Below are 57,671 nucleotides of genomic sequence, written 5' to 3' on the forward strand. Positions count from 1 at the left end.
AGGTGGATGAACGAGTATCTGAGGTGGATTCATCCAGTTCAAAGGTGGATGAACGAGTATCTGAGGTGGATTCATCCAGTTCAAAGGTGGATGAAGGGAGTTCTGAGGTGGATGAACGGAGTTCTACCCCTCTGCTCCCCTGCCCCTCTGCTCCCCTCTCCCCCCTATCCCCAGAGGGGGCCTTGAGTCCCCCCTGCTCCCCTCTCCCCCCTATCCCCAGAGGGGGCCCCGAGTCCCCCCTGCTCCCCTGCCCCTTCACTCCCCACTCATACAATCCCACACGCCCAATTGGCCGCGGTGGCGGGGGATTATATGCAGTTAATAAGCAACTATCGGAGATAAATTGCAAAGCATTAACGAAATTTTCTACGCCACCTTCGCTAAAATACTGCCATACCTGGTTAACAACACCCAAGGGCACGGTAGACTGGGAAATTAAATCGGGATCAAAAGCGTCATCCCCTGGCATTACAATAAGGGTTCTACCATTACGTTGCACAATTTCTTGCACTACTTCTAAGCCATAACCCCAATAAGAGCGTCCTCCTAATAGGCGCAAAATAATTACTTGGGCAAGTTCTAAAACTTGCTCTCCATAAGTATCTATACTTAATTGTTGCTGTAACTGCAACAGGTTGGCGACTCTTAGTGCAGGAAAGTTTGCAGGTAATTTTGCCACCGCAGCTGCTAGGGTTTGGATATCTGTATCAGCAGCCGTAATCAACACGAAAGGCGCTGGAGTTTGTTCTAGAAAAATTAAACCCTCTGACTGATTCCATCCACCCGATGTGCTACTTGTACGATGCATAATCCTGTCTTACCGTTTTAAAATTGTTGGTTAGTAGATTAGAACTTACGCACACTCTACGAATTCTCAGCGCTCTTGGCGTCTTGGCGGTTCGATAAATTAAGCTTTTTAGCAATTTTTGCGTAAGTCCTATAGATAATCAAAACAAACTTTTTTCCCTGGATTCAGCCCCTTTTTACTAAAATGACTGAAAATGCTTAGTTCTCCTGATTTGAGCTTTTCTCGAACCTTGCCTATTGTTGTATTTAATCAGCTTGGGGAGTTGTTAGAACAGATGGCTCAAACGGTGGAAAGTGCCGCTATAGTAGTGACTGAAGCTGTGCTGGTGCGGATTTTTACACCTGTAGAGTGGCAAAGGCAAAGGTTTACGCTAGTGGTTTCCGAGCAGTTTAGTGCGCTCTTGGTAGGAAACTTTGAGGAGGAGCAGGGGAGCAGGGGGGACTCGGGGCCCCCTCTGGGGATAGGGGGGAGAGGGGAGCAAGAAATTCACTCAGCACTTAGCACTCAGCACTCAGCACTCAATGCTCAGTTGACGTTTAATTTTGAGGCGATCGCTTCTTTTATCTATCAATTAAGAGACTTGTTTGAGTGCGATTCTTATACTTACCAAAATCTCGAACGCTATCGGCAAATTATTAGACCGAATGATGCTACGCTCCAAAGTCAATTCTCGCTGTTGTTATTGGAATATCTCCTAACTCAGCCAAACCAAGAAATAATAGCAGATCCAAGCCCAATTGGCCCGGCAGTTTATATCTGTCAACCAGTGGAAGATGCCTTAAAAAAACAGATTTCTCAAGAGCGGCTATTAAATCAGGTAACAACGCAGATCCGCAAAAGCCTGGATTTACCCGTGATTATGGCAACGGCAATTACTCAGGTACGTGAGTTTCTAGAATTAGACAGATTAGTAATCTATAAATTTGCAGGTTCCCAAATTAAGGCTCAACAATTCGATTCTGACACTATTTCCCTGAATGAAATGGCACTACCAACAGATATGGAACTATCAGTTAGGGAATCTACTGAAATCTATTTTTCTATACATGAGAATAACGGTAAACACTCGCCTTTTGTATCAGTCAATAATCAACCTCTACTAAAAGACTACCAAAAGAATGGAGGTTATATTGTCCATGAAGCTCGTGCTACAGATGCTATTACATCGGTGTTGAATTACACGGAAAAAATTTGCTTTATCCGCACCTCTCAGTGTTGGGAGAAGTATCGCCAAGGCTTTACTTTAGCTGTGGATGATGTCGAAAAAACTTATGCTTTGGAAGAGTGTTTGTTGAATTTTTTAAGGGAATGCCAAGTTAGGGCTAAGTTGGCTGCACCGATTATGTTTGAGGACAAACTGTGGGGATTGCTGATTGCTCATCAGTGCGATCGCCCGCACCAGTGGAATGATAGCGAAAAAAACTTGCTGGTTGCGATCGCAGAACAATTAGCGATCGCTATTCACCAAGCTGAGTTAATGCAAACCCTCACCCAAGAAAAACAAACTCTCGAACAACGAGTTATTGAGCGGACAATGGCTCTACGTGATGCTCTTTTAGCCGCCGAAGCTGCTAGCCGGATCAAAAGTGAATTTCTCGCTACTATCAGTCATGAATTACTCACGCCTTTAACTTATGTGATTGGGATGTCTTCAACGTTATTACGCTGGCCTTTGGGTGAATTGAGTCAACGACAACGAGGTTATTTGCAAACAATCCACGATAGTGGAGAACATTTATTAGAAATGATTAATGACATCCTCGATTTATCACAAATCGAGGCTGGGAAGACAGCTTTAAACATTTCGGAATTTTCTTTAGTGAATGTTGCTGAAAATGCTATCAAGTCACTGCAAAAAAAAGCAACAAGCGAACAAATTAATCTTATACTTGATTTGCAAATCAATCCCAGGTGCGATCGCTTTACCGCCGATGCCGAACGAGTAGAACAAATTCTTTTGAATCTGTTAACTAATGCGATTAAATTCACCCCTGAAAGTGGCAGTGTTACCTTACGTCTTTGGGTGGAAGATAATACTGCTATTTTTCAAGTAGAAGATACCGGAATTGGCATTCCTGAAGAACAATTACCATTACTGTTTGAGAAATTTCACCAACTCGATACACCTTATCGCCGCCGCTACGCAGGCACAGGGCTAGGACTAGCTTTAACTAAACAACTTGTAGAACTCCATCGGGGTCGAATTGAAGTAGAATCAACTGTAAGTATTGGCTCGATTTTTACTGTATGGATACCAACTCAGGCAGTGAGAGTGGTGAGTTAGCAGTTATTCAATTTTAGATTTTTTCTTCAATCCAAAATCAAAAATTGTCCCCTGCTCTGTTTCTTCAATTTGAGGTTAGGCTAATTAGCATTTTTTCAAAAAGTTTCAACACCTGCTCCTCTCCATTGTCTCTAATAAAAAGGCTAAAATTTGGATGAGAGTTGATTTCAATTAACCAATATTGATTATCTCGATCCAATACAATATCAAAACCACCATAATCAAGGTCTAACTCTTGAAAAACTGGTTGAGCAAAATTAGCAATCTCTGATAGTATTTGTGGATCATTGATATATTTGGCTTTTGCACCATCCCAGTGTAGAGGACTAAGATTACCGACAAATTTGGCATCAGTTATATCTTTTTCATAAAGCAAAACTAACTCTTTATTTAAGAAAACCGCTCTATATTCAGATTTGATGTAAATAAATTCTTGAGCAAGAGCGACGTAATCATACTTATTATTAATAGTAAAAATTTCTTTTAAAGCAGTTTCAATTTCATTTAGATTCTCACATAAAAAGACATTATGTCCGCCTGCACCAGAATTTCTTTTAACAATCACTGGTGTTTCAAAATTTTCTTTTATTTCTAATACGATATCTTGAATAGTTGGAAATTTTAAGTAAATCTTATATTGGGTGTCACAAAAAGGTGAAAGAAAACCTACTGTCCGAGGAAGGTTAACTTTTTTGTTTAAAACATGATAAGTGTATTCTTTGTCTTTGATAAGGTGTGCTACTGCTTGATTAAGTAACGGAGTGCTATAATTACAAAAATAATGCTGTTTACTATTTAATTTTATTTTGATTAAGTTTTCAGATGGATGAAGGATTTCATAGCTGATGTTTAAGCTTTCACAAGCTTTAAGCAATAGCGAAACGTTGTCTAACATAAATACTTAAAGTTAAACGTCTAAATTAAAAATTACGAATTATTTTAACTTGTTGTTTGCCGTTTAAAAATTACTATCTCAGTCCCAACAACCGGGTTACGAGCTATCAGACTATTTTGGGAATCGATAATTTCTAAATGAGTAAAATCAAGTTCTTGAGAGCGTTGTAATATCTTTGCAGCTAGTTTGTCTTGCTCAGATTGATTGAGAGTGTACCAATCATCACTAATTTTGACAGTCAAGTTACTTGTACGGAAGTTGGCTTGAATTGACTTTATCAGACCAGAGGCAATGCGATCGCTAACTTCGACTACCTGATTTTCAATAGCTGCAATCAAAGCTTGTTCGGGTGTTAATTCTATGACTGGTGTCGGCGTTGGTGTTGGGATTGGCGTTGGCGTAGGAATTGGTTCCGGTTCTGGTTCCGGCGTCGGTGGGGTAGTTTGTACTTCTGGCGGCGGTGTAATTTCCTCTGGTGGCTGTGGTGGTTGTGGTTCTGGTGCAACTGACTCCGGTGGAGTAGTTACCGTTGGTGTTGGTATCGGAACCTCTTCAACCGGAGGAACAGTTGCTACTTCCGTAGGTTTACTAGTAAAGATAGTTGTAGTTGTCCAAAGGAGAATTACAGCAATTCCAGTAACAATTCCCGTCAAAGCTGTATCTGATAACTTTGTTGACAAATTTGATGGTAAAAATAAGCGGATTGTCCTTAACAATCCACCCCACCACAATTGAAGCTGCTGAAACAAACCAGGTTTTTCCTCAGTACCAGGTGGGGGTACTGTCTCCAGTTTTTCCACCGTTACTTCTAAAACCCCAATCGTCCCTTGAAGAAGTTGGATAATTTTAGCCTTCCAAAATGGCTGAACTCTCTGGTAAGGTTTTTGGGGAGGTTGAGTTATCTGCTCATCCGTCGGTTTTGACTGATTGTCTTGTGACATGGAACTTTCACCAAAAGCAGCGAATCAAAGACAAACAACGTACATTATTACTGGTGCTGCCTTCTTTTGCCTTAATGTATCACTTCATTGCTCATTGTTTCCGCTATGACTATTTATTAAATTTGGTGACTTATGAAACTAAAACGCCGTCAATTTGTATTTTTAAGTAGCATCAGCGCCATTAGCACAGGATTTTTAAGCTGGATGTTTGCTTATCAAAATCATCAAAGTGCTGATATTAGCGATTCAACAACAGCTATAGCCGCCAACCTAGCCAAAAAAGACTTGTTATTACGTTTTGTGTCTGTAGCAGATACGGGAACTGGGGCTAAAGGACAGTATGCTGTGGCTAGAGCGATGAATGCATATCATCAGAAAAATCCTTATGATTTAGTCGTTTTAGCTGGAGACAACATTTACAATAACGGCGAAATTGAGAAAATTAATGCAGTTTTTGAGCGTCCCTATCAAGGTTTACTGAAGCAAGGTGTGAAATTTCAGGCTTGTTTAGGTAATCACGATATTCGTACCGCCAATGGCAATCCACAAGTCAAGTATGCTGGCTTTAATATGAAGGGACGTTATTATACATTTCGCCGTGGGACTGTGCAATTTTTCGCTTTAGATACTAACAACAATGCTGATTGGAAAAACCAGCTAAGTTGGTTAGAAAAAGAATTAAGTCTGAGTAATGCTCCTTGGAAAGTAGTGTTTGGCCATCATCCGATTTATTCATCGGGTCAGTATGGGAGTAATCCAGATTTTATTAAAACTTTTACTCCTCTGTTTCAAAAGTACGGCGTTCAACTTTACATCAATGGTCACGAACATAGTTATGAACGTACTCGTGCTATTGATGATACAACTTACTTAATTTGTGGTGCAGGTGCAGGGAATCGTCCTGTAGGACGTTCCGAGTGGACAGGATATTCTACTAGTGATTTAAGTTTTGCCTCTTATGAAGTGTATAAAGATAGAATAGAAATAAGTGCGATCGCTACTGATAATCGCGTTTTTGATAAAGGTATTATTCAACTAAAATCAGCGTAATTATTATGAAAGTCAAGCGCTTGAAAATGCAATCCTTCCGTAGAATCGGTGATTTGACACTGGAGTTCAATGTAAGTAAACCTAGAAAATTTGATGGTTTCACCTTTGTAAATAAACTGTGCTGATTTTTTTAAATATTCTGCTTCTGGTGAAATTCAACCGACAGATAATCCAGGCAAAAAAGCTGTTGCTGAAACAACAATTAAGAAGCTTGCACTTGATATTGACAAACTGCAAAAGATGCGTAGAGTAGCAATTGATGCTGCATTGCTGGCTACTGAAGGTTTGACTGAAATAGAAATAAAACTCTTAACTGAAGGTTATGAAAAACTGGATGTTGATGGACAACATACTCCGTTTTGTGCCGCAATTAGCTATTTACTCAAGAATTATTTTTGATTCAGTAAAATAGCGTAGCCCCTCGTAGACATCGCATTTACTTTATACTAAATAATATTACATTAATACTCACCGCAAAACGTTTATGATTCTTGAGGCAGTTATTCTTCATGTCAAACCTGGTCTAGAATCAGATTTTGAAGCTACTTTTAAAAAAGCTTCTAAAATTATTTCTTCAATGGACGGATATTTATCCCATGAATTGCATAAATGTATAGAAGTCAAAGGTAAATACTTATTACTTGTCAGATGGCAAACTTTAGAATCTCATACTGTTGGATTTAGAAATTCTGCTGACTTTCAAGAGTGGAAAAAACTTTTACATCATTTTTATGAGCCATTTCCTACTGTTGAACATTTTGAAGAAATTGAAATATAAAAAACAAGACACCTGACTTTTTTGAGAAGTCGTGTATCTGCGACTATATCACTCTACTCGTTGCAACTGCGCTACTCTGGGGTCAATAATTTTTTGTCCTAAGCTAGCAAATTTAATAGCTACAGACATCTTACTACCCGTTCCGAAGACATGAGTGATTTCACCAAGACCAAAAGTTTTATGTAATACTTGATCGCCTACTTGCCAATTCTGCTTTGTATCTTGTTTTCCATTGGGAGTAGAGGCACTTTTAGTATAACTTTGACGACTCAGGCGTTGAGTAGTTAATAATTCTTCTGGTAATTCGTCGAGAAATTGCGATCGCACAGCAGGTTCACGAGAACCATACAAACGGCGTTCACGCGCGTGTGATAAATACAACCTTTCTTGAGCGCGAGTAATTCCCACATAACACAAGCGGCGTTCTTCTTCCAAAGATGCGGGATCGCTTAGGGAACGAAAGCCGGGAAATAGTCCTTGTTCTAATCCCACCAAAAATACTACGGGAAATTCCAAACCTTTGGAAGCGTGCAAAGTCATCAAAGAAACGGCTGTTTGCCCTTCTTTTAAATTATCTAAATCGGAACTAAGGGCAGCACTATTGAGAAAGTCTCGCAGGGAAACCTCTTCGTTTTCTTCTTGAAATTGCAGCGCGGCGTTGTAAAGTTCCTGAACGTTTTGTACCCGATCTGTGGCTTCATCTGTGCCTTGATTCATCAAGTCTTGAACGTAACCAGAATCTTCTAGTATTCCTTGCAAAACCTCAGTCACAGGAAGCGTGTCGATTTGCCCTTGCCAACGGCTAATCATTGCGGCAAAGCTATTTACAGCTTTTGTGGCGCGTCCAGCTAATGTATTAACTGATGTTTCGTCGCTGAGTATTTCCCACAGGGTTGTCCCTAGTTGTTGGGAGGCGTTCACCAAAGCATCAATAGTGGTTTTGCCAACTCCCCGGCGAGGAGTATTGATAACTCGCAATAGACTGACTGTATCAGCTGGGTTAGCGATCGCTCTTAAATAAGCGATGACATCTTTAATTTCTTTGCGATCGTAAAATCTCATTCCTCCCACAACTGTGTAAGGAATTTGATATTTCACCAACAATTCTTCAAAGGGGCGAGATTGGGCATTCGTTCGATAAAGTATGGCAAAACTACCCCAGTCCAACTCTGGATTTTGGTTTTTTAAAGTACTAATTTGATTAATTGCAAATGCCGCTTCTGCAAGTTCTTCATCGGCTTTATGATAAGTAATCTGTTCGCCCGTCCCCCGTGTCGCCTTTAGGATTTTATCAATCCGTTGGGTGTTATTTTCAATTAGTTCATTAGCCGCTTGGAGAATGTTTTCACAAGAACGATAGTTTTCTTCTAGCTTAACCATCGTCCGGGTGTCATCATCTACCAAACCATCGCCAAAGTCTTCCTGAAATCCTAGCAAGATGGTGAAATCTGCCATCCGAAAGCTGTAAATTGATTGGTCTGCATCGCCGACAACAAAAACTGAGCGATTTTTCCATTCCCATTCGCTCTTTTTGGTTTCGCCATTAGTAACTAATAAATTAATCAGTTGATACTGAGTGCGGTTAGTATCCTGATACTCATCTACAAGTATATGACGAAACTTGCGATGCCAGTAACCCAATACTTGCTCGTTTTGTTGAAATAATCTTGTAGGTACAAGGATTAGATCGTCAAAGTCCAGAGCGTTATTTTGTGCTAATTTATCTTGATATAAATTGTAAACTTGGGCAATTATTCGTCCGCGATAATTAGGTTGATCTCGCTCAAATTCTTGGGGCGATAAACCTTGGTTTTTCGCATTACTAATAGCGTAGCGGACAGAGCGGGCGTCAAACTTCTTATCGTCTAAATTTAGCTCTTTATTAACGATTTCTTTAATTAGACTGATTACATCTGATTCATCAAAGATAGAGAAATTGCGATTCCAACGCCGTCCTTTTTCGTCTACATATTTTTCAATATCAAAGCGGAGAATACGAGAAAATAGACTGTGGAAAGTGCCACACCATAAGTCTTTGATCGTATCTTTATAAACTTGCGATCGCAATTGCGTTTGTTGGTATTCTGTCAACAAATCCAATCGTTGACCGTATTCTTTCATTGCCAATTGTTCTGCAAACAGCCGTTGAATCCGTTCTTTCATCTCCCGTGCGGCTTTATTGGTAAAAGTAACCGCCAGGATATTTTCTGGATCGACACGGTGTTTGAGAATCAGATTGGCAATACGATAAGTCAGCGCTCGTGTTTTACCGGAACCTGCGCCAGCAACAACTAGCAACGGGCCGCAGTAATGTTCGACAGCTTGACGTTGGCTGGGGTTAAGGTGACTGAGAAAGTCGATGGTTGTTGTCATGGATGTGAAAAAGCGATGTCTCCGACGGGCTATGCCTATGCCTAGCGTTACATCAATAGAGAGTTGCTATTGCCCAGGTTACAATATCCTAACGAAACTTGGTTAATAAACATTGTGTGGCAATATTCTTAACCAGAATGGTACTCTATCATGATTTATTATGCTGTCAGTCAAAGGCACATTCCAAAACGGTGTGGTTCACCCTAACGAACCAACTCAGGGGTATGAGGGGTAGTCAGTTATAATCGTTTTTGTCGAAGAAAACCTACACCTGAACCAGCAACGCCAGAAGACTTAGATTGGCATAAACTGAGACAGTAGATACAGATATTGGTGACTTGGCACACCAGCATAACCATTATCTTTATAGAATCGCAAAGCGAGAATCATAACCTTGACGAAAGTTTTTGTAGACACTGCTGCCTGGATTGCCCTTTTTGATGTACTGTTGGAAATCAAAAAATACTGGGATTTAGACAAGATTTGTGTAATAGTGGCAATTCATCAATTGCCCTAACAATACGTTAATTTTTCTACGTATATAGATTCGCCACGAGTTATTCCTGCGCGTTCTGTCGTAAAATCAGCGACGGGGAATCAAACATCATAAAAATACTGGGCAAGCTCTCATTTGTTCTGTTGTTAACAGAGCTTCACAGGTATTTTCAGTTAATTTAACTACGGATTTTCGTAGGGACACCGTAATGTTCCCTAGCCCGTAGTTTATTGAAGTGAAAAACGGTGTAATATCTCGCCGAGACTATTGTCACCAATAAGACTATTCACTCCTTGCGTACCCAATTGACATAGGGTAGCAATACACGATACATCATGATTCAACCGTTAAATTTTTAAAGATGAAAAATTTCTTTAATTTCAGGTTTAACCAATACAAGGAGAGGTGGATATGGATGTTAGCTTAATTGTATCCAACATTTTAAATCCGCCAGTCCTGTTTTTCTTTTTAGGCATGACTGCTGTTTTTGTCAAGTCCGATCTAGAAATTCCCGCACCAATGCCCAAACTCTTTTCGTTGTATCTGCTGTTTGCCATTGGTTTTAAAGGAGGGGTAGAACTAATTAAAAGCGGTATAACTCAGGAAGTAGTTCTAACACTCGCGGCAGCGATGATGATGGCTTGTGTTGTTCCAATTTACACCTTTTTTATTTTAAAGTTGAAATTGGATACTTACGATGCGGCTGCGATCGCAGCCACCTACGGTTCTATCAGTGCCGTTACCTTCATCACGGCTAGCGCTTTTTTAACTGAGCTTGGCATTACTTTTGATGGTTACATGGTGGCAGCCCTTGCCCTGATGGAATCTCCAGCTATTATAGTTGGTCTAATTTTGGTGAATATATTCACCAGCGATGGCAAGCGGGACTTTTCGTGGCCAGAAGTTTTGCAAGAAGCATTTCTTAATAGTTCAGTTTTTCTCCTAGTCGGTAGTCTATTAATAGGTGTCTTGACAGGAGAACACGGTTGGCATGTATTAGAACCCTTTACTCAAGGGTTGTTTTATGGTGTTCTCACTTTCTTCTTACTGGACATGGGATTGGTCGCTGCTAGAAGAATTAAAGACTTGCAAAAAACCGGAGTTTTCCTGATTTTATTTGCCATACTAATTCCAATACTCAATGCAAGCATTGGGTTAGTGATTGCCAAATTCATCAGTATGCCTCGTGGAGATTCACTGTTGTTCGCTGTATTGTGTGCCAGTGCTTCTTACATTGCTGTCCCAGCGGCGATGCGGATGACTGTACCAGAAGCAAATCCCAGCTTATATGTTTCTACTGCCCTAGCTGTCACATTTCCGTTCAATATTATTGTGGGAATTCCGTTATATCTATACGGAATTAACCTGTTTTGGAGGTAATATTATGCACGTAGTTAAAAAGATAGAAATTATCGCCAACTCCTTTGAGCTTGCCAAAATTTTAGATAATTTAGACAAGTCGGGTGTACATAACCATGCCATAATCCGAAATGTTGCTGGTAAAGGATTACGAGGAACAACAGAAGATTTAGACATGACCATGCTTGATAATGTTTACATTCTCGCGTTTTGTATGCCAGAACAACTCAAGCCGGTGGTCGAAAATATCAAACCACTCCTTAATAAGTTCGGAGGTACTTGCTACGTTTCCGATGTGATGGAAATTCGCTCTGTCAGATGTGTTGCGTCGATGTAAGAGAGTGATAAATTCAATGAAGCATTTCATGGAACGTCGTGACTTTTTGAAGTTAGGAATGACCGGGGCATTTGGGATGATGTTATCTGCCAGCGATTTACTCTGGCGGGTTGAACAGGCTAAAGCTGCCGAAATACCCTCAACTTCCCCTGAATCCCTCAGTCCTGATGCAGCCTTACAAAAGCTGATAGAGGGAAATCAGCGATTTATTCAGCATCATCCTCAATACCCCGATCAATCTGAACTGCGGTTGCAGGAAGTTGCTCAAGCTCAACATCCATTTGCAACTATTCTTAGTTGTGCGGATTCACGAGTACCCGCAGAAATTGTTTTTGATCAAGGCATTGGGGACATTTTTGATGTTCGGATTGCCGGAAATATTGCTACACATGAAGCGATCGGCAGTATTGAATATGCGGTTGTCTTGTTAGGTTCTCCGCTACTGATGGTGATGGGTCATGAGCGTTGCGGGGCTGTAACCGCTGCTGTCCAAAACCAATCGTTGCTTGGTGATATTAGTACTTTTGTGAAGGCAATTAAGCCAGCCGTAAAAAAAGTCAAGGATCAGCCGGGTGATGCAGTTGAAAATGCTGTGGTGGCAAATGTGCAATATCAAATTGAACGGTTGAAGCAATCAAAGCTTTTAACTGAGCAGGTGGAGTCAGGCAAATTGAAAATTGTCGGGGGTCGTTACGATTTAGATACAGGTAGGGTGACTATTATTACTTAATTTTGTAGAGGATTCCCAGATGAGAGGGAGCAGGGGAGCAGAGGGGCTCCAGGTGCAGGGGGGTAGGGAAGACAAGGAGACAAGGGAGAATTATTGAACAAGTCTCTCCCCGAAGTTCTGAGCGCCGGAAGCCGGCGCTCAGACTTCTCTTCTTGTCTCCCACCTCTTTCTTGTCTACCTTGTCTCTTCTTGATGCCCAATGCCCAATTCAATCCTGCACAGTCATTGGTAGACGAATGGTGAAAGTAGAGCCAATTCCTGGCTGACTTTTGACAATAATTTCACCACCCATCATTTGGCAAAAGTGACGGCTAATTGCCAACCCCAATCCCGTACCTCCATACTTTTTCGTAGTCGAGGTATCACCTTGTGTAAAAGGTTGAAATAACTGTTGCTGTTGACGGTAAGACATACCTATACCTGTGTCGGTAACGGTGAAAATAATGCTGCCCAAAGGAGCCTCCAGTCGGAATTCATCCTTTTCTATTTTGACTGTCAGCGTCACCTTGCCGTTTGTAGTAAATTTACTAGCGTTGCTAAGTAAGTTTAATAATACCTGCCGCATTCTAGTTTGATCGGCGTACATGGTGCCAAGTTGCTCATCAAAATTGACTTCTAAAACATTGGCATTTTTTTCTATAGCTGGTTTGACTGTGAGGACAACATTATGAATCAGCGTCGCAATCTCGAATGTCTCAGGATAAAGAGTCATTTTCCCCGCTTCAATTTTTGACAAGTCGAGGATTTCGTTAATTAAGTGCAGTAGATGCTTACCAGCAGCGTTAATTGTTTCTAAGTCTGTGATAAAGTCTGCCGATAAACCAAGATCAGCAGCGTCATCTTCTAGTAATTGGCTTAAACCAATGACAGCATTTAATGGTGTGCGTAATTCGTGGCTGACATTGGCCAAAAATACGCTTTTTGCCTTGCTCGCAGCCTCGGCTAATTCTTTGGCTTGTTGTAGTTCTTTTGTTCGCTCAGATACTCGCTCAATCAGACGATTTAGAGATTTGGCGAGTAGACCAATTTCATCTTCAGTAGTGACGGGCGCTCGCAAGTCGAAATTATGTTTCCTTGCAACTTGTTCAGCTACTTGGGTGACAGTGATCACTGGTTCAGCGATCGCCCGACTGGTACGCCAAGCTACAATAGCTGCGAACGCTACCGAAACTAGCATACTCACGATCACGATGAATCGCTCAACTATTCTCGTCTGCTCAACGGCTTTTTGCCTTTCTTGCTCTTGCTCTTGGGCAGTTTGCAGGATGTTAGTCAAGCTTTGAGAAAGCTGGTCTAGCCGCATGGCTGTTTCACCACGCATAATTGTTAATAACTGGGATCGGGCAGAGGAAATCTGCTGAGGCTGCACTTTTTGGGAGTCAATTTTTTTTAAGACGACCTCGATTTGATCAACGTAAGCTTTTAAATTAGTTTTATAATCCAGTAATAAAGTCTGTAAAGTCGAACTTGTTGCTGCTAGTCTTATAGGTTTACTATCAAGAAATCCGCCAATTTTAGATTCTAGTTCCTTGGCTTTTTCAACATTCTTCAGAAAATCAGCTTTTTTGCTTTGCAGTTGTTGTGAATTTTCTAATACAGCAACTAGGTTAGAACTATGTAATTGCGCCCCTACTACTGCATCTTTATAATTACTCAGTAGTTGTCCTTGTTCATAAGCCTGATTGAATTGTCTAACTTCCCTTCCCCGGTAGTAATTAGCAATCACTAACCCAGTTAGTGAGCCAAAAAAGCCAATTCCGATAGCTACAAAGTACCCATAGCCAATTTTTTGATGGATACGCCAAGAACTAGCTTTGAGTTTTCCTCGTGAAGGAAATTCTATAGTTGGGAGTTCGTCTGTCGATGGCTCTTCGGCTGACACTTTTTTGCTTTCTGAACTGCTGTAGATAGGGGTTGGCTTTTGAGGAAGGCATTTCTCAAACCTCCTTGCCTTCTCGCAAAAATAATCAAATTAGTCTAGATTCTCAAAATACTTTAATTTAGTCATTAACATCTACATTATCTTCTTTTATCGCAAGAGCAAATCATTGCTTGCTAAATAATTAGCATCACCTTAAATTATACAAGTAAATTTTATAACACTTTTATAAGTATAATTACTAAGTCTAATAGAAATTCACTTTTTTTAAGATCAACGATATAGTTTCCTGCACTAAAGACCCGTCTGAGAGCCTCTTCTCCTTACCACACTCCTTTCCTAAATATGCGATTGATAGCAAGCAATGAGTTCTTGCAATCACCGACGCCACTACTCTACCTTACTGCTTCTCTATAAAATTAATACAATCAGGAAAAAAACAAAAGGTTTGATACTTGTTGGGGATGGGGCATGGGGCATAGGGGAGCCACTGCGGTCTTCTCCCAAAGGGAGAGGCTAGCGCCAAGGGGTCTCCCCAAGTGGAGCAAGTGGCGTCATTAGATATTGGGCATTGATTATTTCTCCCTCATTCCAGGCGTACATATCATAAAACAGGTTAAAAGTCTAGTCTATGTTAATACACAAAAATTTTTATTACGTATTAAAATCAATACGAATGCCTTAATTGACGACCGCAGCTTAAGATAGCTTTAATATTAGATAAAATCGGCTTCTAGGCTTATATAAATTAGAGGTAGACTGATTTTTGCATGATTTGTACTTAATATTTAGTACGATTATGAGCAAATGACATGGAATGGGATAATCACAACCTGAGGATTCCAGTTGATTCCAAAAATAGAACTCAGGAAGTTGATTATAATACATCCTGCTGCTATCTGAGTTTTATCCTCCTACTGACTGTCTACCTTGTAGTTGATGCAGTATATAGTACGGGTCAATTATGGTTATAGGACACTAAAACCCTTTTGTGTCCTTCACCTAATTGAACTGATGCACAAATGTATTAACGAATCAACAACCCTTTGGTTGTAATTATCCAGATTAGAAAAACTCAACTGTCAAATTTATAGGAGTGAAAATGCCAGAACAAGAATTTACTGAAACCGCATCCAAAGATACTACAGTGGCAGAGATCAACACTCAAACGGGAACCATCACCAAACTTCAGCCTCCTGCACAGTCTCAAGACGAATGGCTAAAATACGGAGAGCAAATTTCTACCTTTTTAGCAACATTACCAGAATATCTGGGAAGCTTCTTTAATCAATATAAGCAACCTTTGGTAACAGTTGGTTTAATTGTAGGATCAATTGTTGGGGTTAAAGTACTCTTGGCAATATTAGATGCTTTGAATGATATCCCCTTGGTAGCACCTACTTTTGAGTTGATCGGTATTGGTTACTCTGCCTGGTTTGTTTACCGCTATTTACTCAAAGCCTCAACCAGGAAAGAGTTAACTAGTGAAATCACCACTCTTAAATCACAAGTTGTTGGTAAACAAATTCCAGAAGCTTAATATCTAATTATCGCTTCTCTACCAAACGCTACGCGTAGCTTTCTCTTGTGTAAAAGTACGCTCTAATTCCAAATCACCGAAGTCTGAACGCCGGAGTCGGCGTTCAGACTTCTCTCAAAATTCCCTACAAAGTTGATTAATACTTCGTATAGAATTCGCTCCTTCTGAATCCTTGGTTGAATTACGAATTAGTAATTATTGTTGAGACGAACCTCTGGTGGGCAATTTACCCTTTGGGTTCGGTTTTGGAGTCTGCAAAAATTCTGAAGATATTTTGGGCGATGCCTGCGGCGGGCTATGCCTACGCACTATATTAGGAGATGTAATTGCCTCCAATTTGCCCCGTTTTACTAAAGCTTGATGAATCATCGCCGCCACTTGTGCCCGACTAGCCACTTTATTGGGATCGAGGACTTGGGGATTTGGATAGTTAACTACTAAGCCATTGGTTGTAGCAGCAGCGATTTTGCCGATAGCATAAGGTGGAATATCTTTAGCATCTTTATAGACACTGATAATCTGATTTGGGGAAGTGGGTGCTTTCAAATTCAACCCACTGACAAGGGCAACTAAAACTTGCACTCGTGAAATATTTTGTTGTGGTTTGAAGGTTTTTTTCGGGTAGCCTTTGAGAAATCCCGCACTGATGGCTTGGTCAATTGCTGGAGTTGCCCAGAATTTTGTTGGTACATCTTGAAATGCGATCGCAGTCTTAGACGGTTCTTGCTCAAAGGCTTTTTGCAGGATAGCAGCAAATTCAGCACGGTTTACAGGCTGATTTGGTCTAAAAGAGTAATCAGGAAACCCTTTGAGAATCCCACGGGCAGAAAGAACGTCTATAAAACGCCGACTCCAAAAGTTATTGGGTACATCGTTAAATGCAATTGGCGGTGGAATGATTGATTTTGGTTTTGCCGGAGTTACTAAAGGCAACGCTGATGATTTAATTGATGACTCAAGTTCTGTTGGAGAGGATACAGGTGTTTGTGGTTGTGGGGATTGAGTTGGAATTACCAGAATAGATGGTAACACTGAGCGGTAAGGAGTTGCGCTGTTAGTTGGGAATGAACGTGTCGTGGGTTCAACAACAGCTTCAGGTGGAAAAGAGGGCAAAACGTTGTTGGGGACTGTATAAGGTTTTACCTTGGCAGTAGGAGAGGGCAATACTTGATTTGGTTGAACACTAGGAGACGGAGTGGAGGAAGGCAACAGCAGCCCGTTTAAGTTCCAACTAGAATCCCTGCGAGACAATGACCAAAAAAGAATCGCTCCGATAGTGGCGAAGGCAACCAGAATGGCTATAAATTCATCAAAGCCAAGGGCAGTTTTTTGAGATGACTCCGGTTCGGAAGGAGGTCTATTTGTCATCGTGATTACCCTGGTAGCAGTAAAAATTTGTGTCTAAACAAATTAAGCCACAGATGACTCTTTTACACCAGCCCTTTTTTAATTCGTAATTCGTAATTTGTAGTACGGTATTAGGTTTTTGATTCAACGCCAAGCGAGCGCAATTGGGTAGCTAAACCATCAGCTCTTTGGGATTGTTGTTCTGCTCTTTCATCGCCATTCAACAACAAATTACCTTGTAAATCCCACCAAGCCAGGGTAATTCCACATTCTGATATTCTCCCTGCCATAAACCTAATTCAACACCCAAAGAAACTATAGGATAATGTCCTCGTTCATTTGCTGGTAAAATCTGATACTGTCCTTCAATCAGATGATAAACTTCTAGACTGGCTTTACTCGCCCATAAATCCCATAGAAGGGAGGACGAATCACCTGCTCATAAATCCAAAATTTCCCCTTCCAAGGAGTTTTATCCCGTTCTTCACTACCGTCTCCAGAGACAAATTCTAAGACAATCAATGGGGCAATAAATTCTCGCCACAACACATAAGAATGTCGCGTTTGTCCATTGAGCAAAAACGGTACATTCGGTACATAAAACCAATCTGGTGCTTCTGCACCTTTTTCAGGAGGATCGGTCAAGCGCCAATAAATACCTAAATCCTGCCCTATACAGTATTCACCTTCAGGATTTAATTGCTTGAGGATGGGTGTAATAGAGTCAGTTAGTAAGATGCTGTGGGGATGCTCTTGCCAATTTTTGCCTTCAGCACGCTCCGCGAACACAAACGTACCATCGGACTCAGGAAGCTGGGTATGATGCGGGGAAAGGAGTCAGAGCGTCGGGTGGATTGGTTACAGAGGTCATAACGCTACCTTTGCACTCTTGGTAAAGGTTATTTTTAGTTTAGCTTGCGATCGCTTTCTCAATATTCTCCACCCAGATTATAAATTGCACGCTAATTACTTGCAGTCGCCTGAGAAAGATTTTTAGTTTGATAGACCACTAGTTTTATTAGATACCTAAACTAAAACCGGATTTTAAGGGTGGCAGAATGTAAAATATTAACTTATCGTACATTCAAGGGTTTAAGACCCCTCTCTTACAAAGTTCTGATGCCTACGGCGGGCTGTGCCAACGGAGGAAACCTCCGCTCAGACTTTGCGCTGCGTTTACACGTAGCATATTTTGAGTCGGTGTTTAAATCCCTGACTCAAAATGTCTTGAATGTGTGAATTTTGAATTTTGAATTGTTAATCTTTACCTGTCTTTGAAAAAATCAGGGTGTCTAGTGCCAGAAGAATTTAGTTGCCAAATCTCACCGCCATTTTTGTCTGAGGGTAGCGATCGCGATCTTGGTTTAGATTCAACCCTCGAAGAACTACCAATGTATAACTTCTCGGTGGAAATCAGCCACACCGGGATGGAAGTGGCTAGTTTTTTGGAAAAATACCCCCTATTACCAGGAGTAATTTTGGTAGAACAGGGACAGTTCATTGGGATGATTTCGCGGCGGCGACTACTGGAATTTTTGATTCGTCCATTTGGACAAGAGTTGTTTGTTCAGCAACCATTAGCTGTTCTCTACAGCTACGTGCGGACACCGATGTTGCTGGTTGCTGATACAACATCGATTTTAATAACAATGCAACTTAGCTTAAAGCGATCGCCTGAATTATTGGCAGAACCAATTGTTGTACAAACGGAATCTGGTGCTTATAGATTGTTAGATGTCCAAGAATTAAATATTATTTCTTGGCAAATTCGAGGGATCGACAATTTGATCCGTTATGAACGCAGTCAAGCTCAAATGATTCAAAATGATAAAATGGCAAATTTGGGACGTTTAGTAGACGGCGTAGCCCACGAAATTTTAGACCCAGTGGGTTTTATTTGGGGTAATATAACTTATGTTTCAAACTACAGTCAAGATTTACTCAAACTCATAGCGGCTTACGAACAAGAGTTATCATCAGTTTCTCCGGCAATTAATCAGATTAAAGAAGAAATTGAATTTGATTTTTTAGAACAAGATTTGTCGCGATCGCTTGCTAGTATTCGCACGGGAGCAGAAAGATTAAAAAAACTCGTTACTAGCTTGCAAAACTTCTGTCATATTGATGAACTTTATCCCAAGCCAGTAGATTTACACGCCTGTATAGATAGTATTATTTTACTAATTAATAGCCGTCTTCAAGGAGAAATTGAAATTGTTAAATATTATGGTCAATTACCTCCGGTTTATTGTTTCATGGGGCAATTAAACCAGGTTTTGATGAATATTTTAAGCGAAGTTGTGGATACTTTACTCAATGAAGGAGTGCGGCAGCAGTTACATTTAGAAGAGACAAAGACTGTTCAAAAATCTCGAATTGAGATTACCACAGAAGTTATTTCGCAAGAAGCAAGCAGCCCAGATGCACCAGATTCTCGATGGATCTTAATTCGCATTGCTGACAATGGTCTGGGAATATCTCAAGAATTGCAACAGCAAATTATGGAGTCTTTTTCTCTGGAAGCAAAGAATGGAAAAAATACTAGTTTAGCAGTAAGTTACCGAATTATCACCGTCAAACATGGCGGAAAATTAAATTTTCATTCACAGATTGGTATAGGTACAAAATTTGAAATTTTATTACCTTTAGTTTGATTTATTCAGAATTCAGAATACCCATGTTAACAATTCAAAATTCAAAATTTAAAATTAAAAATTCAAGGCATTTTGAGTTGGGGATTTAAGAGGTTGTTTGAAAAGTATTTCACTGTGATTTTAGGCACTTTTAGATCCCCCCTAACCCCTTTAAAATGGTGGGAACCGGAATCAAAGTCTCCCTTTATAAAGGGGATTTATGGGGCACTTAAAATTTTTTATACCGAGAATACAACTTTTCAAACATCCTCTAAACCCTGACTCAAAATATGCTGCATGTATGGTTGGGGTCTTAAACCCTTGAACGTACGATAACGTTGCGTTAGATTATTAAACAAAATTTCTGCTGGATAGGAATTTGAACCACAAACTCCGTTCCCTTTCCAGGCGTGGAAAAAAATTCTAACTTGCCGCCATGTTTTTTGGTGATGATTTGATAGCTGATAGCCATTCCCATTCCTGTTCCCTTACCAACAGGTTTGGTTGTGAAGAAGGGATCGAAAATCTGTTTTTGAATCGATTCGGGAATCCCAGAGCCATTGTCTGCGATCGCAATTTTTACCCATTCCGAATCAACGACAGAGGTACGAATCGCGATCCAACTGGGATGATCCCGGATTTCTTGATAAGTTCGTTTGGTATTAAGTTCTTCAAGGGCATCGACAGCATTTACTAGAATATTCATAAATACCTGGTTTAGCTGTCCAGCGTAGCATTCTACATTGGATAAATTGCCGTAGTCTTTGATAATCTGAATCTCTGGACTTTTGTCAGTGGCTTTGATGCGGTGCTGCAAAATCATCAAAGTATTGTCGATGCCTTCATGAATATCTACTGCTTTGAACTCACTTTCATCTAGGCGCGAGAAGTTACGTAGTGACAGTACAATATTTCGGATACGCTCCGTCCCAATATTCATTGAGTCCAATACCATAATCGCATCTTTTTTTAGAAAGTCTAAATCGATGGTTTCGCTTTCGGTTTGAATTTCAGCAGGTGGGTTGGGGAAGTAACGGTGATAAAGCTCGACCAGTCGTAGTAAATCATAGGTATATTGCTTTATATGGCTGAGGTTTCCGTAAATAAAGCTAACAGGATTGTTGATTTCATGAGCAATGCCTGCCACCATTTGACCCAGGGCAGACATCTTTTCGCTTTGAATCATTTGAGCTTGCATTTTATACAAGCTATCTAACGTATTTTCTAATTCTTGGCTTCTGTGCTGCAAGTTTGTGCGAGAGTCTTCTAACTCACAAATGACTTTCTTCAATAAAAATTCCTTTGTACCAATGTCAGTTTCTAGCTGATGGCGTTCAGCTTCGCAGCGTTCTAGCTTTTTTTGCAAGATACGGTTTTTCTTTTCCAACTCTTGAATCTGTATGGAATAGTCTTGGTTATCCATACACTACTTATTTTGTTCCCATTAGTAGTGTGACAAACGTTTTATTATGAAATTGCGTTTGACCTTTGCTCATCAAAGGAGCAATTTCACCATAAGCGTAGAAACCACAGCAAGGCAAAGCCTCTGGTAAATGAGTTTTCACAAGCTGATACTCAAGTCTTGCCAGAGTTCCTAGAATTCGCCGCCGAGCTGCACAGGAAATAAGTAACGCTGCTGTTGGCTCCACACCGGGATAATTCGCAAGAGCATTTTTTAGGGATGCCTCAGAAGCTGACAGAATATTGTCACGAGTTGCATCGGTAATTTGCACAACTGCCTGTTCCGGAATATCAGAGAAGAAGGTAACGCTACCAGATTGTTGATCGTAACCATTGGGTGCCCGCATATAAAAATGGTCTTGATCGTCAAAAACCGCCAGAGCATGAATCGCAAAGTTGGCGGCAAATCGTTCTTCACCAAGATAGTGCTGATAGAAATCTAAGGCACGCTGTCCATCAATTTCATAGACTACGTTGCCATTAACTTTAGTTACACGGCTACGTTGACTGATAGGAGTCCAACCACTAGCAACTCCGTGGGAAAATAGTAGTTGTCCAGAGAACAGCAGCACTGGCACTGAATCACTTAAGACTTCACCCTGAAAGAATTGGTAGGTTTTATCAAAGGTATAGTCATCGGCAGCCATACCCCCAATGATCGGAACATCCTCTCCCAAGCATTGTTTTAAACCATCTAAAATCAAGACCCCATTGCTCGTCAGGCTATCAGGAAAGGTGAGGCACAATTGTGGCAAGGAGGCACTCTTTGCCTTTGCTTGGGCGATCGCTTCTTGGGCTGCAAGGGCTGGATTTTTGGATGCTCCTCGTCCAATACCTGAGTGAATTTCGACTTCATCACTAGCAAACAGCATTAAAGTTAGAGAATCTTGCTGAAACTCCAGAATTGAGGAGATTTCTCCATTTGTAGTTCCACCAATCAACTCAATTCCGGGGAAAGTATCTTGGATGCGTTGCAAAATTAACGCATGGTCAAAGTCTATAGCAGTGAATAAAAGTCCAGCTTGAGGAATTGCTCCAGCAAGGGAGCGGCTACATTCTTGAAGAACTTCAGCGATCGCATTTTGAGAATCAGGATCGTCACTATGACCAACAACAACTCGAAACACAACTACCTCATTGTAAGTTTAAAGACCAGGTAGATTATCCAATTGGGATCTCAATACCCAGCAACCTACATTTAGACTTCCCACTTACTTGAACTAAATTTCAATTCACCTGACTTTTTATCGAAACAGAATTCAGATTCACTAAGAGGCGGCAGTCCCAACGACGGGCATTCCCAGTTGGAGACTAGTAACGAGGTAAAATCAGTATGAAATCGTGTTGAAGTTATTCTTTTATAAGTTTAAGATACTTAGATAGTATTTAAGTTTTCCCACTCATCTAAAGAAACTTCAAACTCTCTATTAACTTCTTCCATAGCTAACTTTTCTGTCTCAAAATAGCCAATTTCTGTAATTTCTCCGGTTTGGGATACATCGAAACGGTAAAAGCCAAAATCTGTTGTATATTGCACAATTCTAATTTCTTTAGGTGGATCTAAATCTTTGTATATTCCATCTATAGATATACGTCGATATATAGCTCCAGTAGATTTATGGTTTGGATTTAAGAAAACACGATACTTGAGTACAGGAAACCTTTGCTTGAATAATTCAAGGAGTTCAAAGAATACATCACATGCCTTTGCTTCGTCTCCAACTTCTCGGAGAATAATATTTTTCCATCCTGCTGTTGATTCGTACCATTTATAATATCGAGCTACCCAGTCGTGGAACTGGCTAAAGGGAGGATTCTCTTCTTCAATTAAGATCCCATTTTCCTCCATAGCAAAAAAATAGCCACCAATAAAGCCACTTAATGCAGTTAAGGAACGCTGTCCTAAAAACATTTGTGGTCTTGGTCTCATCATTTCTAAAGTCTCATAAAGATTTTTCATTTATATTGCCTATTTAGAAAACAATATACTTAATTTAGTGATATTTTCCCCTGCAATATACCTTAGCCCCACTTTTAAAAAAGTAGGGCTGTTTCATTCTCTCACCTAAGTTCTTTATTATTAAAATATCGTTTTTAGCAAACTTTCGCCACTTTGGTAAATTTCCCGTGCATAGTCAGTCCAAGAACCTTGTCCCCAATAACGAAAACAACTAGTTTGCAACAAAAGATTATATAGAAGAACGTTACGATATTGAGATTGTCTAGTAATCGGTTCTGCTGAGTTAGTTTGCAGTAATGGATCAATCTTTTGATGAAATAAACTGCTTAATTGATACATAGGAGACAACACATTTTCATATCCTTTTATCCAACTGATATGATTTGTCCACGAAGCTCCATCCAGATGAAAATTAGAGTTTGTTTGCTTTAATTCTTGAATAGCATTCTCTACAGCTTGCGGTTGAATATTATCTGGTGAAACTCGCTCCCAAATTTGATGTTGTCCAACTGGCTGACAAGTTGGATAATCTTCAATTTTACATCCAGCAGCTTCGATTAATTCTAAATATTCTGTACCACACATCCCAACTACACCTGATTTTCCTCCCCCATTATTTACCATATCCCACCAAGCTTGTTTAAAAGCGCTAGGAAATTCATTCATCATCACGCCGCCATTTTCGCCATCGCCAATTTGGCTAACTATTGGTGGTACAAATACACTGCCAATTTGTTGTTTAGATAATGTTTTTGCTTCGTAATAAGGCTGCATCTGACCAACTAATTTCGTATCGGAACCTTGGGTTTTAATTAAAGCTGTGATGCTAATTGTTTCACCTTGAGAATTCCGGGCAATCAGACGATGTGGTAAATGTTTATGAGTAAGAGATTGACCAGTAAGAGTTTCTACAGAATGTTCTTGAACAAGTAACCAGCGATATCCACATTCTTTCAGGGCTTTCACAAATTCAAAAAGAGCATCTGGGTGATTTGGTAGGTGCATTTCTGGGGGCGAAAATCCTTTGACTCGCGCTAGTGCTTCCCAACCAAAAATTGCCGCAAAGTGATGTTGCCATGCAACTATCTGTAATTTAATATCTGCTATGGGTGTGGAAGGAATAACTGCATGACTCCACATCGTACCCAGCCACTCTACATAAGGTTGGTAGGTTGGGTCGCAAGTGATACGTTTAAGATTATCCAGAACATCACCGCGTCCCATTTGCCGCAGTCCCCACAGAAGATTACCAGAGTAATCCAACATCACACGCGGATTGCAACCTTGATTTACAAGTTCGGGGATCATGTCACCCATGCGGCTGTAACAATAGGCAAAGGGATCTGCATTGTGGTTATCTCCTTCATGGGGATGTTCAAACATATATTGCAGATTGCTGATCAGTGTACCGCCATTCCCAGCTGGTATAGTTGGCTGGTGCATGTGTAAGGCGATCGCAAACACAGCATTTACGTCTTCTAAGCGGATATTCGTGGTTGGTAAAAATACTGCTTGATCGTGGTTAACTACAGAGAGAACCTCTGTTTCCCAACCAGAAATATTCGGCAAGCCATCAATGATTTCGGGCAAAGGAGTCAGGGTTGTGGGGAAGGAAAGCATTTCTGATTGCTCCGAAACAAGGTATGTCTAATTATGCGATCCCACAGCAATTTCTGATCTACAACTTTATGTATTAATGTAAACTGCGATCGCCTTGTAGTCCTGCAATATCTGTGTAATTCAACAGTTGAGATATCCCACCTAGATAAAAAATGTTGAATTTTGTTGCTATAGGCGTACATTTGTACACCACTACAGATAATTCATTATGTTGCAAAAATTTTGGAAAATGGTATGATACAACTCGAAATTAACAAATTCAGATTTCATCTAAGTAAGTTGGCATCATAAAACTAAATTATATAAACAAAGATAAACGAGGCTATAACCTTCTCCTGTGCCTCCTGCCTTATCCCAACGACAAATTTTTAGGTTTGAATCTGTTGCCCGATTTGAGAAGATTGGTATAAATATTAACTAATTAAAAAATTATCAAACTTCTCTATCTTTATTTATGCAAATTTAATTTTAGGACGGGTCTAATGAAACTAAAACAATTTGGAATTACATTTTTGAGTGTTTGTATTGCTACTTTTTCAGGAATAAAAGCAGCAGAAGCAGCATCATTTTCAGTAATTGCCAACGATCTTAATAGTCCACGGGGTCTAGCTTTTGCTCCTGATGGAAGTCTCTACGTCACAGAAGCAGGAACAGGCGGAAGTGGAGCTTGTGTTCCTTCACCGAGTGCCGCAGGTCAATCTTTATGTTATGGCACAACTGGTGCTGTGACAAAAATTGCAAATGGTACGCAAGAACGTGTACTTACAGGACTTCCTTCTTTAGCATTACCAGATGGTACTGATACTGCTGGGCCTCATGATATCAAATTTGATGCTACTGGCAAGCCTTATATTGCAGTTGGGTATGCTTCTGATCCCACATTTCGGGCCACATTAGGTAACACTGACTTAGGAAAAATCATTACTGCTAATTTCAATACAAATTCCTGGACTAGTGTTGCTGATTTAGCTAATTATGAACTTGCAAATAATCCTGATGGAGGCGATCTAATTAGTAATCCCTTCTCTCTTCTTTTAGATGGAAATAATATTGTTGCAGTTGATACGGGTGCCAATGAGTTACTCAGTGTAGGGACTGATGGAAGTAATTTGAAAGCGATCGCCACAATTCCCCGGCAGACATTAACTAATCCAATTTTTCCCACTGGTGCATCGTCATCGCCATTTGAAATCCAAGCAGTACCTACAAATATCGTCAAAGGCCCAGATGGCGCTTATTATATTAGTCAATTAACTGGTTTTCCTTTTCCAGAAGGTGAAGCAAAAATCTACCGAGTTGGTGCTGATGGTAAACCAACAATTTATACTGATGGTTTTACCCAACTTACTGACTTAGATTTTGATAGTCAGGGTAATTTATATGCTTTGCAATACGCTAATCAGTCACTCTGGAAAGGTAATCTAGATGGTTCTGTAATTAAAATAGCCAGGGATGGGACTCGCACAACTATTCTTAGTGGCAGTGGATTAGAGTCTCCTACTGCTTTAACTATTGGTGCTGATGATGCTATTTATGTGACAAACCGAGGCGATGGTCCAGGACAAGGACAAGTTATCAAAATTGAGAATTCCAAGTCTGTTCCTGAATCTACTTCTACTTTCAGCTTATTAGCTTTTCTTGGCACTGTGAGCCTTACTTTTTTGCATAAAGGTAAAGCTAAAAAACTGAAGGTTTCGGAGAAGTTTGTTCAGGAGTGTTGAGTCAGCGATCGCCTTCGGCGTCTCCCCTTCTCTATGAGACGCTACGCGAAGGGGTAAGTTTTTCAATCAGCCGTTGTCTTTTTGGTACTGGCGGTGTTGCTATTCGTAAAATTAGCTCTAACAACCAAGGAGCAAGGCGTTGACACAATACAGCTAAATGACTTTGCCATCCGACTAAGATTTCTGATGAATCAGTCTGCATTCCGGTGACAAGTGCTTTAGCCACTTCCTGGGGAGTCATGGGGATCACCCAGCGAAACAATTTTAAGTCGCGCACCATGTCTGTGTCTGTCAGAGAAGGCAGTAATGCAATAACGCGGATATCGTGTTCGGCTAGTTCTTGGCGCAAGGCTTGGGTAAATCCTAAGATGGCAAACTTGGTTGCTGAGTATGTCGCCATCGTTGGTGCAGCTACTTTTCCCATCAGGCTCGATACATTGACAATTGTCCCTTGTCTTTGGCTGGCCATGCGTCGAGCAATCAAACTAGTGAGGTTGTACATTCCTAACAAGTTCACAGACAGTTCTTCTTGAACTTGGGGCATTTTAGATTGCAAAAACGAACTTTGATATGCGACTCCCGCACAATTAACTAGCAGGTGAATTTGTCCGTAATTGCGCCATAGTTGGGCAACAGCGATATGTACTTCTATTGTCTGCGTCAAATCTAAGGCCACGATCGCAGCTTCTGTACCCATAGCCTCGATTTCGTTGGCTACCTCCACTAACTTGCGGCGATCCCGTGCTATCAATATCATCCGTTTGATGCCTTGTTGCGCTAATTCCAGGGCGATCGCTCGTCCAATTCCACGCGAAGCCCCTGTAATTAGGGCAACTTTACCTTGAATCTCCATTGGTTTTATCCTCTAAAATTTAAGTCTTACCAAACTCTTCGTTATTGCCAATACACACAAGCAAGAGCTACTTGCTTGTCAGCACAAAGTAAGACAAATAATCAATCGCAATTGAAATCAAACTGAAACTAAGCCTTTAGCAACGAGATATTTCTTGTTAATCTGCAATCCCTCATAGTTGTCTATATGAGGTAGAAATTTCTCGTTCTTAACCCGTCAAAGCCTAACACACTTGGCTGAATGGGTATAGCTCATAGATTTTATTTCTCCTAAGATCCGAGCGTTCATCAGCATCGCTGTCATACACACGTTAGCAATTAAATCAAGCTATTGCAATCTTTTTTAATAAGTATTTCTTAATACTTATTAACGACAAGTACATATATATATACAAAAGATTTTATTAAATAAGTTTTTATAAATCCCTCAGTACCAATATCTTATTTTCCTGACAAATAGCCTTGTTTTAGGAAATTGTGATATCTAATTCATCCTTTAGAAAGAAAAAAGACATATAGATTTTGGCTGATGGTTGCAATAGTTAGAACTTTCAGCTAACTCATATAATTGCAACAGTATATTTACTGTTTTCTTGAAAAGAAAGATTGATGACTTTTATTGATTGAAAATAATCAATAAGAGCTAGAGCGTTGTCTGAAATTATCTGCCAAAACTTTAGGATAAATAGTAATTTGTTTAGGTTTAGCTTTGAGTTAATCAAAGTAATGCTTGAGACTTGCCTCGTCTATCCCAAACTTCAATTGTTCTCAAACAATAAGAACCCCGATTTATTAGAGAAGTCGGGGATCTGAAGTGTAAGTCAATATGATTCCAAATTGATGATTCCGCCGAAAACTGCACTCCGTATATTTACGTAATTATTAATTATTACTCCACGGTTAAATCGACTTACTTGCAGCAAGGATGGATTATCAATACTGTTTGGTTAAAAAGATTCGTAGATTGGGTTGAGCGTAAGCGTTACCCAAGAAACCAAGCAAAATGTTGGGTTTCGTTCCTTAGCCCACAGGCATCGCACTTTTAATCTCAATGTCTGAGCCGTCCTCCCTTACCAAGCCTACCGTGTATACACAAGTTGAATTACCCCCCTTAATCCCCTCTTGAAAAGGGGGGAAAAAAGAAATCTAGTTCCCTCCCCTTTCCAAGGGGAGGGTTAGGGTGGGGTAAAACCCTAGTTGTTCAGCTATTTCAGACTTGTGTATACACCGTACCTTACCAAGAGGGGACTACAGAGGGGTTAAAGCGATCTCAAATTCTTACGAATGATTTAGGACTGGTATATAAACAACAGATACCTCAAAGTCGTGTTGAAGTACTTGAAAGTCGTGTTGAGGTACTCCAAAATCGTGTTGAAGTACTTGAAAGTCGTGTTGAGGTACTCCAAACTCGTGTTGAAGTACTTGAAAGTCGTGTTGAAGTACTTGAAAGTCGTGTTGAGGTACTCCAAACTCGTGTTGGAGTACTTCAAACTTTGTTGCACCGCGATCAAGTACACAGGTGCGATCCATAAATCTCCACAAACAAAGCGATGTCTACGACGGGCTACGCCTACGCTTGACTTTTAAAACAGTCGCTACACATTTCTATTTTTTAGGTAGAACCTAGCCAGTATTGACACCAATCCCTATTCCCCGTCTAAGTATGTAGTCTAAGTATAGCTGTAGTCACAGCCTTTAGGACATAATGACAAACGTGAATACTAGGAACAGTAATAGTTTTACCTCCAGCAAGAACTGCCTTCTTCCTCCTGCTATACCTAAAAAATGCTATAAAGGCCATCAGCTTAATTAAGGAGTTAAAAAGTCTAAATGGTTTCCTGGTTGAGCACACAAATCTTCCACAGTTCCCTGAATTTGTAATTTGCCTTGATTTAATAGCACAATCCAATCAGCACGGGCAATTACTCTCGGACGGTGGCTAATCAGAATCGTAGTTTTGCCTTGGCGATGCAACAACAGTTGATTCAAAACTTGAGCTTCACTAACTGGATCGAGTCCAGCTGTTGATTCATCTAAAATCAGGATTGGTGGATCGTTGATGATGGCTCTTGCTATAGCCAATCTTTGCCGTTGTCCACCAGAAATATTTGACCCAAATTCACCTAATACAGTTTGATATTTTTCAGGTAGTTTACTAATAAAATCGTCTGCCTCAGCAATTTGGCAAGCGTTGACAATTTGCTCAAAGGTGACGTGAGGAGAACCTAACCGAAAATTATCAATAATAGAGCGACTCCAAAAATGAGCATCTTGCGGAACGAGGACAACTTGTTGCCGTAAACAATCAAGGGCTAAATCTTGCAGATTATAAATACCAATGCGAATGTTACCAGAATTAGGCAAATATAAACCTGCAATTAGTTTAGCAAGAGAACTTTTACCACAGCCAGATGTACCAATTAGGGAAATAACTTTACCACCAGGAATAGTTAGGGAGAAATCTTGCAGTAACTCTAGCCTCCCAGGGTAGTGAAAGTTAAGATCTGTGCAAATAATATCAGCCTTGCCAGGAATCTTCGTAAAAGGTTTTTTAGTATCGTCTTGATTTTCAGGTGTGGAATCGATAACTTCTGTTAAGCGCTGCGTGGCAGTTTTGGCACGAGTGAATTCATCTATAAAGTTGAGCGCAGTACTAATGAATGATAAAAAATTACCATTCATCCCGTTAAATGCTAGCAGTTGACCGATGCTGAGTTCCTTGTTAATAACTAGGATGCTGCCGAAACCAATCAGACTAATGCTACCAATACTAGAAACTAAACTAGAGAAGATACCGTTAATAATTCCAATCTGAATTGTGCGAAATGTTTGATTTGCTAAACGACCAAATCGGTTCTGAAATTCTTCCCAAAACTGGGGAGCGGCGGTAGTAGTTTTGAGTGTCAGGGCGCCTTTAAAGCTTTCAACAAGAACACCTTGGTTTTCTGCATCTAAGACTAAGACACTTCTAATTTTTTGTTGAAGTGTAGGCAGAAAAACAATCGTAGACAAACTCATTACAATCGCAATAATCACACCAACTAAGGTAAGTTTCCAGCTATAGAACAGCATGAAACCTAAAGAAACTGCTGCAATCAATAATTGGCTTGGTAAACTAATAATTGCTTGAGAAATTAGTTGATTAATTTGTTGAATATCTTGCAATCTGCTCACAATCTCGCCACTACGACGCGATTCATAGTAAGTCAAAGGCAACCGCAGGATTGTCCTAGCAAATTCTAAAATTAATCCTAACTCCAGCCGTTGGGCAAAATGGGCAATCAGGTTATATTGAACTAGTTTTAAACTACTTGACACAAGATTCATCACCACAACGGCAATAATTACAGCAGCAAGAAGCTGGGTGTCACCCCGAACTAGTACATCATCCGTCAGAATTTGGATTAGGAATGGAGAAGTTAATGAAAGCAGACCGATAAGTAGAGAGCACAAAAAAGCCTCGAATAGTATGCCTTGATAAGGCAATACACGCCGCATAAAGCGCCCAAAGCCGTCTATTTTATCATCAGGTTGAGCATAAAAGCGAACCGAATCTGGCTCTAATAAAAGCATCACTTTATCTGACCAACCCTCCATTAACTCTTTTTTAGAGACATAACGAATATTAACGGCTGGGTCGGCAACTATATATTTCTTACCTTTTTGACCATACAAAACAACCCAGTGGTAGCCTTTCCAGTGAATAATTGCTGGCAGTGGTGCTTGGTTCATCTGGTCTAATATTTCATTAGATGCTCTGACTGAGCGTGCATTAAAACCAAGCGCCTCAGCTCCCCGCCTCAGTCCTAACAATGTTGTTCCTAATTGACCAGTGCCTACAGCTTCCCGGATGCGATTTAGTGTAAAGTTGCGCCGATAATGTTTGGCAATGGAAGCAAGACAAGCAGCTCCACAATCTTCTTCACTATGTTGTGTAACAACTTGGTATTTCATTTTGCACTCCAGCATCTAAGAACATCGTGACAAAACCCAAAAAAATAGCAGGGTCTTATCCCTGCATGGTTAAAAATGTAGCGCATACTTTAGTCATACTATAGTTCTAATACACTAGACAAAATATCAGATTTTGATGCTCAGAGGAATGTAACCAGCAACTTACATTAGTTATCTTAAATTCGCTTTGTTAAATAAAAGTTGATACGGACTGTATCAACTTTTACTATGCTTACCTATCTTTACAACTACTCAAAAGTAATGGATATTTTGAGGAAAAAGTAGCATCGAAGTCTTATTGACAATTGCCTAATAGCAACTGTCAATAAGACTTTATTAAGTTTGTTTAAGAAAAGCAGATAGGTAAGAATAAACGTATGTTAAAATAACTCTCATATAACGAAGAGCTAATGGCTACTAGGATTAAGTCAACTAGCAATTAAACCACACGCAAACGTAATTTAACCTGCGTCAACAGTGTAAATTATTTGAACCGTGAACTTTCATCCTGAGTAGAGACATGTTAATCGTGTCTTTACGTTTATTACTTAACTTCTACTAAACTTCATAACTTTATAGAGGTGTGATTAATCATTAATAGTGGCGTTGATTGTGCTACTAGTGAAATCTGAACTATTATTAAAACTACTACCATCATCAATTGAGATGTCATCAGCTTTGACAATGGCTTTGCTTACTACTTTTGACTTAATTTTGATGACGTTCTTACCACCAGAGAGATTGGCTTCTTCAATAGCGGTTAATTCGGTAAAAAGTAAACTTTGCATGATTTTAGTTCTCACTTGATTGTTGGGATTTAGATAACATCGCACTACATTCATCAATGCAAATAAGGCATTCATGACTGCTTGTGTGCTTGTTACGAACATTATATGGGTGAAACTAGTTTAATAAAACAACTATTTTCTTAATAAATATGTACTACAAGTTATTAGTAAAGATACTACTTGGCTAATATTTATACTGTTTTCTGAAAAAACCATGATTTTTATTCTTTTTACAGAGATAAATATTCTGGATTTAATTGTATGGCAAAAATGTATATGCATATAAAGATTTTTATAATAAATAATGTCTGATTTGATACTAAATAGCACAAAATTAACGTATTAATACTGTTGATGAGGTCTAAAACCTGAAATAAAGAGTATAAAATCAGTTAAATAGTATGTTGTTATACAAAATTATGAAAAAGCAAATTTAGAGAACTCCAAAAATTTTGCTTGATTTTTTTATCTTACGTATTATCACGTAAGTATTCTTTTTTTTGTACTTTGCTTATACAGAAAGTATTGAAAATAGCATAAAATATCGTAATAACAACGCTTTGAAACTAGCTTAACTACTTATTAATTAGAAGAGAAAAGAAAAGTTTTCTCTCTATTATAGAAATTTTTGCAAGTAAATAAAGAAAGGGTAAAGTTTTAGAAGAAAATTATAAAGATTTGGTCTTTTTACTAAAAGACACTAATTGTTATATAGACTTAGGCTATAGATCAGTTTTTAGCTATTGCTGATGGAAAAACCTCTAAAACAGCAGCGGCTTATCTTCTCCCAAGGGAAGAGGCTAAGAAGACTAAGCTTTTAGAGGATGTTTGAAAAGTCGCAAAGTATATTAGAAAACCCTTTCTAAACCTCTCCCCAAAAGGTCGAGAGGCTTTTAAATCCTCCCTTTCCTAGAAAAAAAGGGAGATAGAGACGTTAGATTTCTGAGGCTTAGATGTTAGCAATAATACTTTTCAAACAACCTCTCAGAGTGCACAAAGGAGGCTCCTAACTTGAAAATGCTCGTTCAATAAATATCTATATATATAGATATAATGTCGCTCGACATTTTCATACTTGGTAGTGTACGAAGTTCATAAATATTACCTTCTTCACTAGCTAGCTATTTGCTAGATTGTTTGCACAACCAAAATATATATTTTTAATGTATATGCTTATTGACCCCCAACCGGACTTTCTCCGACCAGTTGAAAACGACGAATATCTTCCTCCGATTAGCAGTTGGACATGGCTGGGAGGGATATTTTTAATTGGAAGTGTTGGCACTGCCTTCGGTCTTGCAAGTGTCATTCAATATAACGTAGTAGTGAGAGCAGATGGTACTGTCCGTCCCACGGGAGAAATACGGTTAGTGCAGGCAGCAGCAGAGGGGACGGTTAGAAGCATTAGGGTGAAAGAAAATCAAGTTGTGAAAAGGGGAGATGAGATTGCACTGCTCTACGACGCCCAATTACAAAGTAAAAAAAGCCAAATTTCCGGCAATATTCGGCAGAATCATTTACAAAGAACGCAAATCGATGCACAAATAAGAGCGCTACAGACTCAAATCACAGCTGAATCCAAATCGATGGGACAGGCGATTATCTCCGCGCAAGCCGATCTTAGTCGTAATCAACGGGATTATGGAGACAAGCGAGTTACCAGTAAGGCAGAAGTGGAAGAAGTAGAAGCCTCTGTGGAGTTAGCAAGGGAGGAACTGAAGCGATATCAGCAGTTAGCAGATACTGGAGCGATCGCAGCTTTACAGATTAAAGAAAAAGAACAAGCTTTCAAGGCTGCACTTGCCAGATTAGAACGGATCAAAACTGGACTCAATCCCACTAGTGCAAATGTGGAGATCGCCCAAGAACGCATTGCCCAAGAACGGGCAAAGGGTGACTCTATGATTGCGGCATTGAACAAAGAAAAACAAGAACTTATTGGGCGTCAAGTAGAAATTCAAAATCAAATCAGCAGCGCTCAAGAAGAGCTAAAACAACTCTCAACAGAACTGCAAAAAACTGTAATTCAGGCTTCAGAGGCAGGTACTATCCTGAAACTAGAATTAAGAAATCCTGGGCAAGTTGTGCGGATTGGGGATGCGATCGCTCAAATTGCTCCTAGTAGAGCTGCTCTGGTGATCAAAGCCCGTGTTGCCGCTTCTGATATTAGCAAAGTGCAGGTGTGTAAAGCCGTACAAGTAACAAAATGTTCACAAGGGGAAGTACAAATGCGGCTTTCTGCCTATCCGTACCCAGATTATGGCATCCTCAAAGGTGCTGTCAGAGCCATAACCGCCGACGCTATTACATCTCAAGTTAACGGCAATCCAATTGCGCCTTACTATGAGGTGACTATTGAGGCAGAGAGACTTTATTTAAAAAAGGGCGATAAATCCTATCCCATTCAATCAGGAATGGAAGTTACAGCTGATATCATTTCCAAAAAAGAAACCGTAATGACATTTATTCTGAGAAAAGCAAGGCTGCTAACAGATTTGTAGGCTTCTTCCTATATTCCACGCTATTGAGAATCTGAGAACCACTCAGGATTTACGCATTAGACCTCTTGCACGAATGTAAAACTAGCCCTCATCCCCCAACCCCTTCTCCCAAGTGTGGGAGAAGGGGAGCCAATTTTAAAGTCCATTTCAAAGTCCCTCTCCTTTGGGAGAGGGATTTAGAGTGAGGACTTTTGATTTATGCAAGAAGTCTATTGAAAACCGGAAACCTCGATCCTCTCTAATTCTCCTCAAATACTTGTGTCTATACACAAGTATTTGAGAGTTGCACCACAGATTTTTGATCCCTCCAACCCCCCTGCAAAAGCAACGTCGGCTGTTTCATTGTCTCAAAGGTTGATTAGGCGTAGGCATAGGTTGAGGATTTGATGGTTTGCTGGACTGGGGATTTGGTCCACTCCAAATTTGATTGAACTCAGCTACCGACAACGACTGTAAAATACTGAGATTAAGCGGCTCTTTGCTGATAAATGTGGCGTAGGAAGGCTGCAAATAGGAACGATATTCTGGGCGGTTGAGGAGATGGGTTTCTAAAAAAGCGATGCTGAGGGCGTTGAGATAGGAATAAATAGCAGCAGGATCGGGGCCCAGTAAAGCAGGTGGCACAGGTAAGACACCATTTTGAGGAGTAGGTTCGGCGATCGCTGAAAAGTGGGTAGCATTTTCAATCAAAGCCAAGTACTTATTAGAGTCAGAAAGCCAGGTATAGGGGCGAATTTGCTCAGATACGGGTGGTGCAAAAACATCTTGACTACCTGCTACCAGCATGACGGGAATTTTAATTTGACTGATTCCTCCCTGACCCAAAACTGAACTGTCAATAGGATTAATCGCAATGATCGCCTTGATGCGATCGTCTTTGAGTTCGTAATTTATTGGTGGTAAATCGTTTGCTTGACACTGCAAAAACAGCGACAAATTTAAGGAAGAATTATTGGGATTACAATCTCGCTTCAGTTGGCTAAAGTTAATATTAGCTCCTGCTAAAGTCAAAACAGTATAACCACCAAAAGACTGACCGATTGCCCCAACTTGCTGAAAATTGAGTTTTCCCTGGAGGGTGGGATCGGATTTATCTAGACGCTGGAGTTCATTGAGGAGATATTTGATATCCAAAGGTCGGTTGATAAATTCTGCTGCATCAGGCGGCCCTGCCAAACCCGCAAAGTATAGCTGAAAGCGTTCGGCATTACTACCAGGGTGTTCTAGTACAGCAACGGCAAAACCATAGGATGCTAGATGTTCAGCCAGATAGACAAAGCTAGAACGGTCTGAGGCCAGTCCGTGAGAAATTACAATCAAGGGAAAGGGAGGCGCAAGTAAGTCTCCAGCTTTTTGTGAACCTGCTGACGGCAGATAGATATCCACAGGTAGACGGCGTGAGCGACGAATGTCATTTAACTCCAGACTTTTTTTCTGCCAGGTGAATTTTCCTGGCGATCGCAAATCTGGTTTTTGGGAGAAATCAATTTTGGAAGTAGCTGCTTGAGCGATCGCTTCTTTTTGCAAAGAGGCAAAAACTTCATCCTTTTTTTTGATCAATTGCGACAAGTCATCGACTATCCTTAACCCCTCAGTGAAATTCACTCGTATAGTATCGCTAGGAAATTTCCGCAGTAAATTTACAACCGTTAAACCCTCTTGTTGATCGGCAGCAGACAAAATTAAAGAGGCACGTATGGCATAAAAGCCATTTTTTCGAGACTCAGTGAGGAGTAATTTTCCCAGTTGTTGCACCAGCTGCTCGCCTATCGGTGAGTAGGTAACTTGAGATACTAGTGTAGGTGTGACATCAAAGCGTTGCTGGAGTAAATCCCTCAATTGAGCAAGTTGTTCGGGAGTTGCACGACTAGCATAAAATGAAAAATCTTGATCGATTTTGCCTTCTTTAGCAAAAGTTTCCAGCGAGTCCACGGATAAATAAAATTCGCCGAAGGGAGGATAAAAAAAGCTAATGCGTTCAGCCCCCAATCCGGGAGTAGCAGTCAAGAACGTAGATAGCAAACCTAAACCCAGATATCTCAAAAATTTTTTCATTAGAAAAACCCACTATCTAACCCTGGCAAACAAGTTTGGGCAGGGAGGAAAGCGGGGCGGGATATATAACCGCTTTCCTGTTTAATTGGTTTAGATATATCAAACAGGCTACAAGCATAATAAAGCAAGTACTTACCAAAAATTTGACAGGAGCTTTGAAATATCAAAATACATGGGTAGGTAGCAAATTTTTCAGCCAAATAGCATCAGTAGAGCGATAATAGATATAGAGATCAAAATTAAGTTATATGTCCTTTGCTTCCTGCGCCTGTTGTGTTGTCGTCCTCAACCAACAACAAGAGCAAAATATCTCCCATCAAAACCAGTGCCAGGATGTACAAGTTAACCACAGTAAGAGCGCGGTTAAAAGTCGCACTGTAATTGAAAATGGTCGAGTAGTCGTTAAACCCTTACAACCACCACTCAATCAGACTTCTGAATAACTTTCAAAAATTTAATCTCTTCACTCTAAAGGTAAAACATCGTGGAAGCGGTTGTAATCAATGTAGCGATGTCCATCGGGTGTGTGGTAAAAGATATCGACAAATTGATTATTCCACAAAATCTCATTAGCACTATAGCTATGACGGGCATTGACGACCTGGACAACCGTTTCATCAATGCCACTCAAAGAGACAATCAGCGTAGTATTTGTCTGGGTTAACGATTCTGGTGTCATCCCATATAAAGGACTAAACTCATCAATGACATGCATCACTGACCAGCTTAACGTGAAGCTAGGTGTTTGGTTTCTCACCAATTTGAGATCGTAGAACCGACGCATGGATTGTCCTTCTAGGGTTACTTCGTCGCGCATCAAGTAGACTCGCATCTGCGCCTCTAGAATCGTATTGCGACGCTTATTAGCGCTGCGAAATATGAGAGTCGGCATTGCATCATGAACTGTAATCACAGCAACACGGCTAAAGAGTACACGGGCTGTAGGCCGAGAGAATCGAGCAAACGCTAGTCCTGTCATCACAGCAATTCCCACTAAACCGATCATTGCTTCAATCGTGACAATAATGTTGGCGTAAGTTGTTTTCGGATACATTGCCCCATAGCCGATGGATGCTAGGGTTTGGACGCTAAAGAAAAAGACATCTAAAAAAGAGCTAGGTCGGGCGTTGGCAATACAATCTCCTCCGATCAAGTAAGCCAGGGCAAATAGAGCATTAATAGTTACATAGAAAGTACAAATCAGGAATATAAAGCCAGTCCAGGGAATCGTTAACAGCAGATGATAAGGATCGCGCCAGTAGGAATGCCATGCACCCACACCTATAATCTCAAATTTTCCATCTTGAACTTGAATTTTAATCGGTGAGATCAGATGCTGTCGTTTCTTGGGTAAAAGTCTCTTCAGTCGAAATTTCATTGCAAGTAGCCAAAAGAACGGCAACTACTTAGTATTGTAAATTAAGTTGCTTTAGAGACATTCACTCTAGACAATTATGGAGTGGGGAGTGGAAATTTAAACTTTTGTACAGACGCGATTAATCGCGTCTCTACCTTTTCTTAAATCAGCAAAAAAATAGGGTGTGCAATGCCCACCCTACTATGTTTATCTGCTAGAAACTTATTGTTATGGCTTTAGTGATTGACCTTTAGAACAGCGATCAAACCACTCCTGGTATTTTTTCTGGTGTGACTCATCTTCAACAGTAATGGTAACACGCACCTGCTTACAGCCGTGATTTCGTTCTAGTGCGATCGCATTCAACAATAAATTAGCAATTCTCGGTGAGCTAAATTCGCCGCTTACCGTTAAACCATTGTTGTCATGTGTAACTTCAAGTTTTTCTACTTCGGTCAAATCAACGCCAGGAATTTCTCCTTGTCCTAAATCAATTTCTGCAAGTTGTTTTTGTTCTGGGCTAATTTGTTCCACAATCAGCTTTTCACGCCGAACAGGAACTTGTACCATCTGGGTTTCGATTACTTTGCGAACAATTACCTCACCAACTTTACGCTTACTGTTTTCAATAACTAGTCGTTCTTCTATTAGACGAATAATCTGTTCTTCAGGAACCTGTTCTAAATTATTTAATGGCTCAACTGGGCTATTTGTCATTTTATTTTTAGCTAGTTGCTCAGTCGAGTTAAAATCGCCTGGTGTTTCTGATTCTAAATATTCAGGCATATATTCAATTTCTGATTTGTTTAAGTCTATGAAAACAGATTTAGTCGGCTTGTCTATTTTTTTTATTCTCTGGCTCTGTAACCGAAATAAAGAAGGATATTTATCAGCTAACTGCTGGGTAGATTCAGCAGTTCTTTGATTAGCCTGGTTAGATATAACGAGGTTTAGCCGACGATTACCATCCACAATTAAATCATGAACTACTCCTACTAGCTGACCTTGATTATCAAACACAGCAAAATTGTTCACCTTCTTTCTTAAATCTGCCAGTGAGGAGGTAGTGCGAGAATTACCCTTTGCCTGTAAAGTGTTTTTTGCCATAGTTTGGCTATTCATCTGGAAAATTTACGAAGTGCTTTCTGCTTAGCTAAATTAAATGTATTAATCATCTGGATACCATTTAGAAAACATTTGCGATCAATGGATTTATCCAACTTATATCCAGAGTAATATTTGCAATCAAAAAACTTAAGTGGTATCAGCTATTGTAAGCACAGGTAAAGCTAATTCAACAGCCTCACCTGTACTGTGTAGAATTAATTATTAGTCATTAGCTAGTAACTAATGACCATGTTTAGTTAACGTTCTTCAATCGGAAGATTACCAGAATTCACATCTAACTCTTCACGACGTACGGTTTCTTGAGTTTCAACTGTGTCTTGATCGACTACTTTTCTAACTCTGACTTCTTCACGCAAAAATGCTTCTTTGCGAACATCAGCAGTTTCTTCATGGATTTCTATACGAGCAACTTCGCCTTCACGGAAGTCTGCTTCGCGCCCAGAAACAGGCGTACCCGCATCTGCTGGAGTTACACGCTCAATCACAACTCGTTCTCTTTCTACTGGCACTGCAACCCGTGCAGTATCAGTTTCAACATGCTTGCCAATCGTTACTTCTCCAGTTTTTTGGCGTCGTTTGCTAGCAATCAGCCGTTCTTCATACAATCTCAGAGTTTGATGATCTTGCTCATTTAACCCGTATAAAGCAGGCTCATTTTCGTAAGTATAGCTATCACGGGTGTAAGTGGGAGTTGTAGGAGTTGTACCTAATGAAGGCTCATTTTCGTTAGTATAACTATCACGGGCGTAAGTAGGAGTTGTACCTAATGGTGTTACAGGCGCTCCTAAAGGATCTAATCCTGCTAAAGGGTCTAATGGTGTTGCAGCTTCTACAGGAAGATTGTTGTAGTCTGTGGGTTGGCGATATACTCCACGCACCCGTTCTTCATAATCGTAATCAAGGGTTTGACGTTCATCGAACTCAGGCAAATCTTCAGCTTGCTCTCTAGTCAAACCAATTGTGTAAACGCGATCAACGTTATAGTCAATACGGGCACGACCAATTGGTAGTAATACTTTTTTACCAAAAATCCAGAAGCCTAAGTCAACAACTAAATAGCGAAAATGGCCTTCTTCATCAACTAAAATATCACTGACAGTACCAACTTTTTCATCAGTTCCCTGTGTGTAGACACCCAGCCCTTTAATGTCATGACCATCAAAACTCTCTTGATAGCTAGGCTCAAAATCTTCTAATTTGTAAAGAACCATGTATGTTTAACCTCAAATATTTTTTTTCATCCCTTAATGTCTAAGCTAGACATTTATTTATTTTTGTACATCCATCTGCCGAATGAATTATTTCCAGAGTTTAATAATCGAAAGTTATAGAAATTTTTGATCGATATAGCTAACTAGAGACATTAAATTGCGAGTATCTCACTTTGCTTTTGTAAAGATATGTCTAGCTTTAATACACTGTATTAACCAGATATATTAAAATTTTCACCGCAAAGTTTTGTATCTTTGGATCTGTACATGGTTTTTCAAAATGTAATTTTTTTGAATGTTAAGATTCCCAATTCCTTAGAAAGTCGAGAATCTTGTTATTGAATAAAAAACACAGGCAGAGATAAAAATTAACTTTGCCTGCATGATTATTTGCAGATAAATCTATCAAATAAATTTATAAATTAGCTAATTAAATAGCTTCATGTACAGTAACATCATATTATTACAGATGTAAATTCCCCGCAGTATCAACATCTAATTCTTCTCGACGAATAGTGTCTTGTGCTTCCACTGTGTCCTGTTCTATTACTTTCTTCACTCGGACTTCTTCACGCACAAACGCTTCTTTATGTATCTCAGGCGTTTCTTCATACACTTCTATACGTGCTACTTCCCCTTCTTGAAACTTAAGTTCATTGGAATTTACAACCTTTCCTGCTTCTGTTGGCGTAACTCGCTCAATTAGAACTCGTTCTTTTTGAACGGGTACTGTAACGTGTACAGTTTCTGTTTCAATGTGCTTACCAACCGTTACTTCTCCGGTTTTGATGCGGTGTTTGTTGGCAATTAATCGTTCTTCATAGAGTTTAAAAGTTTGATGAGATTGCTCATTCAACCTATATAAATCTGGATCTTCTTGGTAATCGTATGTATCACGTTCATAAGTCACACCGCTAGTTGGAGAACGAAATACACTACGTACCTTTTCTTCGTAATCATTATTAATGATCGCGTCTTCTGTATGATCGGGTAAACCTTCTATTTGCTGTCTGCTTAACCCATCAACATAGACGCGTCTTTCTAGATAACTGATCCGGCAAAGACCAGTTGGTAATAAGATTTTCTTGCTAACAAAATCTAAGCTTATATCAATAATTAAATAGCGAAAATGACCATCATCATCAACTAAAACGTCTGCAACTGAGCCAACTCTGTCCCCTCCGTTAGTATAAAGATCCAGCACTTTCAGATCATCTCCGCCAAAAGTATCTCGATAATTTTGGTCAAAATGTTCAAGTTTATGAAGAGGCATACACTGTTCCTACAGTTGTTTATAAGGTTTATTTACAAGTGTAAAAAATATTGAGCTAAGTATCCTCCTGCTGACGACTGAGTTCAATAGAGATATTTGAGGATTTATATTATTAGAGGAATATTCAAGTGAAACAGTCCTGCGTTTTAAGGGGATTGGGCAATCTCCTCTGTGTAAATCCTAATTAAGAGCCAATACTGAAACAATGGGAGTAGACACTATAGAACTATGCAGATTATGAGTGAACTTCCAAATACTCTTGAAGATGCGATCGCCCAATCTTGTGTAGCTGTCCAAGCTGCCCTTGCAGATGGCTGTACTCGCTTACAAGTTGAGTTCCTGTTCCCAGAACTGAAGTTTATGCCGGTGGCAGAACAATTTCTGCCGGCGTTTACAGATTATGATTCCCGTTTGAAGATTTTCTTTGCTGACGCTGGGGCTGCTGCCTTAGCGCGGCGTGATTGGGGAGATGCACCATTTCAAATTTTGGATATTGGTACGGGTAGGGCTGCTTCCTTGGAGACAAAAATTCAGCCAGAGGATGAAATTTTCTTATTCATTGCCCCGACATCCGTAGAAGTGCCGCAGTTAGAAAAGTTGTGTGAAGTAATAGGCGATCGCCCTTTAGTCTTATTAAATCCTCGCTTAGAAGATTCTGGAACCGTGGGCATTGGTTATGCAGCGAGAAAAATCCGCGATCGTTTTATCAGTACCATTGAATCAGCATATTACGTGCGCCCCATAGACGATCAAAGTGCCCTATATCGCTGTTACCCAGGACAGTGGGAAGTTTGGCTGGAAACCAAAGGCGAATATCAAAGAATTGCCGAATTACCTACAAAACCATCTGGTGATGATTTGGATCTCATTGTTTTAAAAGGACAACCGCAAACAACAGACGCGACACCTGCAAGAAAGCCCAGTGTGTTTAAGAGTTTGCAACGATTTTTAAAAGCGTTGAGCAGTTAGGCAAAAGCAGAGGTAGCAGGAGGAAACTTGATCATCTGCTGCCTCATTTTGAGTTTTTTATTTATCCTTTGAGAGTAAATCGTCACGAAGAAGACCGCTTCCGTCGCGAGGAAGACCGCTCCCGTCACGAGGAAGACCACTCCCGTCACGAGGAAGACCGCTCCCATCACGAAAAAGACCGCTTCCGTCACGAGGAAGACTGCTCCCGTTGCGAGGAAGACCGCTCCCATCACGAAAAAGACCGCTTCCGTCACGAGGAAGACTGCTCCCGTTGCGAGGAAGACTGCTCCCGTCACGAGAAAAACCGTTTCAGTTTGTTGGGGAGTGCGTAGACGCAAAGCGATTCGTTGCTAGATATCGCTGCTTTGGCAGAACAACAACTTAGGCGATTGCACTATATAATTCATAATTCATGCCTGATGTGAATTAAAAACGCCTCTTGTACCGTAAGGGTTTTGAGATTGTCCAAAATCATAATTTTGGAATTATTAACGCAATTACATGGATTTCAACACTTAATTCACATTAAACGTGAATTATTAATTATTCGGTCACACGATGAAGTTACTGATTTATCAGGGGTGCTATGTCAGGAATAACTCAAAATTGGCAGTGTTGGTGTAGTAAATTTGTAATATCAGTCAGTTGCTTGGTGGCAAGTATGTTAATTGCTTCCTTGCAAGAGCGTGTTTTTGCCCAAATTATCCCGGATACCAGCTTGCCTAATAACTCTAGGGTTACAACGGATGGGAACATCTTCAATATTACTGGAGGAACGCAAGCAGGACATAATTTGTTTCACAGTTTTGACCAGTTTTCTGTGCTTACTGGTCATACTGCTTCTTTTAATAATGCTGTAGATATTCAAAATATTATTAGCCGAGTAACGGGTAGGTCAATTTCTAATATTGATGGGTTAATTCGCACTCTTGGTACGGCTGACCTGTTTCTGATAAATCCAAATGGGATTATTTTTGGTCCTAATGCCAGCTTAAATATTGGTGGTTCATTTGTAGCTTCTACAGCTAGTAGTCTATTATTTGCCGAGGGCACGGTTTTTAATACTAAACCTGATACTTCTACTACTCCCTTGCTGACCGTCAGCGTGCCGATTGGTTTACAATTCGGAGTAACTGCGGCTCCTATCCGCAATCAATCCCAAGCAAGCCCAAATAATAGTTTTAATAGTTTTAATAGACCTGTTGGCTTACAGGTGCAAACAGGCAAAACCTTGGCAATTGTAGGCGGTGACATAACGTTAGAGGGCGGTAATTTAACAGCAGGAAGAATTGAGCTAGGAAGTGTTGCTGCTAATAGTCTGGTCAGTCTCATTTCAACAAACCAAGGCTTGTTTTTGGGATATGAAAATGTCCAAAATTTCAAAAATATTCAACTCATTGACAGATATGTTAACGGTATTAGTAATATTTCATCTCAAGTAGATGCTAGTAACGGAGATAATAGTAGGGGCAATATCCAGGTGCAGGGTAATACGGTTGAATTACAGGGTAATTTTGTTCGCTTAATAAGCCTGACTAGAGGTGCAAAAGATGGCGGAGACTTAAATATTAATGCCAGAAAATTAATTGTTGGGGATGGCGCAGCAGTATTCACTGCTACTATAGGTGATGGTAATGGAGGTAATATTATTATCAATTCTGGTTCGTTCTCGTTACGCGATGGCGCTCAACTTACTACCTCAATATTTGGACTAGGGAATGCGGGGAATGTGACAGTGAATGCACTTGATGCTACTCTTGCAAATGCTGGCATTCTCAGCACGGTGTCACCAGGGGGTGTAGGTAGAGGTGGCAATATCGACATCAATGCTATAACACTATCACTAATTGATGGCGCTCAACTTACTGTCTCAACATTGGGATTAGGGAATGCGGGAAATGTGACAGTACAGGCACGAGATGCTGTTTCCCTCGCTGGTAATGCTGCCATCTTCAGCACACTAGGTTCTACAACCGCGCCAATCATTAAAGTCAATTTTGATGACTCTGGGCGTCCCACAGTCACAATTGAGCCTCGCGAACAAACTATCAACCCAAATGCTTTAGGTAATAGTGGAAATATAAACATCACATCTGGGTTACTCAGTATCACTAATGGCGCTCGACTGACTACTAGCATTTTTGGCAAAGGAAATGCAGGTAGTATCAATCTTAAGACTCAGAATGCAGTATTTAGTGGTAATGATATCAGTGGTTTATCAAGTGGTGTTTTTAGTGCAGTGGAAAAAAATGCAGTGGGAAATGCCGGAACCATTGGAATTACCACAAATGAACTAACACTTAAGAGCGGCGCTCAATTAGTTGCCAGCAGTTTTGGAGAAGGAAATGCAGGTGCTATAACAATTCAAGCCACCGATAAATTTTTAGTAAATGGAATTAATAGCAATGGCTTACCTACGGGTGTATTTGCAGAATCCAGAACAGGTCGGGGTGGAAATATTCGGCTAAATATAGAAAATTTACTTATGTTGCGTTATCAGGGTTTAATCTCTGCCACTAGTGGTGTTGCTGGTAGTAATGGACTTGACGGCAATATAAACATCGACACCAAATTCTTAGTCGCTGTCCCCTCCGAGAACAGCGATATTATTGCCAATGGCTTTGGGCGAACTCCTGGTAGTAATATTCAAGTCAATGCCCAAGGAATTTTTGGCACTCTATTTCAAAAACAGCAAACCTTAGAAAGTGACATTGTTGCAACTGGAAAGGTCACATTAAACACGCCCGATGTTGATCCCAACCAGGGATTAAGCGAATTGCCAACAACACCAGTTGATACCAAGTTAGCCCAAGGTTGCTACAGTCCTGGTTACGCTCAAAACCGATTCGCGATCGCTGGACGCGGCGGTTTACCACCTAATCCTAGAGACATTCTCACTCCTGATGCAGTCCAAATAGATTGGGTATCCCTTAAACCCCGCAACAACAACCGTTCCTTACCACCTGTTACTAATAAACTAACTGCCTCCACTCCCAAACGCATTGTTGAAGCTACAGGTGCAGTGCTAAACGCCAAAGGACAAATAGTTCTCACTGCTAATTCATCCACCGCTACTCCTCATACTTCTAGACAGAACCCAATTCAATGTTATGGTAGCTAAAGTTACTCAGACTCTTGCAGCGTCCTGCTTGCTCTAGAAGAAGAGGAGTTAGGAATTTTACTATTAACTCCTCACTCTTAACTTTTTTAATTTGTTTGCAACGGTGCATTCAAGACTTTCTCAATGCGATCGCGCGTTTCTAATAAGTGCGCTTTGGTGTATTCATCCTCAGAATTAACCCCCTTGAGCTTCTCATCAAGTTGTTTTAGTTTATACCAAGCTAAAGTGCGAGCATCTTCTGGAACATTTTCTTTTCGCAATACCATACTAGTCAAAATATCCAAATATTGACGCTGCAAGCCTCGCCGCAAACTAGCAATCTTCATTGGTTTACCTTTTGGTTTGATGACTTCTGTCCAAATATCTGATTGTAAAGTATCAAATAGTTCCGGCAGGGTCAGTGCTTTTCCTTCGGGAGTTTTGAGTTCAATATCCTTGAGACGAGAGAGGCGATCGCCTGAGAGTAAATCTCGTAACACAGAACCCTGCATCAGTAGCACCAAGTCATGAATGGGAAAATCCAAACGACCAACTTGCGGAGAACTACCCCAATGTCGCCAACGGGAGGGTGCTAATTTATTCAGTAATTCTGGTGAAAAACTGAGAGCATCTTCTGCAAATACATACTTTTGCAGCGTTTCTAAAGCTTGCCGTTGTTCTTCAACTGGTACTGGTTCAAATGGTAAACGGTGTTGGGGAATCCCAGAGAGTTTCTCAGAAGGTATCTCGCTGGGGTGAATGCGATAGAAAGATTGTCCCCCGATGTATTTTGTAGTGTAATATATTTGCTGGAAATAATTACCCAATACTGTGCTAAAACGTTCGCTGACATCGCTGTAACTATCACCAGCCATTGGGAAACGCTTATCGAGACGTTCCCACATCACCCGGGAATTATTCAACTGCCACTGAGAATAAAGCAGCACATTACCGCTGTTATCCCAAGCATCAGCTGTGGGGTCAAGGTCATATACATCTTCATCTGTGGAATAACTTAACTCTGGCTTGTAGGATTGTGCAGCAATTTCCTCCAAAATTGGCTTTTCTGCTAGAGGAGTTGATGTCTGAATTGTTGTGTAGCCGTACTTAATCGCCCATTCATCATAAGGCCCCACCATACTAGGAAAATAATCTCCCTGTTTTGTCCCTTGAGGAGCAATATTTGGGGGAATATAGTCCATGACAGAAGTTGTCAGACCTTTAGTTTTGGTAATTTCCGTATTATTCATCTCCTGTGGTGGTAACAGCGTACTACCACGGAAGTTATGACGCAAACCAAGAGTATGTCCAACTTCGTGAGCGATGATTAAACGTAAATATTGATTAATATATTCTTTCGCCTGGTCTGGAGTAGCCATAGTATCAGGCAGCAGTGACATCGCCAGCGAACCAAAAGCAAACTGGTTAGCAGCTTCCATCCCATAGCATAAATCGTACTCGCCTGCCATTTTTGATAAGCGATTCAACAACCCCTCTTTTCCTTGCATCTTCTGGGGCACACCATTGTTTTTCGCATCTAAACCATTGGCGCAAAGTAGACGATTTTGCATCAAAGCTGATAAGGTAGTGCGATTTTCTGTTTGGCTGGGTTGGACGATTTTGCGATATTCACTCTTGAGTGCGCGGATAAAGCTAGCATCTACAAGAATGTCTGCATCCAAAATTTCTCCTGTCAACGGGTTAACGCGGGATGGCCCCATTGCAAAGTATCCATCGACTGTGTTAATCCAGCGAATCGTGTTGTAACGAATATCTGCCGGGTCCCAGGTAGCATCATCTGGCATTTGGCGGACTTCAATTGCATCCTTGAACCCAGCTTTGAGAAAGGCTTTGTTCCACATGAGAACGCCTTCTTTCATGGCATCGCGGTACTCTAAGGGTACAGCATTATCAATCCAGAAGACAATCGGTTTTTTGGGACGAGAAATGACTGCTTTCGGGTCTTGTTTTTCTAAATGCCAACGATTGATGTAGCGGACAAAAGAATCGCTGCGATCGTCGTCTTTGGATAAATCTTGGTAGGCGGTGATGAAATAGCCGACGCGATCGTCAGCAAGGCGCGGTCGATAATCTAGATCGGGTAGTTGGGAGAGACTGTAGTGAACGCGCAGGGTAAAGCCACGGTTGTCAGCTAGCGACGCAAAGCTTGCTACTTCACTGTTGGGTTCAGCGCTATCAGAGTAATTCAAAACTGACTCGATTTCTAAGTTTTGGGGAAAGGCTTTAGCAGTACCAAAATAGGACTGGTCTGTGCTTGCGGGGACTCCTAAACTTGCAGATAATCCAGCTAAGTCTGTGAGTAACAAATCTCCCAAGTCAATGAGAATAGTTTTGCGTTGTGGATGAATGCTTTTAATAGAAATGTTGTAGAGAACAGAGTCGCTAAAAGATCGCGTCAGCGATCGCACTTGCGGATCTCCCTCACGAGTGCGAAAATTCACATTGCGGATGACAAAGTGTAGTTTATCATCCACCCGTTGAAAATAAAATAAAAAATCTTGTAAAGGCATACCACTATAAATACCCCGTTCGCCAATACCAGATTCCAAAGTTGCCGTAGCTAGGTAATTTTTATTAAGTTGTTCTGGCTTAATTTCTAGATAAATCTTATTCTTTTCTTTATTGCGATAAAGGGTGAACAATCCCCCTGACTTTTGGGTATTTTTAATTACTTGGTTAAATGGCTCTAAATCATCCTTTGCTGCTGGTTTAGCACTATCGGGCTTTTCATCCGGTTTTTCTGCGGGTTTCGCAACTTGTAAAAATGGTTGCTGACCTGCTTTTTTCAGGTTTTCTACTATCCAAATAAACTGTTGAGGCTGTACGTGTTTATTTTGATTGACTACCCAAACTTGCCCTGACGGTAATCTTTGTTTCTGAGGAATATTAATATCCTTTAATAATAAAGATGAAATTTTAGTTGAAGAAATTTCTGTCGATAACTTACTATTAGATTTATTTCCACCTCTAGCTGTAACGACATCTTCTACAACAATATGCTTGGCTGTATCAACATTGTTAACAAACGATGACTTAGCGCTAGCTGTCGCTATTCCTAAAAACAAAGTATGTAACAAAATCATATAAAAGGTTAATCTGTTCATCGCATTCATGACCTGATAACAATCTTTCGTTAATTTTTAACTTTTGCAAAGCAAAATAGCCTGCCCTCTGTCGATTCTCTCTCTTAGCTGCTTTATATTAGGCAACAAATCAAGTTTAATTTTAGTTGCTATTTTTAAGCTTTGTTGTGCTGTTTTAGTGTAGGATTTTTCCTAACAATTGCATCTCCAACAAATAGTAAGTATGATTTTTACATCAGACTAGTAAATTTCGTGGAAAAAAAGTATAACAAACTAGCCCAACAATAAAATTACTTTATTGTTGAAAGAATTTTTCAGTTAATACTTTGTTTACATAATGAGAAGAAGCTTAAGGCTACAACAGGTGAGTGAGAAGCCGCCATCCAGGAACACCGTTAACAAATTCATCACAAGTAACCCGCCATAAACATCGCCAACTCATGATTTTTTTACTATAGTATTTATTTATACTATTAATTGTTGGGAATGCAAAGCAAACTAGCATAGAAAAGTTTTTAATTCAGAATTATCAAAAACAGTTATTTAAATGTAACAACGGAAACAGAAATGTCAACATATTTATCTCAAGTCTGGCAGCTGCTGAGAAATTATGTGAGGGGTACAAGGTTACAAGAGATGCCAAAGACCATATCGCTAGAAACTGAAGCAGTTTTACCTCTAAGAAAAAATATTAAAGAACCAGACAAAAGCGCTAAATTGGCTCAAGATAATTTGCAGGAATATTTATACTCTCCAAAACTGCAAAAAAGCTTAGAAAAATGGACAATACCAAAAAACGGTTTGACTTATCAGATAGACGATCGCACATTGAGAACTTTACCCCCTGGGTTTTGCTTTAGAGTATGCGATCGCCAGATGCATGAAGAGATTTATGATTTATTGGGCAATACTGCCCTGAAATCTGAAACAGTTAACCAACTAATGGAATTGGTTGTGACTAGTCAAAAAAATCGCCCAGAATTGCTTTTTTGGCGGCTAGAAGATTTTTATCGTCGCTGGTGTCAGGGAGAATTTATCGATGAGACACCAGATGATAACCTGCCTCAGAAAACAAAGTTAAAGCTAGCGGCAGAAAATATTGCGATCGGGTTGAGACAGGTAGACATATATACAGGGCTGAATGTACTGATTTTACTATTAGAGTTACACCGTTACGCCCAAGGGCAAGATGAACTCAAACAAAAAATCACCTTCTATCCATCTGCCCAACCGGACACAGACAATTTTTTCACATCCCAACTGCTACGGATTATCAATTATTGCGATGCCCTGGAAATTGGTAACTTTAGCAGTATAGTTGGACAATTCCTCAAAGGCGGTAACTTTCGCAATGCTTACCTCGGCGATGCCAACCTCACCGGAACAGATTTTAGTGGTGCTGACCTCAGTCAAGCTTATCTCGGCGATGCCAACTTAACTGGCGTAAACTTCAGTGGTGCTAATCTTAGCGGTACCAACCTCGGCGATGCTAACCTCAGCGGTGCCAACCTCAGCGGTGCCAACCTCAGCGGTACCGACCTCAGTAGCACCAACCTCAGCGGTGCTAACCTTAGCTGTGCCAACCTTAGCCGCGCCGACCTCAACCGCGCTGACCTTAGCAATACTAACCTTAGCCGCGCCGACCTTAGCCGCGCCGACCTCAACCGCGCTGACCTTAGCAGCACTAACCTCAGCCATGCTGACCTAAGTAACGCCATCCTTTTCGGTGCAAATCTGAGTGAAGCCAATCTTAGTAGCGTCAGCCTTAGCCATGCCGACCTTTGCCGCGCCGACCTCAGTGGTGCTGATTTGAGTCACGCCATCCTTAACGGTACTAATCTCAGTGACACAATTCTTTTCAGTACCAACCTCAGCGATGCTATCCTTGTTGCCGCAGACCTCAGCTATGCCAAACTTAACGGTGCCAAACTTAACAATGCCAGACTTAACGGTGCAATGTTCTTAGGTGCCGACCTCAGCGGTGTAGACCTGAGTCGGGTAATTCTCAACGAAGCTGACCTCAGCGGCGTGATTCTCAACGACGCCGACCTTAGTGGTGCTGATCTTAGCGACGCCATCTTGTTTGGCACAGACTTCAGCTATGCCAACCTTAACAGTGCTAACCTCAGTGGCAGTAACCTCAGTGGTGCTATCCTCAACGGTGCGGATCTCAGCCATAGCAACCTCAGTTACGCCATTCTGGGTGGTGCAGACCTTAGCGACGCCAATCTACAAGAGATGATTTGGGGTAAAAAGCAGCAGTGGGAAGGTGTGCGGGGATTAGAAACAGCAGTTAATGTACCGGAGGCGTTGAAGGAAGAACTGGGACTGAATTGAGATGAGGCAAGATTTTACACTAAACTTTAAAGAGCCAATACATTTATAGCAAAGTGCTGAGTACTTAGTACCTCGGCTGAAAGTGGAAATCCAGTTAATTCAAGGCTTGAGCAATCAACACTGTCCTAACATATCTGACTACGGCTATATCCCTCTTTTGTCACTTTCCGGGAGGGCGATCGCGCTCAAGCCTCATGAGACAATCAATACAAGCTATGCTATTAGAAAAAAATGGGTCTTGTATTTGTTTTTAGAAAAGAATCGCGCGATTGCTTGTTATACAACAGCTCTAGAATTTAGAAATGGTAAATGTTTTCGGAGAGTGACAGAAGAGGAATATGTATAGGTTTCTCCTCCTAAGTAGAAAGCCCCCAGATGAATCCAAGGGCTTGAGTAATTTTGGTTATGATCGCGTAGCGATAGTAGGTGATCGCAATCTGTGGTAAATGCACTCTAACAGGACTTAATTAATTACGGTGATTATTGCTGTAATGAACCCTTGTACCTGCCCAAAGCAACTTCTCCCGCAGCGTCTGATAGTAGGAATTGTTCTCGCGCAAAATAATAAATTTAGCTCGACAATCTGCCATCCGCACATCAACGCGGTGTCCCGGCCAAATTGAAGTTCCCAAAACTCCATCTGTCCACAGCTTGGTACTCAAATCGTAATCCCCCAAAGGCCAAATACTCACCACAGAACCAGGGGGTAAAACCAGGGGACGACTAGAAAGGCTCATTGCACAAATAGGAGTGATGGTAATTGCCTCCATACCATCATGCATAATTGGCCCATTAGCAGAAACAGTATAACCTGTAGAACCTGTGGGAGTAGAAATAATCAACCCATCCCCAACGTATTGATCGACTACCTCACCATCGATTTCCATTTCTAGAATTGAGGTAATCATTCGGTCAGCGGAGGCGGGTTTGACACAAAATTCATTCAAAGCCAGGTAACGTTCGCTCACTGGTTCCAAATTAGATCCATGACCTTCATACACCGCAGCTTGTAACATCATCCGTCGTTGGATAGCATAGCGATCCTCAAACAGCCGATCCCAAACTTTCTCCGTATCCTGAAACTCTTCCACTGACTCAGTTAAAAACCCCAGATGACCTCCCACATTCACTCCCAGAATTGGGATACCAGCTGGGGCTAAATGTCTGGCACCAGTTAAAACAGTACCATCGCCACCAAGTACCAAAGCGAGATCGATTGGTTGACCCGCCGAAGCCAAAAAGACTGGATAAGGGTTGTCTTTTGGTCCGCTAGGCCCCATCAACACCTGGCACTCGCGACTTTCTAGTTGTTTAGCACAGATTTCTGCCCATTGTTTACTCCGGGCATCCCGCGCTTTATAAGCAATGATTACCTGCTTGAGTTGCACGCACAATTACCACTTCAGGAGATTAAACTGCTCCATATCGACGGTATCGCGGTTGCGATAAATCGCAAGCACAATCGCTAAACCCACCGCCGCCTCGGCTGCGGCCACGGTAATCACAAATACTGTGAAAACCTGACCCTTAATTAATGTTGAGTCGAGGAAATTGGAAAATGCCATTAAATTCAGATTAACAGCATTGAGCAGTAATTCAATTGACATCAGCACCCGCACAGCGTTGCGGCTAGTGATTAAACCGTAGATGCCGATGCAGAATAAAGCTGCTGCTAGTAATAAAAAGTACTGGAGTTGCATGAATCTGGGTATCCCTCCTGAAAAATCCTCCCTGTTTATCTGCGACTAAGGTCGCAAATATTACTCTTTTGTTTCACTGGTTGTTGATACTAGTTCTCTAGGGCGTTCTTGCAAAGTCAAAACAGTTTGCCCCAGTTGGGATGGTGTCAATAGGTCTGGCAAATACTCGCGGCGTGCCAAAATAATTGCTCCTACCATTGCTATCAGCAGCAAAATGGAAGCTAGTTCAAAAGGCAGTAAAAAGTCAGTGAAAAAATGTTCTCCAATTAAAACTATAGAACTTTTACCACTTGCCACAGAAGCAGTTGAGTAGGCCCAAGGAGTAGCCAGTACCATCGTACTTAAAAGACCAAACAATCCTACACTAACTACACCCGTAAGTGCTTTTCGCACCCAAGAGTTAGGAAATGCTACAAAATTCTGCCGCTTGTTCACCAACATAATGGCAAACAAAATCAGCACATTAACCGCCCCAACGTAAATTAGTATTTGTGCAGCTGCAACAAAATCAGCATTTAGCAATAGGTACATTCCCGCTATGCTGATGAACACGCCCCCCAGCAAAAAGGCAGAATAGACGATGCTGGAGAACAGCACCACACCAATGGCCGCCCCAATCATCATCACGCCCAGTATGCCAAGCGATACAAGCTGTACTCCTTCTGCTAGATTCACTGTTTTTTGTCCTTAATCATTGGTCATTGGTGAGCCAGTGCGGTCTTGGGGGTTTCCCCCATGAGCAACTGGCGTTAGCGTAGCGTTAGCGACGCAGGAGCGTCACCCGAAGAGTCATTGGTCATTAGTCATTGGTCAAATAACAAAGGACAAATGACATTTATTTTTCTGTTTGTTCTACCAGGTCTTCTGGACGCGTACCCGCACGCGGCGCATCTGCGGGCAATCCATGTGGTTCGAGGACGCCTTTGGGTAGATAAACTAGTTCGCGCAGTGGTGTAACCATTGAATCATCTGTTACCTTATAGGGCAGACGACCTAACGCTACGTTGTCGTAGTTCAATTCATGGCGATCGTAAGTGGAAAGCTCATACTCTTCTGTCATAGATAGACAGTTAGTTGGGCAAAATTCCACACAATTACCGCAAAAGATACAAACTCCAAAGTCAATGCTGTAGTGGTTGAGTTTTTTCTTTTTGCTGGCTTTGTCGAATTCCCAATCTACTACAGGCAGGTTAATTGGACAAACGCGAACGCAAACTTCGCAAGCGATGCACTTATCAAATTCAAAGTGAATCCTACCGCGAAACCGTTCGCCAGGAATTAGTTTCTCGTAAGGGTACTGTACAGTAATTGGACGCCGCCGCATGTGGTCGAAGGTGACAGAAAGTCCCTGACCAATGTAACGCGCAGCTTGTACCGTTTCTTTGGCGTAATCACCAACTTGTTTTAGAAACTTTAGCATTGTGTTTCACTCTCTCTTTTCAAGCTATCAGCCTTATTTGTCCCTTGTCCTTTGTCCTATGTCTTTTGTCATTAGTCATCTGTGTATGCTAAAACTAATGACTATTGACTAACCACCAAAAGCGAAGGGAAAGGCTAGTTTCAGGGCGGCGGTTAATAGCAGATTAACTAAACCAACTGGCAACAAAAACTTCCATCCTAAATCTAACAGTTGGTCAATCCTTACCCGTGGCACTGTCCAGCGCAATAGGATGGCGACAAACACTAGTAAATATGCTTTGAACACGGTCATGGTGATACCCAAAGCCGCAGTTACTATCTGGAACACGGGATTTATTTCACTCACTCCCAGCCAACCAGCGATCAGGTTGAGGGGAAGGGGAAAGTCCCAACCACCCAGGTAGAGAATTGCTACTAATAGAGAAGAAAGGATCAAGTTAACGTAAGAACCCAGATAGAACAGACCGAATTTCATACCTGAGTATTCAGTCTGATAGCCGGCAACGATTTCTTCTTCCGCTTCCGGTAAGTCAAAGGGTAATCGTTCACATTCAGCGAGGGCAGCTATCCAAAAGATCACAAAACCGATTGGTTGTCGCCAAATGTTCCAGCCCAGAATGCCGTAGCCAGACTGTTGATTGACAATATCAACTGTGTCAAGGCTGTTAGACATCATAGCGATCGCTAATACCGCCAGCGCTAAAGGAATTTCATAACTAATAGATTGCGCGGCTGCCCGCAAGCCTCCTAAGAGGGAGTATTTGTTATTAGATGCATAGCCAGCCATTAGCAAGCCAATGGGTTGAATGCTTGACAAGGCAATCCACAAGAATACGCCCATGCCCACATTGCTAATTACGATATTCTGTCCAAAGGGCACAATCAGGAACGACAGAAACACCGGAATTACAACAATAATGGGGCCGAGGGTAAATAGCCAGGGGTCAGACTTGGCTGGTACAATATCTTCTTTAAATACTAGCTTCAGACCATCCGCTACAGGTACTAGCAACCCAAAAGGCCCTTGGTATTCTGGCCCAATTCGCTGCTGTGCGGAGGCAGAAATTTTCCGTTCTAGCCAAGTAGCAACTAATACTCCCACTGTCGCCCCAATCAGCATCAGTATCATTGGTAGCGGCATCCAAATCGCTTTGGCTGTTCCTGCTGGTATACCTAAATCCCGGAGGGATTCAATAAAAGTTCCTTGGAGGTCAATTCCTGAATTCATATTTGGTGCTCTTTAAGACATCGAGTCATGGTGAGTTACAACTATTAGTTAAATTAATACCTGTAAATTCACCCATTTTTAATTTTTACTGTGATGACGCCCGATTGAAGATTTGTTGCCAATTCCCATGCCTAGTATATCGTTGCATGGTTTGAGCACCCTGAAGCGAGATGAGAACTTCTACTTATGGTTGGCATTGAGATTGGCTATTGAGGAGATGCGGGGATAAGGGGGATGGGGGGACAAGGGGAATAACCATGCCCAAAGCCCAATGCCCCATGCCCATTTACCGTTGGTCAATGGGGGTATAAGTAACTTCGTGATGACCGCTGTAAACCTGTGTAGGACGGAAAATCCGGTTTTCTGCTAGTTGTTCTTTCCAGTGGGCTAGCCAACCGGCAACGCGGGCGATCGCAAATATTGGCGTAAACAAGTCTGTGGGAATCCCCATTTTTCTATACACCAGACCGGAGTAAAAGTCAATATTCGGATAAATCCCCTTGCTACCAAGTTTTTCCTCTACCACACGTTCCATTTCTTGAGCAATGTCATAGAACTTATCGTGGCCAAACTTTTCAAACAATTGCTCTGCTAGTCCTTGTAAAATTATGGCTCGTGGGTCTTTTACCTTATAGACACGATGTCCAAAGCCCATAATCTTAGATTTACTTTGCAGACAGTCTTCTATGTAGGGACGGACATTTTCTACAGAGCCAATTTTTTCCAACATCTGAATTACTTCTTCATTGGCTCCACCATGCAGAGGCCCGCCCAAGGTTCCTACAGCACTAGCAACCACAGCGTAAGGATCGGTCAAGGTGGAAGCTGTCACCCTGGCACTGAAAGTGGAAGCATTCATTGTATGCTCGACCTGAAGTATCAAGCAGATATCAAAAATCCGCGCCATCAGAGGATCAGGTTCTTGCTCATTGAGCATGTATAAAAAGTTGGCGGAGTAGTCTAAGTCATCACGGGGACGTACCGGATCGTTGCCTTTTCGCATCAGTTGGAACGCCGCCACCATTGTAGGAATGGTTGCTATCAGGCGCACCACTGAATCTCGAATGTAGACAGGATTATGTAAATCGCGGAGCGAATAAAACAAGCCTAAAGCAGCAGCGGAGGCTTGCAAGGCATCCATTGGATGACCACTTTCTGGAAAGCATTTCATCATGTCCCGAATGCGGTATTTTATCCGCCGATGGTAACGAACTTCATGCTCAAATGTTTCCAGTTCTTCTTTGCTTGGAAGTTTGCCCCAGATTAAGAGATAAGCAGTTTCTAGGAATGTACTTTTTTCTGCTAGTTCTTCAATCCGAATGCCACGATATTCTAATATTCCCTTTTGCCCATCAACATAGCTGATACTTGATTGAGCGGCGGGAATGCCTTCTAAACCAGGCTTGTATTCGCACACCATCATGGCAACACCATTTGCTTTTTGAAATATCTGCTGAAGGTAACATTACCAGAAATTTATTGTCGCCATAACAGTAGCAGTTCTAACAACAATCAAAAACGTTGAAAAACTGTTATAGCAGGTACTCGGGTGGTGTCAACCAAAATATCTGACTCCGACCCAGAGCAGAACCTGTTTCTGGTAGTTTTATCCCAATCATACCTGCTTTTTTCAAGACTAAGCTTGCTTTGACTTCCGAGAACTCTGAGCGGCGGCTTCCGCCGATCAGAAGTTCGGTACCCCACAGGAGAATTTCTGCCCATTTGGTCAAATCAGGTTCGTGTCCAACGAGCGCCAGTTGGGTATTTTGGGAATAATTTCTTGGTTCTAACCAATCTTTTAACCAACTAGAAATTTGACCGTCGTGGGCGAGGTGGCTAGATTCCTCTAACTGGGAGCTTAGTTTTTCTGCTATCAGGATTTCAGCCGTTTGGCGGGCACGCACTAAGGGACTGGTGAGAATTAAATCAAAGTTTAAACCTAATTTAACAAGTTTATGAGCAACTTTTTCGGTTTTTTGCCTTCCTTCTTTGGTAAGGCTGCGCTCCTCATCCTTGATGCCTAATCCCTTGTCTTCGGCGATGCCATGACGAATTAAATATAGTTCCATATTTTTAATATTATTAGCGTAGCGGGGCATAGCCCGTACTGAGTTAGGAGTTAAGTCTGGTGTGACTTAATCTATCCTAATCTTAATCATTATTACGTATTTGTCGATCTGCCATCTGTCCTTTATAGTACAGTGTTAGACATTCTAAGTATTATGGATATGGCAATAGGTTTAAACCTTGAATAAATCTGTAATCGCGTTGGTTTTTTGTGATAAACGGGTAATTTCCCACTATTGCTGTAGCTGCAATAAAACTATCAGGAATGACTAAATCATGACTGAGCCGATAAGACCGCAATAAATCAACTGCTGTGTCAGATACAGCTTGGTCAATCTTAATGATGTAAAACTGCTTAAGGAAATTTTCTAGTGTTTGTAGCTCTGCTTTGTTAGCACAACCAACCATTAGTTCCA

General features: G+C 40.9%; 46 protein-coding genes and 2 pseudogenes (1 of these 48 running past the window's edge). 17 read left to right on the forward strand and 31 right to left on the reverse strand.

Annotation, left to right across the window (positions count from 1 at the left end):
- A pseudogene (locus V7K89_RS20620) lies at positions 1-808 on the reverse strand (cobaltochelatase subunit CobN); the annotation flags it as partial.
- A gap of 193 nt (positions 809-1,001) precedes the next feature.
- On the opposite strand from V7K89_RS20620, the gene V7K89_RS20625 reads away from it, so the two are divergent.
- Positions 1,002-3,092 carry a GAF domain-containing sensor histidine kinase gene (locus tag V7K89_RS20625; RefSeq protein ID WP_335190370.1) on the forward strand — a complete coding sequence of 697 codons (2,091 nt, stop codon included), beginning with the start codon at positions 1,002-1,004 and terminating at the stop codon, positions 3,090-3,092.
- A 64-nt stretch (positions 3,093-3,156) separates the two neighbouring features.
- Here the strand turns inward: V7K89_RS20625 and V7K89_RS20630 are convergent, their stop codons facing one another.
- Positions 3,157-3,987 (reverse strand): ATP-grasp domain-containing protein, encoded by an 831-nt coding sequence (locus V7K89_RS20630; protein WP_335190372.1) that lies wholly within the window; start codon positions 3,985-3,987, stop codon positions 3,157-3,159.
- A gap of 44 nt (positions 3,988-4,031) precedes the next feature.
- Positions 4,032-4,928, reverse strand: a complete 897-nt coding sequence (locus V7K89_RS20635) for a hypothetical protein (protein WP_335190374.1) — start codon at positions 4,926-4,928, stop codon at positions 4,032-4,034.
- 132 nt (positions 4,929-5,060) lie between these two features.
- Between V7K89_RS20635 and V7K89_RS20640 the strand changes: the two genes are divergently transcribed.
- From V7K89_RS20640 to V7K89_RS20650, 3 genes are all read left to right on the forward strand, one after another.
- A complete protein-coding gene (locus V7K89_RS20640; RefSeq protein WP_335190376.1) occupies positions 5,061-5,978 on the forward strand; it encodes a metallophosphoesterase family protein in 918 nt (305 codons plus the stop codon).
- A 240-nt stretch (positions 5,979-6,218) separates the two neighbouring features.
- Positions 6,219-6,377, forward strand: coding sequence for a hypothetical protein (locus V7K89_RS20645; RefSeq protein WP_335190378.1), 159 nt, complete (start codon positions 6,219-6,221; stop codon positions 6,375-6,377).
- A gap of 85 nt (positions 6,378-6,462) precedes the next feature.
- Positions 6,463-6,756 carry an antibiotic biosynthesis monooxygenase family protein gene (locus tag V7K89_RS20650; RefSeq protein ID WP_335190380.1) on the forward strand — a complete coding sequence of 98 codons (294 nt, stop codon included), beginning with the start codon at positions 6,463-6,465 and terminating at the stop codon, positions 6,754-6,756.
- A 48-nt stretch (positions 6,757-6,804) separates the two neighbouring features.
- Here the strand turns inward: V7K89_RS20650 and pcrA are convergent, their stop codons facing one another.
- Positions 6,805-9,129, reverse strand: a complete 2,325-nt coding sequence (pcrA, locus tag V7K89_RS20655; protein ID WP_335190382.1) for a DNA helicase PcrA — start codon at positions 9,127-9,129, stop codon at positions 6,805-6,807.
- Positions 9,130-9,523: 394 nt separating this feature from the next.
- Here pcrA and V7K89_RS20660 point away from each other — a divergent pair, with 394 nt between their 5' ends.
- The 4 genes from V7K89_RS20660 to V7K89_RS20675 all read left to right on the forward strand — a co-directional run bounded on the left by V7K89_RS20660 (position 9,524) and on the right by V7K89_RS20675 (position 12,051).
- Entirely contained in the window at positions 9,524-9,646 is a 123-nt protein-coding gene (locus V7K89_RS20660) for a hypothetical protein (RefSeq protein ID WP_335190384.1), read from the forward strand.
- A 390-nt stretch (positions 9,647-10,036) separates the two neighbouring features.
- A complete protein-coding gene (locus tag V7K89_RS20665; RefSeq protein ID WP_335190387.1) occupies positions 10,037-11,005 on the forward strand; it encodes a sodium-dependent bicarbonate transport family permease in 969 nt (322 codons plus the stop codon).
- Between the two features lie 4 nt (positions 11,006-11,009).
- Entirely contained in the window at positions 11,010-11,321 is a 312-nt protein-coding gene (locus V7K89_RS20670) for a P-II family nitrogen regulator (protein ID WP_322666570.1), read from the forward strand.
- 28 nt (positions 11,322-11,349) lie between these two features.
- The gene (locus V7K89_RS20675) at positions 11,350-12,051 is read left to right on the forward strand and encodes a carbonic anhydrase (protein ID WP_335190465.1); all 702 of its coding nucleotides are present in this window, start codon (positions 11,350-11,352) and stop codon (positions 12,049-12,051) included.
- Between the two features lie 208 nt (positions 12,052-12,259).
- Here V7K89_RS20675 and V7K89_RS20680 read toward each other — a convergent pair whose 3' ends face one another.
- Positions 12,260-13,933 (reverse strand): sensor histidine kinase, encoded by a 1,674-nt coding sequence (locus tag V7K89_RS20680; protein WP_335190389.1) that lies wholly within the window; start codon positions 13,931-13,933, stop codon positions 12,260-12,262.
- A 1,099-nt stretch (positions 13,934-15,032) separates the two neighbouring features.
- Between V7K89_RS20680 and V7K89_RS20685 the strand changes: the two genes are divergently transcribed.
- Positions 15,033-15,470 carry a CAAD domain-containing protein gene (locus V7K89_RS20685; protein ID WP_335190391.1) on the forward strand — a complete coding sequence of 146 codons (438 nt, stop codon included), beginning with the start codon at positions 15,033-15,035 and terminating at the stop codon, positions 15,468-15,470.
- A 195-nt stretch (positions 15,471-15,665) separates the two neighbouring features.
- Here V7K89_RS20685 and V7K89_RS20690 read toward each other — a convergent pair whose 3' ends face one another.
- On the reverse strand, positions 15,666-16,838 hold the full coding sequence (locus V7K89_RS20690) for an S-layer homology domain-containing protein (RefSeq protein WP_335190393.1): 1,173 nt from the start codon (positions 16,836-16,838) through the stop codon (positions 15,666-15,668).
- A gap of 110 nt (positions 16,839-16,948) precedes the next feature.
- Positions 16,949-17,688 (reverse strand): annotated as a pseudogene (locus V7K89_RS20695) (Uma2 family endonuclease).
- Between the two features lie 424 nt (positions 17,689-18,112).
- Between V7K89_RS20695 and V7K89_RS20700 the strand changes: the two are divergent.
- The gene (locus V7K89_RS20700) at positions 18,113-19,471 is read left to right on the forward strand and encodes a sensor histidine kinase (protein WP_335190395.1); all 1,359 of its coding nucleotides are present in this window, start codon (positions 18,113-18,115) and stop codon (positions 19,469-19,471) included.
- 322 nt (positions 19,472-19,793) lie between these two features.
- On the opposite strand, the gene V7K89_RS20705 is transcribed toward V7K89_RS20700, so the two are convergent.
- From V7K89_RS20705 to V7K89_RS20725, 5 genes are all read right to left on the reverse strand, one after another.
- Entirely contained in the window at positions 19,794-20,873 is a 1,080-nt protein-coding gene (locus V7K89_RS20705) for a sensor histidine kinase (protein ID WP_335190398.1), read from the reverse strand.
- Positions 20,874-20,880: 7 nt separating this feature from the next.
- Complete coding sequence (locus V7K89_RS20710; protein ID WP_335190401.1) at positions 20,881-22,038, reverse strand: FIST signal transduction protein; 1,158 nt, start codon at positions 22,036-22,038, stop codon at positions 20,881-20,883.
- Between the two features lie 248 nt (positions 22,039-22,286).
- Positions 22,287-22,871, reverse strand: a complete 585-nt coding sequence (locus V7K89_RS20715) for a hypothetical protein (protein ID WP_335190403.1) — start codon at positions 22,869-22,871, stop codon at positions 22,287-22,289.
- 120 nt (positions 22,872-22,991) lie between these two features.
- On the reverse strand, positions 22,992-24,491 hold the full coding sequence (locus V7K89_RS20720) for a glycosyl hydrolase family 57 (protein ID WP_335190405.1): 1,500 nt from the start codon (positions 24,489-24,491) through the stop codon (positions 22,992-22,994).
- 73 nt (positions 24,492-24,564) lie between these two features.
- Entirely contained in the window at positions 24,565-24,708 is a 144-nt protein-coding gene (locus V7K89_RS20725; protein WP_335190408.1) for a hypothetical protein, read from the reverse strand.
- Between the two features lie 265 nt (positions 24,709-24,973).
- On the opposite strand from V7K89_RS20725, the gene V7K89_RS20730 reads away from it, so the two are divergent.
- Positions 24,974-26,212 carry a ScyD/ScyE family protein gene (locus V7K89_RS20730; RefSeq protein WP_335190410.1) on the forward strand — a complete coding sequence of 413 codons (1,239 nt, stop codon included), beginning with the start codon at positions 24,974-24,976 and terminating at the stop codon, positions 26,210-26,212.
- Positions 26,213-26,243: 31 nt separating this feature from the next.
- Here V7K89_RS20730 and V7K89_RS20735 read toward each other — a convergent pair whose 3' ends face one another.
- The 4 genes from V7K89_RS20735 to V7K89_RS20750 all read right to left on the reverse strand — a co-directional run bounded on the left by V7K89_RS20735 (position 26,244) and on the right by V7K89_RS20750 (position 31,881).
- Entirely contained in the window at positions 26,244-27,065 is an 822-nt protein-coding gene (locus V7K89_RS20735) for an SDR family NAD(P)-dependent oxidoreductase (protein WP_335190412.1), read from the reverse strand.
- A gap of 1,277 nt (positions 27,066-28,342) precedes the next feature.
- Positions 28,343-28,594, reverse strand: a complete 252-nt coding sequence (locus V7K89_RS20740; protein WP_335190414.1) for a hypothetical protein — start codon at positions 28,592-28,594, stop codon at positions 28,343-28,345.
- A gap of 279 nt (positions 28,595-28,873) precedes the next feature.
- Complete coding sequence (locus V7K89_RS20745; protein ID WP_335190416.1) at positions 28,874-31,018, reverse strand: peptidase domain-containing ABC transporter; 2,145 nt, start codon at positions 31,016-31,018, stop codon at positions 28,874-28,876.
- 587 nt (positions 31,019-31,605) lie between these two features.
- Positions 31,606-31,881, reverse strand: coding sequence for a hypothetical protein (locus tag V7K89_RS20750; RefSeq protein ID WP_335190418.1), 276 nt, complete (start codon positions 31,879-31,881; stop codon positions 31,606-31,608).
- A gap of 1,094 nt (positions 31,882-32,975) precedes the next feature.
- On the opposite strand from V7K89_RS20750, the gene V7K89_RS20755 reads away from it, so the two are divergent.
- A complete protein-coding gene (locus tag V7K89_RS20755) occupies positions 32,976-34,307 on the forward strand; it encodes an HlyD family efflux transporter periplasmic adaptor subunit (RefSeq protein WP_335190420.1) in 1,332 nt (443 codons plus the stop codon).
- A 339-nt stretch (positions 34,308-34,646) separates the two neighbouring features.
- On the opposite strand, the gene V7K89_RS20760 is transcribed toward V7K89_RS20755, so the two are convergent.
- Positions 34,647-36,362, reverse strand: a complete 1,716-nt coding sequence (locus tag V7K89_RS20760; protein WP_335190422.1) for an alpha/beta hydrolase — start codon at positions 36,360-36,362, stop codon at positions 34,647-34,649.
- 248 nt (positions 36,363-36,610) lie between these two features.
- Between V7K89_RS20760 and V7K89_RS20765 the strand changes: the two genes are divergently transcribed.
- Positions 36,611-36,805: a hypothetical protein gene (locus V7K89_RS20765; RefSeq protein WP_335190424.1), complete on the forward strand. Its 195-nt coding sequence runs from the start codon at positions 36,611-36,613 to the stop codon at positions 36,803-36,805.
- Positions 36,806-36,825: 20 nt separating this feature from the next.
- On the opposite strand, the gene V7K89_RS20770 is transcribed toward V7K89_RS20765, so the two are convergent.
- The 4 genes from V7K89_RS20770 to V7K89_RS20785 all read right to left on the reverse strand — a co-directional run bounded on the left by V7K89_RS20770 (position 36,826) and on the right by V7K89_RS20785 (position 41,331).
- Positions 36,826-37,740, reverse strand: a complete 915-nt coding sequence (locus V7K89_RS20770) for an ion channel (RefSeq protein ID WP_335190426.1) — start codon at positions 37,738-37,740, stop codon at positions 36,826-36,828.
- A 207-nt stretch (positions 37,741-37,947) separates the two neighbouring features.
- On the reverse strand, positions 37,948-38,841 hold the full coding sequence (locus V7K89_RS20775; RefSeq protein WP_335190428.1) for a YsnF/AvaK domain-containing protein: 894 nt from the start codon (positions 38,839-38,841) through the stop codon (positions 37,948-37,950).
- A gap of 242 nt (positions 38,842-39,083) precedes the next feature.
- Complete coding sequence (locus V7K89_RS20780) at positions 39,084-40,058, reverse strand: DUF2382 domain-containing protein (RefSeq protein WP_335190430.1); 975 nt, start codon at positions 40,056-40,058, stop codon at positions 39,084-39,086.
- 463 nt (positions 40,059-40,521) lie between these two features.
- Complete coding sequence (locus tag V7K89_RS20785) at positions 40,522-41,331, reverse strand: DUF2382 domain-containing protein (RefSeq protein WP_335190434.1); 810 nt, start codon at positions 41,329-41,331, stop codon at positions 40,522-40,524.
- Between the two features lie 237 nt (positions 41,332-41,568).
- Between V7K89_RS20785 and V7K89_RS20790 the strand changes: the two genes are divergently transcribed.
- Positions 41,569-42,300 (forward strand): DUF1995 family protein, encoded by a 732-nt coding sequence (locus V7K89_RS20790; RefSeq protein WP_335190436.1) that lies wholly within the window; start codon positions 41,569-41,571, stop codon positions 42,298-42,300.
- Here the strand turns inward: V7K89_RS20790 and V7K89_RS20795 are convergent.
- A complete protein-coding gene (locus V7K89_RS20795) occupies positions 42,297-42,638 on the reverse strand; it encodes a hypothetical protein (protein WP_335190438.1) in 342 nt (113 codons plus the stop codon). The two genes, V7K89_RS20790 and V7K89_RS20795, sit on opposite strands and share 4 nt — an antisense overlap.
- Before the next feature lie 323 nt (positions 42,639-42,961).
- Between V7K89_RS20795 and V7K89_RS20800 the strand changes: the two genes are divergently transcribed.
- A complete protein-coding gene (locus V7K89_RS20800; protein ID WP_335190440.1) occupies positions 42,962-45,421 on the forward strand; it encodes a two-partner secretion domain-containing protein in 2,460 nt (819 codons plus the stop codon).
- A gap of 86 nt (positions 45,422-45,507) precedes the next feature.
- Here the strand turns inward: V7K89_RS20800 and V7K89_RS20805 are convergent, their stop codons facing one another.
- Positions 45,508-48,525 carry a zinc-dependent metalloprotease gene (locus V7K89_RS20805; RefSeq protein ID WP_335190442.1) on the reverse strand — a complete coding sequence of 1,006 codons (3,018 nt, stop codon included), beginning with the start codon at positions 48,523-48,525 and terminating at the stop codon, positions 45,508-45,510.
- Between the two features lie 546 nt (positions 48,526-49,071).
- Here V7K89_RS20805 and V7K89_RS20810 point away from each other — a divergent pair.
- On the forward strand, positions 49,072-50,841 hold the full coding sequence (locus tag V7K89_RS20810; protein WP_335190444.1) for a pentapeptide repeat-containing protein: 1,770 nt from the start codon (positions 49,072-49,074) through the stop codon (positions 50,839-50,841).
- Between the two features lie 82 nt (positions 50,842-50,923).
- A complete protein-coding gene (locus V7K89_RS20815; protein ID WP_335190446.1) occupies positions 50,924-51,187 on the forward strand; it encodes a hypothetical protein in 264 nt (87 codons plus the stop codon).
- A gap of 121 nt (positions 51,188-51,308) precedes the next feature.
- Here the strand turns inward: V7K89_RS20815 and V7K89_RS20820 are convergent, their stop codons facing one another.
- The 8 genes from V7K89_RS20820 to V7K89_RS20855 form a co-directional block, all read right to left on the reverse strand.
- Positions 51,309-52,229, reverse strand: coding sequence for an NAD(+) kinase (locus V7K89_RS20820; protein ID WP_335190448.1), 921 nt, complete (start codon positions 52,227-52,229; stop codon positions 51,309-51,311).
- Between the two features lie 6 nt (positions 52,230-52,235).
- Positions 52,236-52,541 (reverse strand): NADH-quinone oxidoreductase subunit NuoK, encoded by a 306-nt coding sequence (nuoK, locus tag V7K89_RS20825; RefSeq protein ID WP_006199065.1) that lies wholly within the window; start codon positions 52,539-52,541, stop codon positions 52,236-52,238.
- Between the two features lie 60 nt (positions 52,542-52,601).
- Positions 52,602-53,216, reverse strand: a complete 615-nt coding sequence (locus V7K89_RS20830; protein WP_335190450.1) for an NADH-quinone oxidoreductase subunit J — start codon at positions 53,214-53,216, stop codon at positions 52,602-52,604.
- Positions 53,217-53,376: 160 nt separating this feature from the next.
- On the reverse strand, positions 53,377-53,961 hold the full coding sequence (gene ndhI, locus V7K89_RS20835; RefSeq protein ID WP_335190454.1) for an NAD(P)H-quinone oxidoreductase subunit I: 585 nt from the start codon (positions 53,959-53,961) through the stop codon (positions 53,377-53,379).
- 108 nt (positions 53,962-54,069) lie between these two features.
- Positions 54,070-55,188, reverse strand: a complete 1,119-nt coding sequence (gene nuoH, locus V7K89_RS20840) for an NADH-quinone oxidoreductase subunit NuoH (RefSeq protein WP_335190456.1) — start codon at positions 55,186-55,188, stop codon at positions 54,070-54,072.
- 286 nt (positions 55,189-55,474) lie between these two features.
- Positions 55,475-56,611: a citrate synthase gene (locus V7K89_RS20845; protein WP_335190458.1), complete on the reverse strand. Its 1,137-nt coding sequence runs from the start codon at positions 56,609-56,611 to the stop codon at positions 55,475-55,477.
- A gap of 109 nt (positions 56,612-56,720) precedes the next feature.
- Positions 56,721-57,257, reverse strand: coding sequence for a phosphohistidine phosphatase SixA (gene sixA, locus V7K89_RS20850; RefSeq protein ID WP_335190461.1), 537 nt, complete (start codon positions 57,255-57,257; stop codon positions 56,721-56,723).
- A gap of 151 nt (positions 57,258-57,408) precedes the next feature.
- Positions 57,409-57,671 carry the 3' portion of a type II toxin-antitoxin system VapC family toxin gene (locus V7K89_RS20855; protein ID WP_335190463.1) on the reverse strand. It continues 127 nt past the right edge of the window, so only the last 263 of its 390 coding nucleotides appear in the window; its start codon lies off the right edge, out of view; its stop codon occupies positions 57,409-57,411.

Origin of the sequence: Nostoc sp., from assembly GCF_036917515.1 — a bacterium.
GTDB lineage: Bacteria > Cyanobacteriota > Cyanobacteriia > Cyanobacteriales > Nostocaceae > Nostoc.

Coding starts and splice junctions, on each gene's coding strand:
- sixA (WP_335190461.1), bottom strand. CDS start 57,257: ATGGAACTATATTTAATTCGTCATGGCATCGCCGAAGACAAGGGATTA.
- V7K89_RS20735 (WP_335190412.1), bottom strand. CDS start 27,065: ATGGAGATTCAAGGTAAAGTTGCCCTAATTACAGGGGCTTCGCGTGGA.
- nuoK (WP_006199065.1), bottom strand. CDS start 52,541: ATGCAACTCCAGTACTTTTTATTACTAGCAGCAGCTTTATTCTGCATC.
- V7K89_RS20670 (WP_322666570.1), top strand. CDS start 11,010: ATGCACGTAGTTAAAAAGATAGAAATTATCGCCAACTCCTTTGAGCTT.
- nuoH (WP_335190456.1), bottom strand. CDS start 55,188: ATGAATTCAGGAATTGACCTCCAAGGAACTTTTATTGAATCCCTCCGG.
- V7K89_RS20645 (WP_335190378.1), top strand. CDS start 6,219: ATGCGTAGAGTAGCAATTGATGCTGCATTGCTGGCTACTGAAGGTTTG.
- V7K89_RS20690 (WP_335190393.1), bottom strand. CDS start 16,838: ATGACAAATAGACCTCCTTCCGAACCGGAGTCATCTCAAAAAACTGCC.
- V7K89_RS20760 (WP_335190422.1), bottom strand. CDS start 36,362: ATGAAAAAATTTTTGAGATATCTGGGTTTAGGTTTGCTATCTACGTTC.
- V7K89_RS20780 (WP_335190430.1), bottom strand. CDS start 40,058: ATGGTTCTTTACAAATTAGAAGATTTTGAGCCTAGCTATCAAGAGAGT.
- V7K89_RS20635 (WP_335190374.1), bottom strand. CDS start 4,928: ATGTCACAAGACAATCAGTCAAAACCGACGGATGAGCAGATAACTCAA.
- V7K89_RS20745 (WP_335190416.1), bottom strand. CDS start 31,018: ATGAAATACCAAGTTGTTACACAACATAGTGAAGAAGATTGTGGAGCT.
- V7K89_RS20785 (WP_335190434.1), bottom strand. CDS start 41,331: ATGCCTCTTCATAAACTTGAACATTTTGACCAAAATTATCGAGATACT.
- V7K89_RS20705 (WP_335190398.1), bottom strand. CDS start 20,873: ATGGATAACCAAGACTATTCCATACAGATTCAAGAGTTGGAAAAGAAA.
- V7K89_RS20775 (WP_335190428.1), bottom strand. CDS start 38,841: ATGAATAGCCAAACTATGGCAAAAAACACTTTACAGGCAAAGGGTAAT.
- V7K89_RS20770 (WP_335190426.1), bottom strand. CDS start 37,740: ATGAAATTTCGACTGAAGAGACTTTTACCCAAGAAACGACAGCATCTG.
- V7K89_RS20800 (WP_335190440.1), top strand. CDS start 42,962: ATGTTAATTGCTTCCTTGCAAGAGCGTGTTTTTGCCCAAATTATCCCG.
- V7K89_RS20805 (WP_335190442.1), bottom strand. CDS start 48,525: ATGAACAGATTAACCTTTTATATGATTTTGTTACATACTTTGTTTTTA.
- V7K89_RS20675 (WP_335190465.1), top strand. CDS start 11,350: ATGGAACGTCGTGACTTTTTGAAGTTAGGAATGACCGGGGCATTTGGG.
- V7K89_RS20740 (WP_335190414.1), bottom strand. CDS start 28,594: ATGGATCGCACCTGTGTACTTGATCGCGGTGCAACAAAGTTTGAAGTA.
- V7K89_RS20625 (WP_335190370.1), top strand. CDS start 1,002: ATGCTTAGTTCTCCTGATTTGAGCTTTTCTCGAACCTTGCCTATTGTT.
- pcrA (WP_335190382.1), bottom strand. CDS start 9,129: ATGACAACAACCATCGACTTTCTCAGTCACCTTAACCCCAGCCAACGT.
- V7K89_RS20630 (WP_335190372.1), bottom strand. CDS start 3,987: ATGTTAGACAACGTTTCGCTATTGCTTAAAGCTTGTGAAAGCTTAAAC.
- V7K89_RS20755 (WP_335190420.1), top strand. CDS start 32,976: ATGCTTATTGACCCCCAACCGGACTTTCTCCGACCAGTTGAAAACGAC.
- V7K89_RS20750 (WP_335190418.1), bottom strand. CDS start 31,881: ATGAATGCCTTATTTGCATTGATGAATGTAGTGCGATGTTATCTAAAT.
- ndhI (WP_335190454.1), bottom strand. CDS start 53,961: ATGCTAAAGTTTCTAAAACAAGTTGGTGATTACGCCAAAGAAACGGTA.
- V7K89_RS20720 (WP_335190405.1), bottom strand. CDS start 24,491: ATGCTTTCCTTCCCCACAACCCTGACTCCTTTGCCCGAAATCATTGAT.
- V7K89_RS20715 (WP_335190403.1), bottom strand. CDS start 22,871: ATGAAAAATCTTTATGAGACTTTAGAAATGATGAGACCAAGACCACAA.
- V7K89_RS20765 (WP_335190424.1), top strand. CDS start 36,611: ATGTCCTTTGCTTCCTGCGCCTGTTGTGTTGTCGTCCTCAACCAACAA.
- V7K89_RS20730 (WP_335190410.1), top strand. CDS start 24,974: ATGAAACTAAAACAATTTGGAATTACATTTTTGAGTGTTTGTATTGCT.
- V7K89_RS20650 (WP_335190380.1), top strand. CDS start 6,463: ATGATTCTTGAGGCAGTTATTCTTCATGTCAAACCTGGTCTAGAATCA.
- V7K89_RS20810 (WP_335190444.1), top strand. CDS start 49,072: ATGTCAACATATTTATCTCAAGTCTGGCAGCTGCTGAGAAATTATGTG.
- V7K89_RS20790 (WP_335190436.1), top strand. CDS start 41,569: ATGAGTGAACTTCCAAATACTCTTGAAGATGCGATCGCCCAATCTTGT.
- V7K89_RS20685 (WP_335190391.1), top strand. CDS start 15,033: ATGCCAGAACAAGAATTTACTGAAACCGCATCCAAAGATACTACAGTG.
- V7K89_RS20665 (WP_335190387.1), top strand. CDS start 10,037: ATGGATGTTAGCTTAATTGTATCCAACATTTTAAATCCGCCAGTCCTG.
- V7K89_RS20640 (WP_335190376.1), top strand. CDS start 5,061: ATGAAACTAAAACGCCGTCAATTTGTATTTTTAAGTAGCATCAGCGCC.
- V7K89_RS20845 (WP_335190458.1), bottom strand. CDS start 56,611: ATGATGGTGTGCGAATACAAGCCTGGTTTAGAAGGCATTCCCGCCGCT.